This is a genomic window from Vibrio celticus (assembly GCF_024347335.1).
Lineage (GTDB): Bacteria > Pseudomonadota > Gammaproteobacteria > Enterobacterales > Vibrionaceae > Vibrio > Vibrio celticus.
This window is the reverse complement of sequence record NZ_AP025463.1, coordinates 3,572,932-3,620,060: the sequence shown is the minus strand read 5'-3', so window position 1 is coordinate 3,620,060 and position 47,129 is coordinate 3,572,932. Positions and strand designations below refer to the sequence as shown.

The window sequence follows — 47,129 nt, the reverse complement described above, 5'->3', positions numbered from 1 at the left end:
GATGCCCTCACTCTATTTAAAGTAATATGAAATGACCGCTAATTTTACCTGTTGATAAGTCAGATCACCAGCAATTGATCACAGATCCAGTGAATAAGATCCAAGTTATTCACAATAAATTTGTAATTTATCGGTGGATCCACACATCTTGCCCCTAATTTACTCACACAATGATCCACTTATGCCCGGATCCTTGCTAGTTATCCCCAAATCGGGAATTCAATCTGGTTATGGTTAATAACATCTGGTTATTTATTCTAGTGAGCATTTTCCCAGTAACATCCAAACCCATAAATATAAGGAGTTACCAAATGAATAACTGGATTAAGGCTGCAATTGCGGCTATCGCACTCTCTGCTGCTACTGTTCAAGCTGCGACTGAAGTTAAAGTCGGCATGTCTGGTCGCTATTTCCCGTTTACATTCGTTAAACAAGACCAGCTACAAGGTTTTGAAGTGGATTTATGGGATGAGATCGGTAAGCGTAACGATTACAAGGTTGAATACGTAACGGCAAACTTCTCTGGTCTGTTTGGTCTTCTTGAAACGGGTCGCATCGATACCATTTCAAACCAAATTACAATGACGGATGCACGTAAAGCGAAATACCTATTCGCAGACCCATACGTAGTAGACGGCGCACAAATTACCGTTCGTAAAGGTAATGACAGCATTAAAGGTATCGAAGACCTTAATGGCAAGACAGTTGCGGTAAACCTAGGTTCAAACTTTGAACAACTGCTTCGCAGCTACGACAAAGATGGCAAGATCAATGTAAAAACCTACGATACAGGTATTGAACATGATGTGGCACTGGGCCGTGCCGATGCATTCGTAATGGATCGCCTATCAGCACTAGAGCTTATCAAGAAGACTGGTCTACCATTACAACTGGCGGGTCAGCCATTCGAAACCATTGAAAACGCTTGGCCTTTCGTCGACAACGATAACGGCAAAAAACTGCAAGCAGAAGTAAATGAAGCATTAGCAGCAATGCGCGCAGATGGTACGCTAGAAAGTATCTCTCAGAAATGGTTTGGTGCGGACATTACTCAGAAGTAATTACTCACTTTCTCCATTCAAGGCCCACTGCTTTATACAGCGGTGGGCTTTTTGCTTTTGTGCACTGATAAAAAAACCTGATAGAACAGTACTTACATATAGAACAACACTGCCAATAAAAATACGAGATAGATTATGGGATTTGACTTTAATTACATGCTAGAGCTGTTGCCGATACTACTGAAGTATTTAGGCACCACGATGGAGATGGCGACTTGGGGCTTGTTCTTTGCTCTAATTCTGTCTCTGATACTGGCGAATATTCGTGTATTCAAAATCCCAGTACTCGACCAACTGAGCCAGCTGTACATTAGCTTCTTCCGAGGCACCCCACTGTTGGTGCAGCTGTTCCTCCTTTATTACGGCTTACCACAAGTCTTCCCGTGGATGGTTGGGTTGGATGCCTTCAGCGCCGCTGTGATTGGCTTAACCCTGCACTTTGCCGCGTATATGGCAGAAAGTATTCGTGCCGCGATTATCGGTATTGATCGCAGCCAGATGGAAGCCAGCCTTTCGGTCGGTATGACAACCAGCCAAGCGATGCGCCGAGTGATCTTGCCGCAAGCAACTCGCGTGGCACTGCCGTCATTGATGAACTACTTCATCGACATGATCAAATCGACTTCACTTGCTTTCACCTTAGGTGTCGCCGAAATCATGGCTAAAGCTCAGATGGAGGCTTCTTCAAGTTTCCGCTTCTTCGAGGCTTTCTTAGCGGTAGCGCTGATTTACTGGGGCGTGGTGGTTATCCTCACTCGTATTCAAATTTGGGCCGAAGTGAAACTGAATAAGGCGTATGTACGATGATCAAATTACAAAATATCCACAAGCAGTTTGGTGACACCGAAGTTTTGAAAGGGATCGACCTAGAAATCAAACAAGGTGAGATAATTGTCATCATAGGTTCAAGTGGTACGGGTAAGTCTACCCTACTGCGTTGTGTGAATTTTCTAGAGCAAGCCGATCAAGGCACGATTTCGATTGATGATATCAAGGTTGATACTCAGAAACACACTAAGGCAGAGGTGCTTGCACTGCGTCGTAAGACCGGTTTTGTGTTCCAAAACTATGCACTGTTCGCTCACCAAACCGCGAGACAGAATATTGCTGAAGGTTTAATTACCGTTCGTGGTTGGAAAAAACAGCAAGCCCATGAAAAAGCACAACAAATACTTGATGATATTGGCTTAGGTGACAAAGGCGATAGCTACCCAGCCGCGCTCTCTGGTGGCCAACAACAACGTGTAGGTATTGGCCGTGCAATGGCACTACAACCCGAGCTTTTACTGTTTGATGAGCCGACTTCAGCGCTCGATCCTGAGTGGGTTGGCGAAGTGCTTAACCTAATGAAAAAACTGGCAAATCAGCATCAAACCATGCTGGTGGTTACCCATGAAATGCAGTTCGCTAGAGAGGTCGCAGACCGAGTGATCTTCATGGCTGACGGTCATATTGTCGAGCAGGGATCTCCACAGGATATTTTTGGTAATCCACAGGATCCTAAATTAAAAAAATTCTTAAATAAGGTTGGGATCGACTAAGGATCCTTGTGATTTTAGTTATTCTACGTATAATCCCCCGACCGGAATTTTAGTTAACCCAATCATTGACACTTTTTGTGACAGTGATTACAATTCCGCCTCTTTGTTGAGAGGCGTCGGTTTTCCTTTCTTATATAAAGAAGAGAAAAAATGCCCACGCCGGGTTTAACAAAAACCTAAAACTACTGATCAGTAAGGTAATTACAATGAAACGCACTTTTCAACCTACAGTTCTAAAGCGTAAGCGTACTCACGGTTTCCGTGCTCGCATGGCTACTAAGAACGGTCGCGCAACAATCAATGCACGTCGTGCAAAAGGCCGTAAGCGTCTTTCTAAGTAATCTTTGATTATTTTGAATAAGCTAGCCTTCGGTCGGGAGTTACGCTTGTTAACTCCCGAACATTATCAAAATGTCTTCAAGCAAGCTCATCGAGCTGGCTCCCCTCATTTCACCATCATTGCCCGAAATAACTCTCTTTCAAATCCTCGTCTTGGATTAGCCGTTCCGAAAAAGCAGATTAAAACCGCCGTGGGTCGTAACCGATTCAAGCGTCTTACTCGTGAAAGCTTTCGTAACACTCAACACAAACTTCCTAACAAAGATTTTGTTGTAATCGCTAAGAAGAGCGCGCAAGATTTAAGCAATGAAGAAATGTTCAAGCTACTCGACAAATTATGGCTTCGCCTGTCTCGCCCTTCGCGTGGATAGCGCTAATACCCATCTATTTTTATAGATGGTTTATTAGTCCACTCATCGGCCCACGCTGCCGATTTACTCCAACCTGCTCTTTATATGCGATAGAAGCGTTGAAAGCTCACGGTTTTGTAAAAGGGTGTTGGTTATCAGGCAAACGTCTATTAAAATGCCATCCTTTGAACGAAGGGGGCTTTGACCCCGTTCCACCAGTCCAAAAACAAGACAGAGATAAATAACGATGGATTCTCAACGTAATATCCTGTTAATCGCATTGGCTTTGGTTTCTTTCCTACTGTTCCAACAATGGAACGTAGCTCAGAATCCAGCACCACAAGCGGTTGAGCAGGCACAATCTGGCAGCACCCTACCAGCGCCATCTTATGCAGATGATCTAGACCCGGCTCCTGGTCAAGTTGCTTCTGCTAAAACTATCACAGTAACAACTGATGTACTGACTCTGTCAATTGATACGGTTGGTGGTGATGTCGTTAAAGCAAACCTAAACGATTACTCTGCTGAGTTCGATTCTGAAGATACGTTTGTTCTTCTTAAGAACGAACCAGGTCACCAATTTATCGCTCAAAGCGGTCTAGTGGGTCCTCAAGGTATCGACCTAAGCAGCACAAACCGCCCTAGCTACACGGTTTCAGCAGACAGCTTCACGCTTGCTGATGGTCAGGATGAACTACGCATCCCGATGACTTACCAAGCGAACGGCCTTGATTACACGAAAACATTCATCCTTAAGCGTGGCAGCTACGCAATGGATGTTGAATACGATGTAGTCAACAACTCTGGTAACAACGCGACATTCGGCATGTACGCTCACCTACGTCAGAACGTAATGGATGACGGCGGTAGCCTAACAATGCCAACTTACCGTGGTGGTGCTTACTCTACGGAAGATACGCGTTACAAAAAATACAGCTTCGACGACATGCAAGATCGCAACCTGTCTCTTAACCTAGCAAACGGTCAAGGTTGGGCAGCGATGATTCAGCACTACTTTGCAAGTGCATGGATCCCACGCGACGAAGCAGGCAGCAACCTTTACACTCGTGTAATAGGTAACCTTGGCGACATCGGTGTTCGCATGCCGAACAAAACCATCGCTACTGGCGACGAAGCAAGCTTCAAAGCAACGCTTTGGGTTGGTCCTAAACTTCAAGACCAAATGGCTGCTGTTGCACCGAACCTAGACCTAGTAGTTGACTACGGTTGGTTATGGTTCATTGCTAAACCACTTCATACTCTGCTTTCGTTCATTCAAGGCATCGTTGTGAACTGGGGTCTGGCAATCATCTGTCTAACTTTCATCGTTCGTGGTGCTATGTACCCACTAACGAAAGCTCAGTACACGTCTATGGCGAAAATGCGTATGCTTCAGCCTAAGCTGACTGCAATGCGTGAGCGTATTGGCGACGACCGTCAACGTATGAGCCAAGAAATGATGGAGCTTTACAAGAAAGAGAAAGTAAACCCACTAGGTGGCTGTTTACCTATCCTTCTGCAAATGCCTATCTTCATTTCGCTATACTGGGCACTAATGGAGTCTGTTGAACTGCGTCACTCACCGTTCTTCGGTTGGATTACTGACCTTTCAGCACAAGACCCATACTACATCTTGCCACTTCTGATGGGTGCTTCAATGTTCCTAATCCAGAAGATGAGCCCGACAACTGTAACGGATCCAATGCAGCAGAAGATCATGACCTTTATGCCGGTTATGTTCACATTCTTCTTCCTGTTCTTCCCTTCAGGTCTGGTTCTTTACTGGCTAGTATCGAACATCGTAACTCTGATTCAGCAAACGCTTATCTACCGCGCGCTGGAAAAGAAAGGCTTACATTCTAAGTAAGTTCGATAATAGAAAGAGATAAAGAAAGGCGACCAAAAGGTCGCCTTTTTGTTTTTAGCTGATTACAATTCAGCTAATTGATTAATCGTGAGCGCCCCTTTTTGGCTTTCACATGCTAGCAGGCACAACTATGACTACAGATACGATTGTTGCTCAAGCGACTGCACCCGGCCGTGGCGGCGTCGGTATTATTCGCGTTTCAGGCCCACAAGCAGCCCAAGTTGCGCTTGAAGTTACCGGCAAAGTACTGAAACCACGTTACGCTGAGTACACCCCTTTTAAATCTCACGATGGTTTAGAGCTAGACCAAGGTATCGCGCTTTACTTTCCTAACCCGCACTCGTTTACCGGTGAAGACGTATTAGAGCTACAAGGCCACGGTGGTCCTGTGGTAATGGATATGCTCATCAAGCGCATCCTCGCGATTCCAGGGCTACGCGCAGCACGCCCTGGTGAGTTCTCGGAGCGTGCCTTCTTGAACGACAAGATGGATTTAACCCAAGCAGAAGCAATTGCTGACCTCATTGATGCCAGTTCAGAAGAAGCGGCGAAATCAGCCCTGCAATCGCTGCAAGGTGAGTTCTCAAAACGCATTAATACGCTGGTGGACTCTCTGATTCACTTACGCATCTATGTTGAAGCCGCTATCGACTTCCCAGAAGAAGAGATTGATTTCCTTGCTGACGGTAAAGTAAGTACTGACTTACAAGCTATCATCGACAACCTCGAAGCGGTTCGCCAAGAAGCCAATCAAGGTGCCATCATGCGTGAAGGAATGAAAGTGGTGATTGCAGGCCGTCCTAATGCCGGTAAGTCGAGCTTACTGAATGCATTATCGGGTAAAGACTCCGCGATTGTGACTGATATTGCCGGTACAACCCGTGATGTACTTCGTGAACATATCCATATTGATGGTATGCCACTGCACATTATTGATACCGCAGGCCTGCGTGAAGCCTCGGATGAAGTCGAAAAAATCGGTATTGAACGCGCTTGGGAAGAAATAGCTCAAGCCGATCGCGTTTTATTTATGGTCGATGGCACCACTACCGATGCAACCGACCCGAAAGATATCTGGCCAGATTTCGTTGATCGTCTGCCGAATAACATCGGAATGACCGTGATTCGTAACAAAGCCGATCAAACCGGTGAAGATCTCGGGATTTTCCATGTTAATGATCCAACTCTGATTCGACTATCAGCAAAGACGGGACAAGGCGTTGATGCGCTGCGTAATCATTTAAAAGATTGCATGGGCTTTGCTGGTGGTAATGAAGGTGGTTTCATGGCACGTCGTCGCCACTTAGATGCTCTAGAACGCGCATCTGAACATCTAGATATTGGCCAGCAACAGCTCGAAGGCTATATGGCAGGGGAAATCTTGGCAGAAGAACTGCGTATAACGCAGCAACACCTTAACGAGATTACTGGTGAGTTCAGTTCAGATGACCTACTCGGCCGTATCTTCACCTCTTTCTGTATTGGTAAATAACCTTTAAAGGCCGGCTCATGCTGGCCTTTTTCTTTAGTAAGGACAGCTTAATGATCCACATTATTACAGGCAGCACCTTAGGTGGTGCAGAGTACGTTGGCGATCACCTTAATGATCTTCTTGAAGAGCAAGGCCACGAGATCACCCTTCATAATCAGCCTGAATTCGATGATATTCCCCAACAAGGCTTTTGGTTGCTGGTAACTTCAACTCATGGTGCGGGTGAATTTCCAGATAATATTAAGCCGTTTATCGACGCATTGACCCAGCAATCTCCAGATTTAAGCCAGGTTCGCTTTGCTGTCGTGGCGCTTGGTGATTCGAGTTACGATACCTTCTGTTTGGCGGGAAAATCAGTCCACAGCCAGATGAAAGAGCTCGGTGCTCAGCCTATTTCTGACTGTTTTACCATCGATGTATTGGAAACTCCGGTACCAGAAGACGCAGCAGAAGCTTGGTTTAACGATCATAGCGACCAGTTTTAACCTCTCTCCTCTCTCAAAAAGCGGCTTATGCCGCTTTTTTTGTCTCTGAACATCGCGATTGTGAATAACTTTTTTTCAAAAACATCGAAAATTAGCGATCTATTTTCAATTTCTGCTGTGGATAAGATCATACATATACGGTGATTAACCTATAGTTATCCAAATAACAAGTTTTAGGCTAATTTCCACCTGTGAATAAGTAGCTATTTTGATCCCAGCTAATCCTCATCCTGATCAAAGTTAGATCACATCATTTGATCCAAAAAAGATCCATGATCTCGTTGATCATTTTCGACTTATCCACAGATACCCTCGATCCTAATAATAGATCTAATAAAAGATCTCCTTAAAGATCTTATCTATATTAATTAAAAACAGCTTTTTCGAAAAATCCCAAAAACGTTTTCTCAGGCTATGAAAACAGGTAGAATATCGCTCCTTTTTATCAATCTAGAAAACGTTTGAATACCTGAGGTCGGTTCATGCTTTATCACGAAAAATTTGACGTCATCGTTGTTGGTGGTGGCCATGCAGGAACGGAAGCCGCACTCGCATCTGCACGTACTGGTCAAAGTACGTTATTACTTACTCATAATATCGATACGCTAGGACAAATGTCTTGTAACCCAGCCATTGGCGGGATCGGTAAGGGCCACTTGGTAAAAGAGGTCGATGCAATGGGTGGATTAATGGCGCAAGCTATTGATCATGCAGGTATTCAGTTCAGAACATTGAACGCATCAAAAGGCCCTGCAGTTCGTGCTACTCGAGCACAAGCTGACCGCGCACTGTACAAAGCCTTTGTTCGCAACGTTCTTGAAAACACGCCAAACCTGACTTTGTTCCAACAGTCGGTTGATGACTTGATCGTTGAACAGGATCAAGTGGTGGGTGTGGTAACGCAGATGGGCCTTAAGTTCCGCGCAAGCGCTGTGGTTCTGACTGTGGGCACATTCCTAGGCGGCAAGATCCATATTGGTATGGAAAGTTCTTCGGGCGGCCGTGCTGGTGATCCACCATCGATCGCACTGGCTGACCGTCTTCGTGATCTTCCATTTCGAGTTGATCGCCTGAAAACAGGTACTCCTCCTCGTATCGATGCGCGTAGCGTTGATTTTTCTGAGCTTGAGGTTCAGCACGGCGATAACCCGACGCCTGTTTTCTCGTTCATGGGCAGCCGAGCTCAACAACCTCGTCAGATTCCATGTTACATCACGCATACCAATGAAAATACGCATGACGTGATTCGCGCCAACCTTGATCGCAGCCCAATGTACGCGGGTGTGATTGAAGGCATTGGCCCTCGTTACTGTCCTTCGATTGAAGACAAAGTAATGCGTTTTGCTGACAAGAACAGTCACCAAATTTTTATTGAGCCTGAAGGTCTAACGACTCACGAACTATACCCGAATGGTATCTCTACCAGTCTGCCGTTTGATGTACAGGTTCAAATTGTTCGTTCGATGAAGGGCTTTGAAAATGCTCACATCGTTCGCCCTGGCTATGCGATTGAGTACGATTTTTTTGATCCTCGCGACCTTAAGCTGACTTACGAAACTAAGTTTATCAAAGGCCTATTCTTTGCGGGTCAAATCAACGGTACCACTGGCTATGAAGAAGCGGCTGCACAAGGCTTGATGGCCGGTCTGAATGCAAGTTTGTTTACTCAAGGCAAAGAAGGCTGGAGTCCGCGTCGTGACCAAGCTTACATGGGCGTGCTTATTGACGACCTGTCTACCATGGGTACCAAAGAACCTTACCGCATGTTTACATCTCGCGCGGAATACCGTTTGCTGCTTCGTGAAGACAACGCCGATATCCGCTTGACTGAAAAGTCGCGTGAACTTGGCCTTGTTGATGACGCTCGTTGGGCTCGTTTCAACGAGAAGATGGAAAACATGGAGAAGGAACGTCAACGTCTGAAAGAGACTTGGATTAATCCAAAATCTGAAGATATTGATCAACTGAACCAAATTCTGAAAACACCAATGTCTCGTGAAGCGAGTGGTGAAGATCTTCTTCGTCGCCCTGAAATGACTTATTCACAGCTAACCGCATTGGATCGTTTTGGTCCTGCACTGGAAGATCAACAAGCGTCTGAGCAAGTTGAGATCCAAGTGAAGTACGATGGTTACATTCAGCGTCAACAAGACGAAATTGAAAAATCACTGCGTCATGAAAACACCAAACTGCCTGCTGATATCGATTACAGCAAGGTAAAAGGACTTTCTAACGAAGTGGTTCTTAAACTAACGACAGCTAAGCCTGACTCAATTGGTATTGCTTCGCGAATTTCAGGTATCACACCTGCAGCAATCTCAATTCTGTTGGTTTACTTGAAAAAACACGGCCTGTTGAAAAAAGGTGAGGAAGCATAATGAGCGCATTACGCGAAAAACTGGATCACCTGATTGGCCAGACTGAACTTGAAGTATCTGAAAAACAACGTGGCCAGTTGGTTGGCTACGTTGAGTTACTGAACAAGTGGAACAAGGCTTATAACCTAACATCAGTTCGTGACCCGCAAGAAATGATGGTGAAACATATCTTAGATAGCATCATTGTTAGCACTCACTTACAAGGTAAGCGCTTTATTGATGTGGGCACGGGACCTGGTCTTCCTGGGATTCCGCTCTCAATCATGAATCCAGACTGCGAGTTTTACTTGCTAGACAGCCTAGGTAAGCGTATTCGTTTTATCAAACAGGTGATTCATGAGCTGGGTATCGACAACGTGGTACCGGTTCAAAGTCGCGTTGAAGAATTTCAACCAGAAGAAAAGTTTGATGCAGTGCTCAGTCGTGCATTTGCGTCAATGACAGACATGGTAGAGTGGTGTCACCATTTACCTAAAGAGCAATCCGGTGTATTTTTGGCTCTTAAGGGACAACATCCTAGAGGCGAAATCGACCTGTTACCTGAATGGTGTTCAGTGACAGACATTAAAGCTTTGCAAGTGCCAGAGCTTGATGGAGAGCGTCATCTAGTTACTTTATCGCGTCAGGGATAATCAGCGAGGCCATAGTGGGTAGAATCGTAGCAATTGCCAACCAGAAGGGTGGCGTAGGAAAAACAACAACTTGCATTAATTTAGCAGCATCAATGGCGGCAACAAAACGCAAGATATTGGTTGTTGACCTCGATCCTCAAGGTAATGCCACTATGGCGAGCGGTGTCGACAAGTATCAAGTTGAAGCAACTGCTTACGATTTGTTGGTTGAAGACACCCCATTTGATGAGGTGGTTTGCCGGAGTACATCTGGCAATTATGACCTCATCGCTGCGAACGGCGATGTTACTGCGGCAGAAATCAAGCTGATGGAAGTGTTTGCTCGTGAAGTTCGTTTAAAAAACGCACTCGAATCCATTCGCAATAACTATGATTTCATCTTTATTGATTGCCCGCCCTCATTAAACCTTCTTACAATCAACGCGATGGCTGCGGCTGACTCCGTATTGGTTCCTATGCAATGTGAATACTTTGCTTTGGAAGGTTTGACTGCATTGATGGATACCATCAGTAAGCTAGCGGCTGTTGTAAACGAGAACCTGAAGATCGAAGGTCTTCTGCGTACTATGTACGATCCTCGCAACCGCTTATCGAACGAAGTATCTGATCAACTCAAAAAACACTTTGGTAGCAAAGTCTACCGAACTGTGATCCCTAGAAATGTGCGTCTGGCAGAAGCCCCGAGTCACGGCAAGCCAGCAATGTACTACGACAAATATTCCGCAGGAGCTAAGGCTTATCTTGCTCTTGCAGGCGAAATGTTGCGTCGTGAAGAAGTCCCAGTATAGGTCTAACCAAAGGAATTCGCTCAATGTCTAAGCGTGGTTTAGGAAAAGGGCTAGATGCATTGCTTGCAACTAGCTCATTGGCTCGTGAAAAACAGCAAGTTGCTTCTCATAGTCAGGCGTTGTCGGCTGATGGTAAGCTTATCGAACTGGCTGTTGGTTGCTTGAAGCCTGGTGTATATCAACCGCGTAAGGATATTGCGCCTGAAGCGCTAGAAGAGCTGGCTGCATCAATTCAATCTCAAGGTATTATCCAACCGATCGTAGTTCGCCCACTGGCGCATGACCAGTTCGAGATTATTGCTGGTGAACGACGTTGGAGAGCGGCTCGTCAAGCTGGCCTTAAACAAGTGCCATGCCTGATCAAGAGAGTTGAAGACAAGGCCGCTATCGCGATGGCATTGATTGAGAATATTCAACGTGAAGACCTGAATGTTATCGAAGAAGCACAAGCGCTAGAGCGCCTACAGAACGAATTTGAGCTGACACACCAACAAGTCGCTGATGTTATCGGTAAATCGAGAGCAACGGTGAGTAACTTATTACGTCTAAATCAGCTCGAAAATGAAGTAAAAGGTTTAGTTTCCAATAAACAACTGGAAATGGGGCATGCTCGAGCACTGCTTGCGCTTGAAGGTGATACCCAGGTTGAAGCAGCAAACACTGCGGCAACCAAAAAAATGACCGTGCGTCAAACTGAGCAACTTGTCAAAAAGTGCTTAAAACCAGACGTTGAAGGTGAATCGAAGCCTGAAGACACAGAAGCTATCGAACTTTCACGAAGACTCACGGAAAAATTGCAAGCAAACGTTTCAGTTACTCGTTCTGTTAGCGGTAAGTCAAAAGTGACAATTACTCTTGATGAGCCTCACAAATTAGAGCAACTTATTGCTAAACTAGAGTACTAAATGAGATAATTGATTTAGGTCAATTATGTAATAAACAAGTAATTTCGTACAAAAGTTGTAGGTTTGTATACAAAAATGTAAATGATTGCTGCATTGTTATTGCAATCAATTTGGCTGAACGTATAATTTTCGCCAATTTCTCAGCACGCTTTTAAGCGAGTAGTAAAGAAGGCTTAAAAGAGGAACGAATACATGGTAGCGGCGTTAGCAAGACCAGGACGAGTGCTTGCAAAGCAAATGTTATTGATCGAGCTTAGCGCGGTTATATTAGTGGCGATAGGGTTAGGTTTAGCTGTTAATCCTGATTGGGGTTTTGCTGCATTAATCGGTGGCGGTATTTTTGTCATCGCAAATGCAGTTTTTTGTGTGTGTGCTTTCCTATTTAGTGGAGCTCGCGCAACTAAGTTAGTTGCGGCGTCGTTCTATGCAGGCGAAGCGCTAAAAATCCTTATCACAGTTCTACTATTCTCTATTGTCTACATGTATATGCAGGTGGAATTAGTTCCCCTCAAACTGACCTATTTACTGGTTCTAGGTATTAATATCTTTGCGCCAGTGCTTTTCATTAACAATAAAAAATAGGATGAGTTATGGCTGCGCCAACAGCATCCGGATACATTGAGCACCACTTACAAAACCTTTCTTTAGCTAAGTTTGGTCTTGTAGAGGAGACAAGTTTCTGGAACGTACATATAGACAGTCTGTTTTTTTCGGTGTTGACAGGGATGTTATTCCTTTGGGTTTTTCGCTCAGTCGCTAAGAAAGCAACAGTAGGTGTACCTGGTAAGCTTCAGTGTTTTGTTGAAATGGTAGTGGAATTCGTTGGTGACAACGTTAAAGAAACTTTCCATGGCCGCAACCCTCTGATTGCCCCACTAGCACTGACTATATTCTGCTGGATTATCATTATGAACTTGATGGACTTAGTGCCTATCGATTTCTTACCATATCCTGCAGAGCATTGGCTAGGTATCCCTTACTTGAAAGTGGTTCCTACAGCTGATGTAAATATAACAATGGCAATGGCTTTAGGTGTTTTTGCTCTGATGATCTACTACAGCATCAAAGTGAAAGGTCTAGGCGGATTTGCTAAAGAATTGGCACTGCATCCATTTAATCACCCAATCATGATTCCATTTAACTTGGTACTTGAGGTAATTTCGTTATTAGCGAAGCCACTATCTCTAGGTATGCGTTTATTTGGTAATATGTTTGCGGGTGAGGTGGTGTTTATTCTTATCGCGGCAATGCTACCGTGGTACTTACAATGGGTAGGTGCACTACCTTGGGCTATCTTCCATATCTTGGTTATTTTGATTCAAGCGTTTGTTTTCATGATGTTGACAATCGTTTACTTATCAATGGCTCATGAAGATAGTGATCACTAAAAAAATTTTTAAGCTTTATTCTAACTATTAATGTTAATCGGAGAACGTAAATGGAAACTGTACTAAGTTTTTCAGCAATCGCTGTTGCTATTATTGTTGGTCTTTGTGCCGTAGGTACTGCAATTGGTTTTGCTATTCTTGGTGGTAAATTCCTAGAAGGCGCTGCGCGTCAACCTGAAATGGCTCCAATGCTACAAGTTAAGATGTTCATCATCGCTGGTCTACTGGATGCTGTTCCAATGATCGGTATCGTAATCGCACTACTATTCACGTTTGCTAACCCATTTGTTGGTCAACTAGCAGGCTAATTAACTATCAATAGTTAATTAAATTTTTGTAGTTGATTCTTAACGAGGGGTAGCTGTTGTGAATATGAACGCAACTCTGTTAGGTCAAGCAATTGCTTTTTCATTGTTTGTTTGGTTCTGCATGAAATATGTATGGCCACCAATCATGCAAGCAATTGAAGAACGTCAGAAAAAAATTGCTGACGGTCTAGTAGCCGCTGAACGCGCTGCTAAAGACTTGAACCTGGCACAAGCCAACGCTTCTGAGCAAATGAAAGAAGCAAAGCGCACTGCAACTGAGGTTATTGATCAGGCAAACAAACGTAAAGCTCAAATTATTGATGAAGCACGCGAAGAAGCTCAGGCAGAACGCCAGAAAATCTTAGCGCAAGCTGAAGCAGAAATTGAAGCAGAGCGTACACGTGCCCGTGATGACCTGCGCAAACAAGTCGCAACTCTGGCTATAGCTGGTGCTGAGAAAATCCTTGAGCGTACAATCGATAAAGATGTACACGATGATCTTCTTAACAACATTACTGCAAAACTTTAAAGCAAGGGGCTGTATATGTCTGATTTGACTACAATCGCACGCCCCTATGCTAAAGCAGCGTTTGACTTTGCGGTAGATAAAGGTGAGCTAGACCAATGGGGTCAGATGCTTACTTTTGCTGCCGAAGTGGCACAAAATGATGATGTTCATAATTTATTAAGCGGTTCTATGACTGCTGAAAAATTAGCTGAAGTATTCATTGTAATTTGTGGCGAACAATTTGATGAATTCGGTCAGAACTTAATTAAAGTGATGGCAGAGAATGGCCGCTTAATGGCTTTTCCTGATGTTTGTAAAGAGTTCTTTATACTCAAAAAAGAGTATGAGAAAGAGATCGACGTTGAAGTAACTTCAGCGGTTGAACTTTCTGAAGAACAACGCGCAGAGATCAGCAGCAAATTGGAACAGCGCTTAGCGCGCAAAGTTCAGCTGAATTGCAGTATAGATGAGACTCTACTTAGTGGAGTTATTATTCGAGCCGGAGACCTAGTCATCGATAACTCAGCGCGCAGTCGTTTAGACCGCCTGAGCGATGCATTGCAGTCTTAATGGGGATTGGAGCATGCAACTTAATTCCACTGAAATTAGCGATCTAATTAAACAACGTATTGAATCTTTCGACGTTGTTAGTGAAGCTCGCAATGAAGGTACTATCGTTTCTGTAAGCGATGGCATCCTTAGCATCCACGGCCTAGCGGACGTGATGCAAGGTGAAATGATCGAACTACCGGGTGGCCGTTACGCTCTAGCACTAAACTTGAACCGTGATTCGGTTGGTGCTGTTGTAATGGGCCCGTATGCTGACCTACAGGAAGGCATGAAAGTTACAGGTACTGGTCGTATTCTAGAAGTACCAGTAGGTCCTGAAATGCTTGGTCGTGTTGTAAACACGCTAGGTGAGCCAATTGATGGTAAAGGTCCAATCGAAGCTAAATTGACTTCGCCTGTAGAAATTATCGCACCAGGTGTAATCGACCGTAAATCGGTAGATCAACCTGTTCAAACTGGTTACAAGTCTGTTGACTCAATGATCCCTATCGGTCGTGGTCAACGTGAACTAGTAATCGGTGACCGTCAGACTGGTAAAACAGCAATGGCGATCGATGCGATTATTAACCAAAAAGATTCTGGTATTTTCTCTATCTACGTAGCTATCGGCCAAAAAGCGTCGACTATTGCTAACGTAGTTCGCAAACTAGAAGAGCACGGCGCACTAGCAAACACAGTTGTTGTTGTTGCATCTGCTTCTGAATCTGCAGCGCTGCAATACCTTGCACCGTATGCTGGTTGTGCGATGGGCGAATACTTCCGTGATCGCGGTGAAGATGCACTGATTGTTTATGATGATCTATCTAAGCAAGCTGTAGCTTACCGTCAAATCTCGCTACTACTTAAGCGTCCACCAGGTCGTGAAGCGTTCCCAGGTGATGTTTTCTACCTTCACTCTCGTCTACTAGAGCGTGCTGCTCGTGTAAGCGAAGCATACGTAGAAAAATTCACTAACGGTGAAGTGACAGGCAAGACTGGTTCTTTAACTGCTCTACCTATCATCGAAACGCAAGCTGGTGACGTATCTGCATTCGTACCAACGAACGTAATCTCGATTACTGATGGTCAGATCTTCCTACAAACTGAGCTATTCAACGCGGGCGTACGTCCAGCTGTTGACCCAGGTATCTCAGTTTCTCGTGTAGGTGGTTCGGCGCAGACTAAAATCATCAAGAAGCTATCTGGCGGTATCCGTACTGCTCTAGCTCAATACCGTGAACTTGCAGCATTTGCTCAGTTCTCTTCGGATCTTGATGAAGCGACTAAGAAGCAGCTAGACCACGGTCAAAAAGTTACAGAACTGATGAAGCAGAAGCAATACGCTCCTATGTCTGTATTTGACCAAGCTCTAGTAATCTTCGCTGCAGAGCGTGGATACCTTCAAGACGTTGAACTTTCTAAAGTTCTAGACTTTGAAGCTGCTTTACTGTCGTTTGCTCGTGGTCAATATGCCGATCTAGCAACACAGATCGACACAACGGGTGCTTTCAATAAAGAAATCGAAGCTGAGCTGAAGAAGCTTGTTGACGATTTCAAGGCAACCCAGACCTGGTAATTGGTAGGTGGTCTTAGGGCCACCTCATACCATTAACGGAGAGTAACGATGGCCGGCGCAAAAGAGATACGTAATAAAATCGGTAGTGTTAAAAGCACACAGAAGATTACGAAAGCAATGGAAATGGTAGCAGCTTCAAAAATGCGTCGTTCTCAAGACGCAATGGAAGCTACTCGTCCATATGCAGAAACAATGCGTAAAGTGATCGGTCATTTGGCTAATGGTAGCCTCGAGTATAAGCATCCTTATCTTGAGGAACGTGAAGCCAAACGTGTTGGTTACATCATCGTTTCTACAGACCGTGGTCTTTGTGGTGGTTTGAACATTAACTTGTTCAAAAAAGCCATGAACGACATGAAAGATTGGTCTGAGAAAGGTGCTGACGTTGAACTTGCAATTGTAGGTTCAAAAGCGACAGCATTTTTCAACAACAGCGGCGCGAAAGTAGCAGCTCAAGTTTCTGGTCTGGGCGATCGTCCAAGCCTTGAAGACTTGATTGGCTCTGTAAGCGTTATGCTGAAGAAATATGATGAAGGCGAATTAGATCGCCTGTTCGTAGTGTTCAACAAGTTTGAAAACACTATGGTTCAAGAACCAACGATCGATCAATTACTTCCTTTGCCTAAATCAGACAGCGAAGAAATGAAACGCAGTCATTCTTGGGACTACATTTATGAGCCCGAGCCAAAACCACTACTAGATGCACTATTGGTTCGCTATGTCGAATCTCAAGTGTACCAAGGTGTGGTTGAGAACCTTGCTTGTGAGCAAGCGGCTCGAATGATTGCAATGAAATCAGCAACAGATAACGCTGGTGACATTATTGATGACTTAGAACTTGTGTATAACAAAGCGCGTCAAGCGGCGATTACACAAGAACTTTCTGAGATCGTTTCAGGCGCAGCTGCGGTTTAAGCTTAGGTAAAACTAAATAGTTAGAGGATTAACGATGGCTACAGGTAAGATCGTACAGATCATCGGTGCGGTAGTCGACGTAGAGTTCCCACAGGGTGAAGTACCTCGTGTATACGACGCTCTGAATGTTAATGAAGTACAAGAACGTCTAGTTCTTGAAGTTCAGCAACAACTTGGCGGTGGCGTAGTTCGCGCAATCGTAATGGGTAGCTCTGATGGTTTACGTCGTGGTTTGACAGTTGAAAATACTGGCGCTCCAATCTCAGTACCAGTAGGTACTAAGACATTGGGTCGTATCATGAACGTCCTAGGTGACGCGATTGATGAGTGTGGCGAGATTGGTGCTGAAGAGCATTACGCCATTCACCGTGAAGCTCCAAGCTACGAAGAGCAGTCTAACGAGACAGCTCTTCTAGAAACTGGTGTTAAAGTAATCGACTTGATTTGTCCATTCGCTAAGGGTGGTAAAATCGGTCTATTCGGTGGTGCTGGTGTAGGTAAGACCGTTAACATGATGGAACTTATCAACAACATCGCACTTCAACACTCAGGCCTATCTGTATTTGCAGGTGTAGGTGAGCGTACTCGTGAAGGTAACGATTTCTACTTTGAGATGCAGGAAGCAGGTGTTGTAAACATCGAAAAACCTGAAGAATCAAAAGTAGCGATGGTTTACGGTCAGATGAACGAGCCACCAGGTAACCGTCTACGTGTTGCACTGACTGGTCTAACAATGGCAGAGCGCTTCCGTGACGAAGGTCGTGACGTTCTACTGTTCGTTGATAACATCTACCGTTACACACTAGCAGGTACTGAAGTATCAGCACTTCTAGGTCGTATGCCTTCTGCGGTAGGTTACCAACCTACACTAGCTGAAGAAATGGGTGTTCTACAAGAGCGTATTACGTCAACTAAATCTGGTTCTATCACGTCTGTACAGGCGGTATACGTACCAGCGGATGACTTGACTGACCCGTCTCCAGCAACAACGTTCGCTCACTTGGATGCAACGGTTGTACTTAACCGTAACATCGCATCTATGGGTCTATACCCAGCGATCGACCCGCTAGATTCTACTTCACGTCAACTGGATCCATTGGTAGTTGGACAAGAGCACTACGACATCGCTCGTGGCGTTCAGTCTACTCTTCAGCGCTATAAAGAGCTGAAAGATATCATTGCTATCCTAGGTATGGATGAGCTATCTGAAGAAGATAAGCAAGTTGTATCTCGTGCTCGTAAGATTGAGAAGTTCCTAACTCAGCCTTACCACGTAGCGGAAGTATTTACAGGTGACCCAGGCGTTTACGTACCTCTTAAAGAGACTCTACGTGGCTTCCAAGGTCTTCTATCTGGTGAATACGATGACATTCCAGAGCAAGCGTTCATGTACTGTGGTGCAATTGACGAAGCTATCGAGAATGCTAAGAAGCTATAAGGCTAACTAGGAGGCGATATGGCAGCAATAACCTTTCACCTAGACGTTGTAAGTGCAGAGAAACAAATTTTCTCAGGCCTTGTTGAGACGTTTCAGGTGACCGGTAGTGAGGGTGAGCTTGGTATTTTCCATGGTCATACTCCACTGCTGACCGCTATCAAGCCTGGTATGGTGCGTATTGTTAAGCAGCACGGCCACGAAGAAATCATTTATGTTTCTGGTGGTATGGTAGAAGTTCAGCCTGGTACAGCGACTGTACTGGCTGATACAGCTATCCGTGGTGAAGAGCTAGACGCAGCAAAGGCGGAAGAAGCTAAACGCAAGGCTGTGGAGAATATCCAAAATCAGCATGGCGACATAGACTTCGCACAAGCGGCCGGTGAACTGGCTAAAGCCATTGCTCAGTTACGAGTTATCGAACTGACAAAACAGCGTCGTTAATCTTTTTTAAGATTATAGACTCTGAGATAAAGGCGACCTAAGGGTCGCCTTTTTGCATTTTTAGATTCTCAAAAATGCTTCTTTTACGTATCACTACTGGTTAAATGGTTATTGCGATTTAATTTTTTGCCCAAAAACGGTTACAATATCGGCTTAATAAAAATAACGTTGGATAGGTTTACAATGAAGTTTAGCGCGGTAATTCTCGCGGCGGGCAAAGGCACTCGCATGTATTCAAACACACCAAAGGTTCTGCACACACTTGCGGGTAAGCCAATGGTGAAGCATGTTATCGATACATGTAATGGTCTAGGCGCTCAAAACATCAACCTGGTTTACGGCCACGGTGGTGATCAGATGAAGGCTACCTTAGCTGAAGAATCTGTAAACTGGGCACTGCAAGCTGAACAGCTCGGCACAGGCCACGCTGTGGATCAAGCATCTGCACATTTCGCTGATGATGAAAAAGTATTGGTGCTCTACGGTGATGTTCCACTGATCTCACCTGAAACCATTGAAAACCTATTAGACGCTCAACCAAACGGTGGTATCGCGCTACTTACTGTCGTGTTAGACAACCCAATGGGTTACGGACGTATTATTCGTCGTAATGGCCCTGTTGTGGCTATCGTTGAACAGAAAGATGCAACGGATGAGCAGAAGCTTATCAAAGAGATCAACACTGGCGTTATGGTGGCGACTGGTGGCGATCTCAAGCGCTGGTTGTCTGGCCTAAGTAACGACAACGCACAGGGTGAATATTACCTGACTGACGTTATCGCAGCGGCTCACGACGAAGGTCGTGCAGTTGAAGCGGTACACCCAGTAAGCCCAATTGAAGTGGAAGGCGTAAACGACCGCTCTCAACTGGCTCGTCTAGAGCGCGCTTACCAAGCTGAGCAAGCAGACAAGTTATTGAAGCAAGGCGTAATGCTACGCGACCCAAGCCGCTTTGATCTACGTGGTGAACTGCAGTGCGGTATGGACGTTGAGATTGACACTAACGTTATCATCGAAGGCAGCGTTAGCATTGGCGACAACGTGATTATCGGCACTGGTTGTGTATTGAAAGACTGTGAGATCGATGACAACACCATTGTTCGCCCATACAGCGTGATTGAAGGTGCAACAGTTGGTGAAGACTGTACGGTTGGTCCTTTCACTCGTTTACGTCCTGGTGCTGACATGCGTAATAACTCGCACGTTGGTAACTTTGTCGAAGTGAAAAACACTCGCCTTGGTGAAGGTTCTAAAGCGAACCACTTAACGTATCTAGGCGATGCTGAAATTGGTCAGCGCGTAAATGTGGGTGCGGGTGCAATTACTTGTAACTACGATGGTGCGAATAAGTTTAAGACCATCATCGGCGACGACGTATTCGTTGGTTCAGACAGCCAATTAATCGCGCCTGTTACGATTGGTAATGGTGCTACCGTTGGAGCTGGCTCTACCGTAACACGCGATGTTTCTGAAAATGAGCTAGTTATCAGCCGTGCGAAAGAACGTAAGATTGCTGACTGGCAACGTCCGACTAAGAAAAAGTAGTCTCTGAATAAATAAGATGATTTAAATGAAAGCCAGTAGTACCGCTACTGGCTTTTTCTTATTTATCTAGATATAAAAAAAGAGCGAGTAATCTCGCTCTTTTTTGTTTTCGTTAACTTAGAAACTAGTCTTGTTTCTCGTCAGCGACCACTCGAGAGTTATCAGGTGTCGCGAAGTGTTCAGAAAGCTCTTTGTTCGAAACAATATAACCAACCCACAATGCACCCAAACAGATTACAACCGCGATACCTGTCGCGCTTAGTGCTTGGCTAGCCATTGCTGCGACCAATGCACTTGATAGGCCACTGATGCTGATTTGCAGGCTGTTTTGTAGACCAGCAGCTGTCGCAGGGCTCTGTTTAGCGCTTGATAGGGCGCGGTTTACTACGATTGGGTAAAGTGCACCGTTTGCTACAGCAATCAAACAGAAAGGCGCAAGTAGAGGCCAGATTGACGTCAGTTCCCATTGTGATGCGATGAAGATAAGCATCGCCGCTACGCTGAACAAACCGATAAGGTTTCTTAGTACAACGCCATCGCCATATTTCTTCACCGCTTGCTTACCGAAGTAACCACCCGCCATGAACGCGATTGTTTGTGGGATAAAGCTCAAACCGATATCTTTTGCTTCATAACCTAGCTGAGCCATGATCTCTGGCATACCCGTTAGGTAAGCGAAGAACGCTGCAGATGCAGATGCAAACATTAAAACATTACCCATGTAAGGCTTTGATTTAAGCAACATCTTGATGTCTGTCTTAATCGATGTCTGTTTTACTTCAGGCGCTTCTTTTGGTTGAGCCATTGTCGTTGCCACTAGCAGTGCACCCATCAAGGTTAATGTGATGAAGATGCTGTGCCAGCCAAAGCTATCCGCCAGTAACACACCTAGCTGAGGTGCTAGTGCAGGAGATAGCGCAACCAAAGGCATGATGGTTGCAAAAATTTGCTGGCTACTGCTTTGTGAGTAACGCTTGATAACCATTGCTTGCCAGATTACCGCTGGAGCACATACACCGATCGCTTGAATGAAGCGCAGTGTCAGTAGGTGCCATACCTCGGTGCTGAATGCTAAGCCGAATGAAGCGGCAGTAAAGATAACAAGACCAACCGCCAGCGTATTACGGTGACCATACTTGTCACTTGCCAGACCCCAAAGAAGCTGACCCATTGCCATACCGCCAAGAAATACCGTTAGAGACAGAGCAATCTGCTCTGGGCCGGTTGCGAAATCAACTTCCATTGCCTTAAATGCAGGAAGGTACATATCGGTCGCAATAAAGCCAAGCATTGAAAGAACTGCAAGGTAGACCAATTGAAATTTAGAAATATTCATAAGATGCCATTAAGCTAAAGGTAGTGATGTTTTTATCATCAAAAAAATTGTTTGATATACAGAAGTGAAAGCCCCTGTTTATTTATGCTGACATTCTATTTTTCAGACCTGATAAAATAAAACGCTAAAATATGTGGTTATCAATCAAAAAATTTGAAGGCTTATGTTCTCTAAATCCTCTTTAGAAATGCTCGATACGGTTGCTCGCTTAGGTAGCTTTACTGCGGCGGCAGAACAATTGCACAAAGTACCATCGGCGATCAGCTATGGTGTTAGGCAGGTTGAGCAAGAACTGGATGTTCTACTTTTCAGACGTTTACCAAGAAAAGTAGAGCTGACACCTGCAGGTGAATTGTTCATTGAAGAGGCTCGTGCGTTACTGAGGCAGATGGAAGAGGTCAGTGCCCAGACTCGCCGAGCAGCGCGTGGCTGGAAGAAAACCTTGCGCCTAACGCTCGATAACGTGGTTAAGCTCGACAAGATGAAGCCGATGATTGAAGAGTTCTATCAAACCTTTGAGTTTGCTGAACTTCAGATCAACATGGAGGTGTTTAATGGCTCTTGGGAGGCGATTGCACAGGGCCGAGCGGATATTGTGATTGGCGCAACCTCAGCGATTCCGGTCGGCGGCGACTTTGAGGTTAAAGATATGGGACGCCTAGATTGGGCGTTTGTGATGTCGCCAAGTCACCCGTGTGTGCGAGAGCAAAACCTCAATGAAGAGTTTGTTAGCCAGTATCCCGCGATATGTTTGGACGATACCTCCAGCGTGCTGCCTAAGCGACACACTGGCCACTACTCAAATCAAAGACGCCTATTGTTACCTAACTGGTATAGCGCGATTGAATGCCTTAAAAATGGAGTAGGGGTGGGTTATATGCCAAGACACATTGCCGCGCCAATTATCGAACAAGGCCTGCTGGTGGAGAAAATACTGCCTGAACCGAGTCCGCAGAGTCATTGTTGTTTGGTATGGCGAAAAGACGATAACCATAAACTGATCGAATGGATGGTCAAATATCTAGGATCAAGTGAACAGCTGCACCAAGATTGGTTGGATCATCGCAAGGCGATCTAATGATCTCTTTATAAGAAGATCCTTTTCAAGCTTGAGCTGAATCAGCACCAATAAAAAGAGCGAGTAAATACTCGCTCTTTTTTGATTCGGTCGTTAACTCTTAAGACAAGAAGAACTTGTAGGAAGGGTTATCGGTTTCATCTTTACACTGATAGCCAAGCTCTCGTAGATGTGTCGAGAACTGAGCCAAATCATCATCATCAAGCTCAAAGCCACACAATACACGACCGTAGTCGGCACCGTGGTTACGATAATTGAACAGGCTGATATTCCAGTGGGTACCTAAGGTATCAAGGAATTTAATCAATGCACCTGGGTATTCTGGGAACTCAAAGCTGTATAGACGCTCTTTCAGTGGTTTCGATGGTTTACCGCCAATCATGTAGCGAATGTGCAGTTTTGCCATCTCGTCATCAGAGAGATCGACAACTGGGTAGCCGCCCTCACGTAGGTCATTGATGATGTGTTCGAGTTCTTCTTGCCCACCTTGTAGACGTACACCAACGAAGATATTCGCGAGGCTTTCGTCGTTGTGGCGGTAGTTAAACTCCGTCACCGCTCGGCCACCAATGATATTACAGAACTCTAGGAATGCTCCTTGTCGCTCTGGAATCGTCACCGCAAGTAGACCTTCTCGCTTCTCACCCAGCTCACAACGTTCAGAGACATAACGCAGACCGTGGAAGTTGGTGTTAGCACCAGACAGTACCGTTGCCAATTGCTTACCTTGCAGTTGGTTCTGCTCAGCAAACTTCTTCAAGCCAGCCAGAGCAAGCGCTCCTGAAGGTTCAGCAATCGCACGAGTGTCTTCAAAGATATCTTTCACCGCAGAGCAGATCTCATCACTAGAGACTGCAATGTGACCGTCAATGTACTGTTGGCAAAGACGGAAGGTTTCTTCGCCAATGCGTTTAACCGCAACACCATCAGCAAACATGCTGACCTGATCCAGTACCACAGGTTCACCGGCATCGAGGGCCGCTTTTAAGCAAGACGAATCTTCTGGTTCTACTGCAATGACTTTAATCTCTGGCATCAGCTGTTTTACTAGCACAGCAACACCCGCAGCTAAGCCACCACCACCAACCGGCACAAAGATATAATCCATGTGACCGTTTTGCTGCAGCATTTCCATACCCATCGTGCCTTGTCCTGCAATTACCAGTGGGTGATCGAAAGGAGGAACAAAGGTGAAGCCATGTTCAGCTGATAGGCGTTCCGCTTCCGCTTTTGCTTCATCAAAGTTGCTGCCGTGCAGAACCACTTTGCCACCAAATCCGCGTACCGCATCAACCTTGATATCTGGCGTCGTTTTTGGCATCACGATCGTGGTTTGAATACCCAGCTTAGATCCAGATAGCGCCATACCTTGTGCGTGGTTTCCTGCTGATGCTGCAATCACACCTGCGGCTTTCTGTTGTTCAGAAAGGCTTGATACCATGTTGTAGGCGCCGCGTAGCTTGAACGAATGCACCGGTTGACGGTCTTCTCGCTTAAGCTGAACCTGATTACCAATGCGCGCGCTTAAACGTGGCATATCCTGCAGAGGTGTCACGATTGCCGCTTCGTAAACCGGCGCTCTCAGGATCTGACGCAGATAATCTGCGCCAGTTTGTTTCTGGGGACTGGAGGTGTCATCACTCATAGTTAGCCCTCAAGCTTAGACTTATCACGTACTGCGCCTTTGTCGGCACTGGTCGCCATGCTTGCGTAAGCTTTCAGTGCGAAAGACACTTCACGCTGACGGTTTTCTGGTTTCCAGCCTAGTGCATCTTGTTTAACTCGACGTGCTTCAAGCTCTGCTTCAGGCACATCAAGTGTGATTGAGCGGCTAGGGATGTCGATAGTGATAATATCGCCCGTGTTCACTAGACCAATCACACCGCCACTTGCTGCTTCTGGAGAAGCGTGACCGATAGATAGACCCGATGTACCGCCAGAGAAACGTCCGTCAGTTAGAAGAGCACAAGACTTACCTAGACCCATAGATTTTAGGTAGGTAGTTGGGTACAGCATTTCTTGCATGCCCGGACCACCTTTAGGGCCTTCGTAACGAATAACAACCACTTCGCCTGCTTTTACTTTACCAGCTAAGATGCCGTCTACTGCCGTATCTTGGCTTTCGAATACGATTGCAGGGCCTTGGAATTTAAGGTTTTCTTCATCAACACCCGCGGTCTTAACGATACAACCATCAACCGCGATGTTACCTGAAAGTACCGCTAGACCACCTTCTTGGCTGAATGCGTTCTCTTTGGTACGAATACAACCATCGACGCGGTCATCATCAAGGCGATCCCAACGACAATCTTGTGAGAAAGCTTTGGTAGTACGGATACCAGCAGGACCAGCGCGGAAGAACTTAAGCACGGCTTCGTCTTCTGTCTGCATGATGTCGTATTGAGCTAGCTGCTCTTGCATGCTTAGACCAAGCACGGTGCGAGTTTGGTTGTTCAATAGACCTGCACGATCAAGCTCACCTAGGATAGCCATTACACCACCAGCGCGGTGAACGTCTTCCATGTGGTATTTAGGTGTTGAAGGCGCAACCTTACATAGGTGTGGAACGCGGCGAGACATCTCGTCGATATCACCCATATCAAAATCAATCTCACCTTCTTGAGCTGCCGCTAAAAGGTGAAGTACTGTGTTACTTGAACCGCCCATCGCGATATCTAACGCCATTGCATTATCAAAGGCTGCGCGGTTAGCAATGTTGCGTGGCAGTGCTGATTCGTCGTCTTGCTCGTAGTAACGCTTAGTGAGGTCAACGATGCGCTTACCTGCATTGATGAATAGCTCTTCACGGTCAGCGTGCGTTGCTAGCATAGAGCCGTTACCTGGTTGAGATAGGCCAAGTGCTTCAGTTAGACAGTTCATTGAGTTAGCCGTGAACATACCTGAACATGAACCACATGTTGGACATGCAGAACGCTCTACTTGCTCACTTTGCTCATCAGAAATGGTTGGATCGGCACCCTGAATCATCGCGTCAACAAGGTCTAGCTTGATGATTTGATCGGAAAGCTTGGTTTTACCTGCTTCCATAGGGCCGCCAGATACAAAGATCACTGGGATGTTTAGGCGCATTGCAGCCATCATCATTCCCGGAGTGATTTTGTCACAGTTAGAGATACACACCATTGCATCCGCACAGTGTGCATTGACCATGTACTCTACTGAATCCGCGATAAGCTCACGTGATGGCAGTGAGTACAGCATGCCGCCGTGGCCCATTGCGATACCATCATCAACCGCGATGGTGTTGAATTCTTTAGCGATACCACCCGCTTTCTCGATTTCACCCGCAACCAATTGACCCATGTCTTTAAGGTGAACGTGGCCTGGAACGAATTGAGTGAACGAGTTTACAACTGCGATGATTGGCTTACCGAAGTCATCATCTTTAACGCCAGTTGCACGCCATAAAGCGCGCGCACCAGCCATGTTGCGTCCGTGGGTAGTCGTTGCTGAACGATAGATTGGCATTGCTTAAATCCTTATAAAATATTTGGCTGTTGCTTACTTAGTTGTTTGCGTTTGGTTTTCTGAAGCTTGGCCTGCTGGGTACACATAGTCTAACCAGCCCCACTTATCTTCAGTGGTTCCATTGAAGAGACCAAAGTAAGCCGCTTGAACTTTTTCAGTGATAGGACCGCGTTTGCCTTCACCTACTGTAATTTTGTCTACACTGCGAACCGGAACGATTTCCGCTGCTGTGCCTGTCATGAAGACTTCGTCAGCAAGGTATAGTGCTTCACGAGCAATGTTCTCTTCACGGATCTCATAACCCATGTCTTTTGCTAGTGTCATGATCGAATCACGAGTGATACCCGGTAGAATTGCGCTGGTCGCTGGTGGCGTTGATAGCACGTCATTACGTACTACAAAAATGTTTTCGCCAGCACCTTCAGAAAGGTAGCCATCAACACTAAGAGCGATACCTTCATCGTAACCATGACGGCGAGCTTCGCCACCAACCAGTAGTGAAGATAGGTAGTTACCACCGGCTTTTGCTGCGGTTGGGATCGTGTTTGGAGCTGCACGGTTCCAGCTAGAAATCATTGCATCAACGCCGTTTTCTAGCGCTTCTTCGCCTAGGTAAGAACCCCAAGGGAAAGCAGCGATGATTAGCTCCATCTCAGTGTTTTCTGGCGGGCAGACACCCAAACCAACGTTACCTACGAAACCTAGAGGGCGGATGTACGCTGACTCTAGCTTATTTTGGCGTAGCGTTTCGCGAGTCGCTTCCATAATTTCTTCCTCAGTGTAAGGAATAGGGAAGCGGTAGATTTTTGCTGAGTCTTTTAGGCGCTTAGCATGTTCAGGGTGACGGAAGATAACCGGCCCCTTTGGTGTGTTGTAACAACGAACACCTTCAAACACAGAAGTACCGTAGTGCATTGCGTGAGTCAGGACGTGAACGTTCGCCTCTGCCCAAGGAACCATCTCACCGTTAAACCAAATATAGTTTGCTGTTTTAGCTGTCATGTTTGCGGTTCCTTATGCGTTTATCTTTTGTTGTAAGTTGTTGTTTGGCAGTTCATTACGGCTGATAGAAATAACGTCAACGGTACGCACATCCCACAGCTTTTCGATTTGGTTTACCAAGAAAGAGATCGGACGGTCACTGTCTACGATGATCTCAACACTCGCCACTTTGCTTTCGTGGTTTTGAGTGCCCGCAACTTGCTTAACAATGAAGCCACGGTGGCGGATAACACGAAGAACACGCTCTAGTAGTACAGGCTTATCATCGGCTTTGATGTCTAATAGGTATCTTTTCATGTTATGTGTTCTCCAACATCTCACTGTTTGAAGCACCTGGCGGTACTAGTGGCCATACGTTTTCTTCTTCATCGATAAGAACATGAAGTAGGTAAGCGGTTTTGCTCTCTAGCATTTCTTTCAATGCTGGTTCTACTTCTTCTTTACGAGTGATGGTTTTACCCGGGATATCGAACGCTTTCGCGAGCATCACGAAATCAGGGTTGTCATCTAAGATAGTTTCACTGTGGCGGCCATCAAAGAACAGCGATTGCCATTGGCGAACCATGCCCAAACGAGAGTTATTAAGCAGTACCATCTTCACTGGGATCTGACGACGCTTCAATGTGCCAAGCTCTTGAATGTTCATCATGAACGAGCCGTCACCAGAGATAAGTATAGATTGGTCATCAGGACGCCCAACCGATGCACCCATTGCAGCTGGCAAGCCAAAGCCCATAGTGCCTAAACCGGCAGAGGTAATGAAGTTCTGTGGATCGCGCGGCTGAATGTGCTGAGCTGCCCACATTTGGTGTTGGCCCACATCAGTCGAAACCATAGAGCTTGCTGGCATCATGTCTGATAGTTGCTTCAACAACAGTGGAGCAAAGATAAGATCGCCAGGGTGGTCGTAACGCCATTTGAATGAGCTACGAAGACCTTCAGAGTGATGAACCCAAGAGGAGATGTCTTGGCTTAGCTCTAGCTGAGGCATGATCTTGTTGATGTCACCGCGAATTGGCGCATTGGCAAGACGCAGTTTGCTGAACTCAGCGGCATCGATATCGATATGGATAACCTTAGCATGCGGCGCAAAGGTATCGAGTTTGCCTGTTACTCGGTCATCAAAACGAGCACCAACAACAATCAGTAGGTCACTTTCTTGAACTACAAGGTTAGCAGCTTTGGTGCCGTGCATACCCAGCATACCAAGGTAGTGTGGGTCGTCACGTTCGATAGTCCCCAAGCCTTTCAGTGTGCTTACGGCTGGCATTGGGTTAAGGCGTAAAAACTCACGAACCGCATCGGTTGCTTTAGCAAGTTGAACACCACCACCTACGTATAAAACAGGACGGGTTGCTTGAGACAAAAAGTACTGTGCCTGTTCAATGGCATCAGTTGTCGCAACAGGAATTGCGGGTGGAGTAAATTCAGGAAGAGTGTTAACAGGTGCTTCTGCTAGTTGAACATCTTTAGCGATATCGACGATAACCGGGCCAGGACGGCCAGACTTAGCTACCACAAACGCTTCAGCGAGCGTTGGAGCTAGATCTTCAATATCAGTCACTAGGTAGCTGTGTTTGGTACATGACAGAGACATACCAATCACATCCATTTCTTGGAATGCATCGGTACCAATGTGGGAACTCGCAACTTGACCAGTGATGGCAACCATTGGGATAGAGTCCATAAAGGCATCAGCAAGGCCAGTGACTAGGTTGGTAGCACCTGGGCCAGACGTTGCCATACAAACAGCGACATCTTGTGTTGCTCGAGCCATGCCGATCGCGGCCATAGCAGCGCCTTGCTCATGGCGACATAGGATATGTTCAACCCCGCCGTCATAGAGTGCATCGTAGATTGGCATGATGGCACCACCTGGGTAACCAAATACGGTCTCAATTCCTTGTTGCTTGAGTGCGGATACGACTAGTTCTGCGCCTTTCATCGGAATTCTCCCGTATTACCTTTATTTTGGTAACTGTTTCCTTTGTCTCTGCACATCTTGTGCTCCCATTCTTCCTGTAAATCGGCAAAGCCGAAAATGCTCAAAAATATAAAAATCGAATGTTTAAATTAGAAAAAACCCCCGGACTTGTCAGTGCGGGGGTTTTTTCTAATTCGTGGTTACTTTCTTCCCACTCGCCCCCGCGCAGTCTTAATAATGACTACGATAATCAGGTTAATCAGTGCGTAAATGCGAGCGTTAAAAATCATAATATTCGAGTTTTCTCGTTTATTGTCTTCAGTAAATGTCTACATCTCTAGTGTTATCACACAAATCTGCCGCATGACAAGGAAAATGTCATTCTTTTTTCACATTAAAACACCATTCCACCAAGCTATATAACAACCTTATAGCTTTGGTGAGCAACGAATATCCAGAGCGAATACTTTTAAATCAAAGACAAAGGAAAGTTATGGGACTCGCGATAATTCATAGTCGAGCTAGTGTGGGTGTAGAGGCGCCAGAAGTGACCGTTGAGGTGCATATAAGCAACGGAATGCCTGGTTTTACGCTGGTGGGTCTACCTGAAACAACGGTCAAGGAGTCTAAAGATCGAGTGAGAAGCGCGATCATCAATTCCCGCTTTGAGTTTCCATCCAAAAGAATCACGGTCAACCTTGCTCCTGCAGATTTACCCAAAGAGGGCGGCCGTTTTGACCTGCCAATCGCGCTTGGGATTTTAGTGGCATCGGATCAGCTACCGACATCAAAAATAGCTCAGCATGAATTCATCGGTGAGTTGGCGTTGTCAGGAGAATTACGCTCAGTAAAGGGTGTGTTGCCAGCGACGTTAGCCGCCGATAGCGTTGAACGATGTTTAGTTGTCCCGCACCATAACGGTGATCAGGCTGCGCTGGTGGGTAAGGGAGCGCATAAATCTGCACAAACCTTGTTGGAGGTTTGCGCTGACATGTGTGGACAGGCTCAGCTTGGCCTATATAGAACGGAACATCATCAGGCTAATGTTTCAGAGCTTCGCGACTTGCAGGACATCATTGGTCAACAACAAGGCAAGCGAGCGTTGGAAATAGCCGCAGCTGGCAACCATAACTTATTGTTTCTTGGCCCGCCCGGAACCGGCAAGACCATGCTCGCTTCTCGACTGCGTGACTTGCTGCCTGAAATGAGTGATGACGAGGCGATGGAAACCGCGTCGGTGGCCTCGTTAACGCAACAAGAGATCAATCAATACAACTGGAAGCAACGACCTTTTCGGTCGCCTCATCATTCAAGCTCGATGGCAGCCTTAGTGGGTGGTGGTTCGGTGCCTCGCCCCGGAGAGATCTCTTTAGCGCATAACGGCTTATTGTTCTTAGATGAGATGAGAGTTTGAGCGCAAGGTGCTTGATTCATTACGAGAGCCACTAGAGTCGGGCGAGATCATTATCTCCCGTGCTGCGGGCAAGACTCGTTTTCCTGCGCGTTTTCAATTGGTCGGTGCACTTAACCCAAGTCCAACGGGTTATTACGAAGGTAATCAAGCGCGCGCCAACCCACAGATCATCCTGCGTTACCTCAATCGATTGTCTGGGCCATTGCTTGATCGCTTTGATATGTCATTGGAGATCCCACTACTTCCCAAAGGGATGTTGGCTGAAGGCGGTGATCGAGGTGAAACCACCCAAGTGGTAAAGCAAAGGGTCAAACAGGCTCGTCAAACCATGTTATCTCGCAACCATAAATCGAATGCTTTACTCGGCAGTCGAGAAATTGAAAGGTATTGCCCACTGCGACGCGAAGATGCAGAGTTTCTTGAGACAGCACTACATCGCTTGGGTTTATCGATTCGTGCTTATCATCGAATCATTAAGGTGGCACGAACCATTGCCGACCTTGACGGTAACGAGCAGATCGAAAAGAAACATCTATCGGAAGCGCTTGGCTATCGAGCGATGGATCGATTGTTGAAGCAACTCACGGCTCAAGCTGTGTAGCAAGCAGAAAAAAGCCTGCTTAGATGCAGGCTTTCGTTGGATTGCTGTTCATACTCGTTAAGGTTAGAACTTGTAGTTCAGGCCAACTGAAACGATATATTGAGACTCGTCGTAGAAGGTAATGTTCGAGTCGCTGGTGCCGTAGCCCGCTAGTGAAATAAACGACCAGTTTTCCCAATCCATGAATTGATCATACTCATAGGCGGCGAATAGGTTGATATTGTCGTCGCTGCGTTTCTTGTCGTAGATCGGGTTGCTCGCATCGTAAGAGCGTTGGTTGTAACCCGCTGTTAGTACGTACTGGTGACGCCCCATGCCACCAAACAAGCTTACCTCACCACCGAATTGGTCGTAAGATTCAGCTTTACCATCAGCATCACGTGTTTGATAGATGACGGATGGAATAAGCATCATGGTACGACTGAGTGGCAGGCGATATTGACCTTTCAAGTAGAGAGTATTGGCATCTCGTTTGAGCTCTTGCTCTTGAATATCATCCTTGTCGACATCTTTGGTCGCATAGGCCATGTCTAGCGAGAAAGCTGAGCCCGCAATGTTGCTTAGCTTCAAACGAAACGCATTGCCAGTTTCATCGGTCTTGGTGCGAGCTGATGTGGTGTTGTATGGATCGGCCCAAGTTTCACCCGACATAATGGTTGGAAGCAGTGAAGCGTCGATCACCATCCCAGACTCAAGCTGGTATTTATAACCAACCTCTAGCACAACAGTACCCGTAGCTACGTCATCACGAGCGGTACCTGTGTAAACCTGGTGATTTAGCTTCTCACCAAAGGTGTAAGCGACACTGCCTAAAGGGGCGACAAGAAATGAGCTTTCTGAAGAAGCCTTCTGATCTATGGATGAAAGATTGCTATCAGCATCGGTATTAAAGTTTGAGGTAGAAGAGGCAACTCCGGTATTGATAGAGATTTCACCACTGAAACCTTGTTGGTCTGCAAGTTTGGCAAAAGCGGGAGAAGCCGCAACGCTCAAAGCCAAGAGAGTTATTTTGATTTTCATTTAAGGGCTCCTTGCCCACCGGTTCTTAGGACGGGTTATTAATAGCAGTAAAGCTTTAAACTTCCAGGTTAATTATTTATCAATGATGATTTTTGAACAAGCAAAAAAAAGGAAGCCGAAGCTTCCTTTTATCAATGGCTTACTTCTTTAATAAGAAGTTCACCAGCTCGAAGTACTCATCAAGAGAGTTGATACCTTGAGCTTCGACTAGGTAGCGGTTGTTAACCACAACAGCGGGTACACCTGAAAGGCCGCTGTCTTTGAATGCTTTGTCGAAGCGACGAACCATAGAATCTACTGCAAAGCCGTTATACGCAGCATCGAACTTCTTCGCATCAACGCCTTCGTCTAGGAAGATTTGACGTAGCTCTTCTTCATCACGTGGTGGCTTGTTCATGGTGTGGATGCGGTTAAACATCACTGGTACCATTTTGTCTTCAACTTTCAGTGCAATCATCGTCGCGTAAGCTTTGCTCATTGGCAGGCCCATGTTGCCACCCATGAATGAAACATGGTTCTTCTGTAGCTTAGCGTCTTTAGGTAGCTGTTGTTTTAGCTTCTGGATGATTGGCTCAAAGCTATTACAGTGTGGGCAGTAAAAAGAGAAGAACTCTGTCACCATTGGTTTTTTTGATGCTTCTAGGTCGAGAACTTTGTAGTGTTCACCTTCGTTAAATTTCGCAGCGTGAGCTGAAAGGCTCAACATGATCAATGAGAAAAATGCGAATAGCTTTTTCATTTATCCAATCTCCATTATGTTTGAATTTTTATCTAGTTGTATGTTGCGATTGCTGTTACCACTGAGGCATTAACGAAAGTGGTGGCTCTTGCAGGGTAGCAATTTGCTCTTTACAAGCAAGTACTTGTTGCTCCCAATATTTCGGATCATTAAACCACGGGAAGGCCAGAGGAAACGCAGGATCGTGCCATCGTTTCGCCAACCATGCCATGTAATGCACCATACGTAGACCGCGTAGTGGTTCGATTAGTTTCAGTTGTACGGTATTAAAATCGCAAAATTCTTGGTAACTCTCGAGCAAAATATCCAGTTGCATCAGCTTATCTTGGCGTTCGCCATTAAGCAGCATCCACAGATCTTGTATCGCAGGGCCGTTACGAGCGTCATCAAGGTCGACGAACATTGGTCCATCGCGCCACAAGATATTGCCAGGGTGGCAGTCACCATGTAGGCGGATATTCTCAATATTGCTCGGCCACTGGCTCTCTAGCTCTTTGATCAGAAGGTCAACGTCATTGAAGAACGCGTTTTCTAGGTGCGTTGGGATGAACTGAGAGTTCTCTAGAATCTTACGTGGCTGATAAAGGTATTCATCTAAGCTGATGGTCGGGCGATGTTGGAATGTTCTTCCCGCGCTGGCTTTATGAATACGACCAAGAAAACGTCCAACGCCTTCCAATTGATCTAGATTGTCGACTTCATACTGTCTGCCGCCAACACTTTCAAACAGTGCAAATAGGTAGCCTTGGTATTCATGTAAGGTTGCACCGTTGATTCGCATTGGAGGAGCAACCGGCATCTCTTGTTCGATAAGCTCGAGTGCGAAGTCATGCTCTTCTTGGATCTGAGCTTTGTTCCAGCGTTGCGGACGATAAAACTTAACGACGTAGCGCTTACGGTTTTCATCGGTGAACTGATAGACACGGTTTTCGTAACTGTTGAGAGCGAGAAGCCCGGATTCAGCGCGGACCCCGATGCTCTCCAGTGCGTACCACATGAAGTCAGGAGTCAGGTTATCAAAGTTAAAGGCTTGCATCGTCATAGAATAAAAAAGGCTCATTACTGAGCCTTTTTCCATTTATTGGGTTGTTATACCAAGCACTAAGGTGCGGGTATCAGAGCTTCTTGATAAAGCGGCTTTCGACTTCCATCGTAAACTCTTCATTATCCGAGAGTATAAACTGAATTGTCGAAACTGGTGAGCTCAGTTTTTCTGGGTCGGCGCCTAAACTGATAGGTAGGTTCAAAACCTCGCCTGGATCGACAGTAATCGTCTGTTTGCCATACCAGATAGAGTCGGGCAGTCCGCTAACATCGAGTTTGTACTCTTGCTCTTGTTGAGTCTTGTTGATCACTTTCAAGGTGTAGGTGTTTTCAACCAGCCCTTGGTTATTGACTCTGAACAGCTGGTTTCGGTCACGCAGAACACTTAGTCCGGCAGGATCAACGCTCGCGATTTGGGCGAAGAACAAGCCCAGCATCACGATCAAGATGGCACCATAGCCCAATAGTTTAGGACGCATTACCTTGGTCGAGTGACCTTCAAGTCTGTGCTCGGTGGTGTAATTAATCAGGCCTTTCTCGTAGCCCATACGCTCCATGGTGTTGTCACAGGCATCAATACACGCGCCGCAGTTAATACACTCGTATTGCAGGCCATCACGGATATCAATCCCCGTTGGGCACACTTGAACACACAGGTTACAGTCAATACAGTCGCCTAGACCAAGCTCTTTTGGGTCAGCTTTACGAGAGCGAGGGCCACGGCTTTCACCACGTTCTGTGTTGTAACCAACAATGAAGGTGTCTTTATCGAACATTGCCGATTGGAAACGCGCGTAAGGACACATGTGCAGACAAACAATTGAACGCATCCAACCCGCATTGGCATAAGTACATCCAGCAAAGAACAGTACCCAAAACACTGGCCAGAAAGACGAGTTAAAGGTAAAGAAGCCTACCACTAACTCTTTGATTGGGATGAAGTAACCAACAAAGGTTAAGCCCGTCGCAATCGCAATCGCCCACCACGCAATGTGTTTGAGGGTTTTTCTGAGGATTAAATTGCTTGTCAGTTTGCCCGAGTCTTGTTTTCTTCGCTTATTGGCAGCACCTTCTAGCTTCTCTTCGAACCAGATATACATGAAGGTCCAGACGGTTTGCGGGCATAAATAGCCACACCAGACACGGCCTAAGAAGGTGGTTATGAAGAATAAGCCAAACGCGGCAATCATAAATAGGATCGCGAGTAGGGTCAGATCTTGTGGGTATAAGGTGGTGCCAAAGAAATTGAACTGTTGGCTGCCGATATCGAGCAAGATCGCTTGGCGCTCACCAAAGGGAATCCATGGGATAAGCGCAAAAAGTAAAAGTAAGAACCAACCGCCATAACGACGCAGTTGTTGGAATTTACCTTTGCTTTCTCGAACATAGATTCGGTTACTTGGGTTAAATCGATCTCCATTACCTTTATGTGTTTTCGGGTTAAAGGTTTTAGGAGTCACATCTTTGATATCGATTTTATCCTGACTCATGGATTATCCTTTTTGTGGCTTGTTTGCCCGGTTAAATCGGGCATGACGACATTACTTGAAAGTATGGTTTAGAGAACCCGTTGAAATTGAGCTTGGTGCATTTGTTGTTATCGCACTCACTCTTATTATTTTAGAAGATTCTTATGGATGGCGATTATAGCGACAATCTTGTTCTCATTTCTTTAACGCTATCAACCTTTAACAACAAAAGTCATAACAGTTGTGACGAAAAAATAGCGAACAGAAACAAAAAAGCGACCTGGTGGTCGCTTTTTAAAATTGAGTGCTTTATCTATACGGCAATTGAGTTCTAAACAAACGGGCGACTAAAGAAGGCCACGTGCTTTTAGAATTGCGGTTTTGAAATCATCTTCTTGGTCTTTTTTTAGGCCTGGGATCATTTCATCTTTTTCGCTGTTACGCATTTTTAGGTGGTAGATAAGAACATCGTCAGTCAGTTCTTCAAGCTTGCCTTGGTAGCCCGCTTCTTTTGATAGCTTAATGATGAACTCTAATAGGTTAAGCTCTTGATCTTTCTGCCACTCAGGCTCCATCAGTTCAAGCAGTTCTTCAATGCGGTGACACTTCATACTTTATTTCTCCACAAATTTTATAATGATTTGTGGCTAAGGTATCAAATCGGGTAGGGAATACCAATGTGTAAACACATTTCAAGAAGGGAGCGGGCAAGAAAAAAGCGCAGTAAAAACTGCGCTTTTTGTTAAGCGGCTTTAATCACTTTCGTTGTAGTCGGTGCTAATAAAGCAGTCTTCTCAACTAGAGTCATTGTAGGAGCCAATTTCTTAGCCGTTGGAGCAGCAACAAAGCCACTACGACGACGCATCGCACTACGGTTGGTGTGCGAGAACCTGACAGCTGTTGGGCGCATTAATTTACCTAACGGTCAGGCATATCCATTGCCAATCTAATGGCCTGATTTACCATGAGCTCCACCTCAATTGCTTGAAGCGTCACTCGTCTGGCTTTCGCCAATCCGAAGAATAAATCAGGATAATGATATGCATGCATATCAAGGCTTAGATTATCACTATCTAAGTTATCGATCGACGCCTGAGTGATAATTAAACGATATTAGAGCTAAAATAGTGTGAGCAGTATATTTGAGTTTGAACCTCTTTCAGGCTTAAGATGATGCTTTAAAGGAGGTGCATATGTCGTTCTTAAAGAAAACGTTAGCAAGTTTTGGAATTGGATCTGCCAAGGTGGATTCTGTATTGCAACAGGAAGTGCTTTATCCAGGTAAGAAGGCGAGCATTATTGTGCATGTCTATGGCGGCGCTCAGCCACAAGAGATCGACAACATCGATCTCAACTTGTGCTGTCGTTACGTCAAAGAAGTTACCATGAACTCGCAAAGGCAAGAGGGCGGTCAAACACGTCGAATGCACCAGACATACTCGTTGGCCAAGTGGAGCCTGCCGTATGCCTTTGTTATTCAGCCGGGTGAAACCCGTGATTTTGAATGTGAGTTTGATGTCCCGCTGAACACACCGGTCACGATTGGTGATTCAAAGGTGTGGCTAGAAACCGGGTTGGATATTGCGATGGCAATTGATCCATCGGATAAAGACATCTTAACGGTTCGTCCTGATGCACTCCTCGATGGTATTTTTAACGAACTTGAAGCTCAAGGGCTTCGCATTCGCCAAGTGGAGTGTGAAGCGGTAGAAGGCTTTGAACTGCCATTTGTACAAGAGTTTGAGTTTGTTCCGACGACGGGTCCTTATCATGGCCGCTGGCGTGAGCTTGAAGTTGTTGCCCATCGTGACGAAACTGAGCTTAAGCTTTGGTTTGAGATAGATCGCAATCGCGACGGTGCCAAAGGCATGTTGGCGAGTTTATTGGGAGTGGGTCAGCTACAGCGCCAATTGAGTGTGCCATTGGATACCTCTCCAGAAGAAGCCGGCAAGATGGTACTTGAGTATCTAGATAGCGCCTCTTAATTCGCTTTTTGGTTCTTTAGCTTTAGAGAGCCTAGCCTCATCACACTGTTTAGGCGTCATTGATGTCATAAAAGCTGTCATAAAAATTTAAGCTTACACGTGTAAGCTTAATGTGCAATACTAGGTCAATTGAACATTTACTCTAGTAGGATACTCATGTCTGCATCATCAGCTAGCGAATACAGCGACATCGAAGAACGCGCTAATGCGATAACCCACGGCTTGGGCGTCGTGCTTGGCGTTATTGGTCTGATCTTGCTACTGATTCGCGCGTTTGATTACCAAGCCGACATGTTGACGGTTGCCAGTATGACAATCTATGGCAGCAGCATTATCCTGCTCTTTCTTGCTTCCACGCTTTATCACTCGATCACCACAGAAAAAACCAAGCGTTTACTAAAAACCCTCGATCACTGTGCGATTTATTTACTGATCGCAGGTAGCTACACGCCGTTTTTATTGGTTGGCTTAAGAACCCCATTGGCGATGGGCTTGATGGCGGTTATTTGGGGAATTGCGCTGGTCGGTATCATCATGAAGATTGCCTTCGTTTACCGATTCAAGCGCTTATCGCTGTTCATTTACTTAGCGATGGGCTGGCTATCTTTGATTGTTGTTTATCAATTAGCGATGAACATCGATATAGGTGGTTTGGTGTTGCTGGCGGTTGGCGGGGTGATCTATTCGCTGGGTGTGATTTTCTATGTTGCAAAACGCATCCCTTACAACCATGCAATCTGGCACTTGTTTGTATTGGCGGGTTGCGCTTGCCATTTCTTCGCTATCTATCTGTACGTGACTCCGGTTTAGCGAGCCAGTACTTCAGTAATCTCAGCTTTAATCTGATATTCAGGGTGTTGTTCTAGGTCGATCTTGATTAGCTTGCCTTCTTCACCCGTCTTTGGTCGCAAGTATGTGTCAGCCATACGTTTGATTGATTTCCATACAGCAACTTCTTCTTCTGCCAACAACGTACCCTCTGCAGTAAATACGCTGATGTTAAGTGATACTAAAATGACAGCTTGAGTGCCTTGGTTGGTGATGGCTGTCGGAATGATAAGTTCACCACCTTCATAGCGACTTGCACCCAGTACAACATCCACTCCTGATTGAGACAGCTGTAAGCTTGGCTTTTTACTATTCACTACAATCGTAGTGCCACGCGTGTTCGTCGTAACTGGGACAGCGACTACGGGTACTGCTGCGACAGGCACGGCGATCTCTGAAGTTGTCGCTACTTCTTCCGCTTGTTTCTGTGCCACGTACTGCCACGTAAAGTCGTCTTTCAGCAGTACTTGTTTTCCATCTTGTAGAGTCACCATTTGGTCGGCGAAGGCTGAACTGCTCAGCAGTGCGCTTGCGATAAGTAGGTATGATTTCATCTCTGTTTCCTTAAATATTCGTGCAATTAGCGTCGCCAGAAGGCTGGGAAGAATAGAACGATCAGCGTCAGTATCTCGAGTCTTCCCATCAACATACCAAGGCTTAATAACCACTTTGCAGCGTCTGGCAGCGGCGCAAAATTCCCGGTTGGACCGATCACACTGCCCATGCCAGGACCAACGTTGGCAACGGCTGTGATAGCGCCAGATATGCTGGTCACAGGATCAAGTCCCATCGCACTCAAGCCACCTGCAATTAAGATAATCGTAATAAAGAACATCAAACCAAATGCGACCAGTGAGCGCACAATGTCGTCATTCACTGGGCGTTGGTTATAGCGCTGAACAAAGACACCCGATGGGTGGATCAGCTTCATCATTTGTTTATGAAGCATGGTCATCGCGATCTGGAAGCGGAAGATTTTGATACCGCCAGAGGTTGACCCCGAGCACGCGCCCGCCATCATTAAAAACGCAAACAAGGTGGTTGGCAGTGCGCCCCACGCGGTGAAGTCTTCTAAGCCAAAACCGGTTGTGGTGACGACTGACACTATGTTGAACATCGAAACACGCATCGCATCCATGATGGTGTAGTCATCCCTAACCACCAGCCATGTCGATATTACGGCACTGGTGACCAAAAATAGATACGTGAAACCTCTCACTTGAGCGTCTTTGTAGAGGATTGAGAGCTTTCTACCACGCAGTGCGCTAACAAACAGTAAGAATGGCAGACCACCAAGGAACATGAACAGGGTTCCCACCCAGTGAGCACTGTTAGAGAAGTGGTTCATTGAGCCATCTGAGGTTGAGTAACCACCCGTCGACAGTGTTGTGAAGGCGTGATTGATCGCATCAAAGATGCCCATGCCTGCAAACAGATAGCTAATGATGCACAAGCCAGTCAGAACCAGATAAACCGCCACGATGTTCTTCGCGACCGTTTTCGCTCGTGGGCTGCTTTTATCTGACCAATCGGAGGACTCGGTTTGGAATAGGCGCATACCACCGACGTTAAGCATTGGCAGAACCGCTACCGCCATAACGATGAAGCCGATGCCGCCTAACCATTGCAGTATAGAGCGCCACAACAGAATGCTTGGTGCCATGCTGTCTAAGCCGCTCAATACAGTTGAGCCAGTCGTGGTGATACCAGACATGGTTTCAAAGTAAGCGTCAGTGAAGCTGATGTGGTTGATGAAGACAAATGGCAGTGCAGCAAAGGCACTGGCAATCGTCCATACCAGAGAGGTGATCAGGAACATGTCCCGTACCCCAAGTCGGAACTTAGCTGAACGGCCTAAACTCAAGCAGATGAACGCCACTATGTGCGTGATCACTACCGACTGACCAAACTCGAGGAAGCCACCGGTGCCTGTAAAAAAGGCAACCAATGTAGGGATGTACATGAAAAGGGCGAGTTTTGATAACACTAACCCTATCACTAATAATATCGGACGAAAGTTGACCATAGCTTAATAGACCATCGCTTTGAGCCGGAGCATCATTCTCACAAGAAGAAGGTTGTGAGAACAAGCTTACGAGAACAAGGCTATAAGAAGAACGGGCTCGGTTGGAATAGAGACTCAACGTCAGGTACGTATTTCTTGTCCACTAGGAACATCACTACGTGGTCATCTTGTTCGATCACGGTTCTATCGTGCGCGATAAGCACCTCTTCTCCGCGAACAATCGCACCAATAGTGGTGCCCGGTGGTAGTTTGATGTCGCCAATCGCTCGGCCAACCACTTTCGATGTGGTTTCGTCACCGTGAGCAATCGCTTCGATCGCTTCAGCAGCGCCGCGACGCAGAGATGATACGTTTACAATATCAGCACGACGAACGTGAGTAAGCAGTGCAGAAATGGTCGCTTGTTGTGGCGAGATAGCAATATCAATCACACCACCCTGAACAAGGTCGACGTAAGCGCCACGCTGAATCAGCACCATTACTTTCTTGGCACCCATTCGCTTCGCCAGCATCGCAGACATGATGTTGGTTTCATCTTCATTGGTTAGGGCAATGAACACGTCCACCTGATCGATGTTCTCTTCGGTCAGCAGCTCTTGGTCGGCTGCATCACCACAGAATACGATGGTGTTTTCTAATTCTTCAGACAGCTTCTCGGCACGAGTGTAACTGCGCTCAATAAGCTTGATGCTGTAGCTCTGCTCAAGGCGTTTTGCCAAGCTTGCACCAATGTTACCACCACCGACAATCATGATGCGGCGGTACGGTTTCTCTAGGCGTTGTAGCTCACTCATTACTGAGCGGATGTGGTTACTTGCCGCTACAAAGAACACTTCATCATCAGCTTCAATGATGGTGGTACCCTGTGGGCGAATAGGGCGACCTTGACGGAAAATAGCGGCAACACGGGTATCAATGTGCGGCATGTGCTCACGCAAAGCAGACAGTGCGTTACCAACCAGTGGACCACCATAGTAGGCTTTTACTGCTACTAGGCTAACCTTCTGTTCAGCAAAGCTCACAACCTGCAGTGCGCCTGGGTATTGAATCAGGCGCTCGATGTAGCTGGTCACTAGCTCTTCGGGTGCTATCAGGTGATCGACTGGGATGGCACCTGATTTGAATAGCGCTTCTTTCTCTTCTAGGTATTGAGGAGAACGAATACGAGCAATTCGGTTCGGCGTATTGAAAAGAGAGAAAGCAACCTGACACGCAGCCATGTTGGTTTCATCCATGTTGGTTACAGCAACCAACATGTCGGCATCTTGCGCACCCGCTTCACGTAGTGTGTTTGGGTGGCTGGCATAACCGTTTACAACCCTAAGGTCGTACTTATCCTGAAGTTCACGAAGTCGGTCAGCGTTACGGTCGACAATGGTGATGTCGTTGTTTTCACCAACCAGGTTTTCAGCAAGGGTACCGCCAACTTGTCCAGCACCTAGGATAATGATCTTCATAGCCTTTCTCTTTTCTTTACCGTTGTAATTCTAGTTATCTAACTTTGTTTTGATAATGCACTAGAAAGAAACAGCGGCTAAGAAATAAATTCTTAGCCGCTGTTAGTTGTTATGCCTGTTTTACTAGAACTGCGTAGTAGAAGCCATCCATATCTTCTTCTCCAGGTAGTATTTGACGACCCGGATTTTCGATATCAGACCCAACCAGCGTTGCGTTCTCTGTACGTGCTAGGAATGCTTTCACTTGCAGCACGTTTTCTTGCGGCGTGATAGAACAAGTCGCATAAACCATGGTGCCGCCTTCTTTCAGCTGACGCCACATTGCATCCATAATCTCGCTTTGTAGTTCAGCCAGCGCATCAATGTCAGATGCACGACGTAGCCACTTGATGTCAGGGTGACGACGAATTACGCCTGTCGCTGAACAAGGTGCATCAAGTAGGATACGGTCGAACTTATCACCCATCCACCACTCTTCTGGGTAGCGAGCATCACCACAAATTACGTCGGCACGCAGTTGTAGGCGCTCGAGGTTATCGTAAACGCGGTCTAGACGTTTAATGTCGCAGTCAATCGCAACCACTTCAGTGTCTTGAGTGTGCTCAAGAATGTGTGCCGTTTTACCACCTGGTGCAGCACAACAATCTAAGATCAGCTCACCATCTTTTGGTGTTAGGTAATCAACCGAAAGCTGAGCGGCAGCGTCTTGCACTGATACCCAACCTCTGTCGAAGCCAGGAAGCAAAGTAACATCACAAGGTGCAGCTAATTTTATGGCATCGGCTGCTTCAGGGTGCAATGTGTATTCAATGTTTTCGTTTTTAAGCAGTTCAACATACTCGTCACGAGTGTGGTGTTGGCGGTTAACGCGCAGCCACATTGGTGCCTTGCTGTTGTTTGCTTCAACTAGTTGCTCCCATTGATCTGGGTAGCTCTCTTGAAGCATTTTTAGAATCCAACTTGGGTGTCCGTATTTGCCTGCATTGTGGCTAACGGCTTTCTCGTCTAGTTCTTCTTGGTCACGTAGGTAGCTACGTAGCACAGCGTTGATCAAACCACTCAGGCTTGGACCACGCAGTGTTTTAGTACCCTCAACCGTTTCAGCAACCGCGGCATGCGAAGGGATACGCATGAAGCTTAGTTGGTAAATGCCCACCAAGATTAGGTGGTGGAATACACGCTTTTTACCTTTAAGCGGGTTTTCCATCAGTTCGTTAGCGATTGACTCTAAACGAGGCAGGTAACGAAGTGCGCCGTAGCAAATCTCTTGCAGTAGAGCATGGTCTCGTGGACGGATCGTTTTTTGAGCCGCAGGGAGAGCGTGTGAAAGAGAGTGGCCTTTATCGACAACTTGGAATAGGACATTTGCAGCAGCAGCGCGAACATTCATGAGGGGTACCGAATATTTATTTGAATACATGAGGGCATCTCTGCCCTCGTAAAGGTTTTCTAAGCTGAATTAACAGCTTTAAAAGCGGATTAAGAAAGTTGAGTACCAACTTCAAACCAGCTTGCACGTGAGTTCAAGATATCCTGAACTGACATGGCTTTTTTACCTGGAACTTGCAGCTGTTCAAGAACAAGTACGCCTTGTCCTGTCGCTACGTAGATACCAGTTTTATCTGCTTGCAGAATAGTACCTGCAGGCTTATCAGAAGTTTGCTCGGCCACACGGCTTTGCCATACTTTAATGCTGTTCTCAGCAGCTTCAAAGTGGCTCATTGGCCATGGGTTGAAGGCACGAACGCAGCGCTCAATATGCGCAGCTTCATCACTCCAGTTGATACGCGCTTCTTCTTTGCTTAGCTTCTTCGCGTAGTTCGCAAGTTCGTCGTCTTGCTTTTCTGCAACTGCTTTGCCAGAAGCGATGTCAGCTAAACACTCAACAAGAGCGTCAGGGCCAAGGCCCGCTAACTTCTCGTACATTGATGCGCTGGTATCTGTCGCTTCGATAGGCAGCGTCGCGATACTTAGCATGTCGCCAGTATCTAGGCCGATATCCATCTGCATGATCGTCACGCCTGTCTCTTTATCACCCGCCCAAATAGAGCGTTGAATCGGAGCAGCACCACGCCAGCGAGGTAGGATAGAGCCATGTACGTTGATACAACCTAAGCGAGGCGTATCTAATACAACCTGCGGAAGCAATAAGCCGTAAGCGACAACAACCATGATGTCAGCGTTCAATTCAGCTAGCTCTTGCTTAGCTTCATCTGACTTGAAGTTTTCTGGTTGGTAAACCGGAATGTTATTTTCAAGTGCGATGTTTTTTACTGGGCTCGCAGTGAGTTTTTTACCGCGGCCTGCTGGGCGATCTGGCTGTGTGTAAACAGCAACAACTTCATGCTCCGAAGACAACAACGCCGCCAAGTGACGGGCGGCGAAATCCGGAGTACCTGCAAAGACAATTCTTAAAGACTGACTCAAGGTAGGCTTCCTTCTAATTTAGTAATAGCAGCGGTTATTAACCTTGTTTCTCGTTGAAACGTTTGATCTTCGCTAGCTTATCTTGGATACGTTTACGCTTTAGTGGCGATAGGTAATCAACAAACAACTTGCCTTCTAGGTGGTCAAGTTCGTGCTGAACACAGATAGCCAGAAGGTCGTCAGCGTCGAATGTGAATTCGTTGCCGTCACGGTCTAATGCTTTAACCGTTACTTCTGCAGCGCGAGGTACTAGAGCTCGAGCGCCTGGTACAGATAGGCAGCCTTCTTCGATTCCATCTTCGCCGCGCTTCTCAGTAATTTCAGGGTTGATAAGCACCATTGGCTCATCACGTGTTTCTGAAATATCGATAACAACGATGCGTTGGTGGAAATCTACTTGCGTTGCCGCAAGGCCGATACCTTCTTCGTCGTACATGGTTTCAATCATGTCATCAACGAACTTTTGAATCTCTGGGGTAACTTCTTTTACCGGTTTCGCCACGGTACGTAGACGATCATCTGGTAATGTTAATACTTGTAATACAGACATATACACTCGAAATATTGAACTGTGCCGAAACAGCTTAAACCTTGTTGGCTCAATTCTAGACATTTTAGAGGTCAAATGACAGCATCCTGAAGGTAATTCTCAAATCAGATGTCATATATTCAGACCAAGGAACCTAGGTCATGCGTCATTTTTCTCCCATTTTTTCTCTTGTTTGTGCCTCGCTTTCGTTCGCCGCTACGGCTGAAAATAGCGCTCAACCTTTAACCATTAAGCAGGGCGCACCTGAGGCGTATGTGGTGGTAAAGGGTGATACCTTATGGGATATATCTGCGATGTATCTCGATAGCCCGTGGTTATGGCCAAGGTTGTGGCAGGTAAACCCTGAGATAGAAAACCCTCATCTTATATACCCCGGAGATAAACTGTCTTTGGTTTGGATTAATGGTGAGCCGGTATTGAGTCTTAAACCGGTCATCAAGCTGAGCCCTAAGATTCGTGTTTCGGAGAAGAAAGCGGTGCCAACCGTCAATGAAGGATTGGTTCTTCCTTATCTACAATCTGACCGCTTGGTTGAGCAGCAAGATATCCAGTCAGCGCAACGAGTGTTAGGGACCAGTGATGGCAAACGCTTCTTATCGGGTGAAGACCGATTGTTTATTTCGGGAAACCAGCAGCATCAAAAATGGGGTATCTACCGTGCCGTCGAGACTTATCAAAGGCAACAACCTCAAGCGAGTATTACCTCTTTGCGTTTGGTCGCCACGGCGCGCTTGAAAGAGGTGGATGCTGAGTTCAGTAGTTTACAGATAGAGACTCAACTGCAAGAGGTGTTACTTAATGACCTCGTGTTACCTGAACTTGGCGTTGATCAGGTGAAGCTCTCAACCACATTTTATCCAGCGCCTAGTGCTGCGGGGCAGTTTGCTAATATCTTGGGTTCATTAGATGGCAGCCAATACAGCGCAAAGAATCAAGTGATCGTTATTAATAAAGGCTCACAGGACAATCTTCGCCAAGGCTCTATGTTTACGCTCAGTGAAAGCGGAGCTGTGGTGTTTGGTAAGCAAGGTGAATACAGCTACAAAGAGTCTGCGGCGAGCGATAAGGTGCAGCTGCCAAGTACCTCACTTGGTAGTTTGATGGTCATTCGCCCTTATGAGTATTTTAGCTTGGCCTTGATCACTCAGAGCTCAAAACCGGTTAGTAATGATATTCTGGCGGTATCACCTTTGGATCTGGCTTTGAAGGAAGAAGCTAAGGGCACCGAGTGAATGAGCAACAACTGAGTGCTTGGTTAACTCTAAGTTTTGTTCCGCAATTGGGTGGCAAGCGCCTTTCTCGACTGCTGAGTATTGATTCCCCTTTGAATATTGTTGGTTACTCAAGTCAGCAACTGCAAGCGCTTGGTTTGTCTGCTAAGCAGATCTCCTACTTAAGACAGCAAGCTCCTAGAGAAGTGGAGGCTTGCTTAGCGTGGCTAGCAAGGCAGTCCAACCATCACATCATTACCCCTAATTGCCCTCATTATCCCAAACTGCTGAATGAGACAGCCTCCGCGCCAAGCGTGCTTTTCGTTAAGGGGCACGTTGAAAAACTGATTGAGCCTCAAATCGCTATGGTCGGCAGTCGTAACGCCAGTCTCGAAGGGCTGCAAACCGCGAAGTCCTTCGCCAAAGAGTTTGTCCAAAACGGTTTGATTGTCACCAGTGGCTTAGCGCTCGGTATTGATGGTTATGCTCATGATGGTGCTCTAGATAAAGGAGGGGAAACTTTTGCTGTATTGGGTTCTGGCTTGGATTCCATTTACCCTGCACGTCACCGAAATCTAGCGGATAAAATTTGTGAGAATGGTGCGCTGATCTCAGAGTTCCGTCCAAGCGCTAAACCTCGACCTGAACATTTCCCTCGGCGTAACCGTATTATAAGTGGGTTGTCTTTGGGGACTCTTGTTGTTGAGGCGGCTGAGAAAAGCGGTTCTCTGATTACGGCGCGTTATGCGATGGAGCAAGGTCGCGAAGTGTTTGCACTTCCCGGTTCGATTCATAACCCAACCAGTCGCGGAGGCAACAGTCTAATTAAGGCAGGAGCATGTTTGGTACAGAGCGCTCAAGATGTTCTAATTGAAATAAAGAGTCTGTTAGACTGGTCCATAGATCAGCAGCCCAGTTTGTTCGAACCTACGCCGAACAAGAGTGAAAATGAACAATTGCCATTTCCACAGCTGTTAGCTAACGTAGGATTAGAGGCGACACCCGTTGATATTTTGGCACAGA

Annotated in this window: 46 protein-coding genes and 1 pseudogene (1 of these 47 running past the window's edge); 29 read left to right on the top strand and 18 right to left on the bottom strand. The window is 46.1% G+C overall.

The annotated features are described in order from the left end of the window. Nucleotides 1-311 precede the first annotated feature (311 nt). The 23 genes from OCV19_RS16290 to glmU all read left to right on the top strand — a co-directional run bounded on the left by OCV19_RS16290 (nucleotide 312) and on the right by glmU (nucleotide 20,506). Complete coding sequence (locus OCV19_RS16290) at nucleotides 312-1,061, top strand: amino acid ABC transporter substrate-binding protein (RefSeq protein ID WP_050649810.1); 750 nt, start codon at nucleotides 312-314, stop codon at nucleotides 1,059-1,061. A 135-nt stretch (nucleotides 1,062-1,196) separates the two neighbouring features. Continuing rightward, nucleotides 1,197-1,868 carry an amino acid ABC transporter permease gene (locus OCV19_RS16285; RefSeq protein ID WP_009848134.1) on the top strand — a complete coding sequence of 224 codons (672 nt, stop codon included), beginning with the start codon at nucleotides 1,197-1,199 and terminating at the stop codon, nucleotides 1,866-1,868. After that, nucleotides 1,865-2,602, top strand: a complete 738-nt coding sequence (locus tag OCV19_RS16280) for an amino acid ABC transporter ATP-binding protein (protein WP_048610829.1) — start codon at nucleotides 1,865-1,867, stop codon at nucleotides 2,600-2,602. The genes OCV19_RS16285 and OCV19_RS16280 overlap by 4 nt, the downstream gene beginning before the upstream one ends. Nucleotides 2,603-2,808: 206 nt before the next feature. Beyond that, nucleotides 2,809-2,943, top strand: a complete 135-nt coding sequence (gene rpmH, locus OCV19_RS16275; RefSeq protein ID WP_004735800.1) for a 50S ribosomal protein L34 — start codon at nucleotides 2,809-2,811, stop codon at nucleotides 2,941-2,943. A gap of 45 nt (nucleotides 2,944-2,988) precedes the next feature. Then, on the top strand, nucleotides 2,989-3,312 hold the full coding sequence (gene rnpA / locus OCV19_RS16270) for a ribonuclease P protein component (RefSeq protein ID WP_017055478.1): 324 nt from the start codon (nucleotides 2,989-2,991) through the stop codon (nucleotides 3,310-3,312). Then, nucleotides 3,279-3,536, top strand: coding sequence for a membrane protein insertion efficiency factor YidD (yidD, locus tag OCV19_RS16265; RefSeq protein WP_004735802.1), 258 nt, complete (start codon nucleotides 3,279-3,281; stop codon nucleotides 3,534-3,536). Before rnpA ends, yidD begins: the two co-directional genes overlap by 34 nt. Nucleotides 3,537-3,538: 2 nt before the next feature. Next, nucleotides 3,539-5,158 carry a membrane protein insertase YidC gene (gene yidC / locus OCV19_RS16260; protein ID WP_065676902.1) on the top strand — a complete coding sequence of 540 codons (1,620 nt, stop codon included), beginning with the start codon at nucleotides 3,539-3,541 and terminating at the stop codon, nucleotides 5,156-5,158. A gap of 130 nt (nucleotides 5,159-5,288) precedes the next feature. Further along, nucleotides 5,289-6,650: a tRNA uridine-5-carboxymethylaminomethyl(34) synthesis GTPase MnmE gene (gene mnmE / locus OCV19_RS16255; protein WP_065676909.1), complete on the top strand. Its 1,362-nt coding sequence runs from the start codon at nucleotides 5,289-5,291 to the stop codon at nucleotides 6,648-6,650. Nucleotides 6,651-6,700: 50 nt separating this feature from the next. Continuing rightward, the gene (gene mioC / locus OCV19_RS16250) at nucleotides 6,701-7,135 is read left to right on the top strand and encodes an FMN-binding protein MioC (protein WP_029405666.1); all 435 of its coding nucleotides are present in this window, start codon (nucleotides 6,701-6,703) and stop codon (nucleotides 7,133-7,135) included. A 482-nt stretch (nucleotides 7,136-7,617) separates the two neighbouring features. Next, on the top strand, nucleotides 7,618-9,513 hold the full coding sequence (gene mnmG, locus OCV19_RS16245) for a tRNA uridine-5-carboxymethylaminomethyl(34) synthesis enzyme MnmG (RefSeq protein WP_017058802.1): 1,896 nt from the start codon (nucleotides 7,618-7,620) through the stop codon (nucleotides 9,511-9,513). Beyond that, nucleotides 9,513-10,145, top strand: coding sequence for a 16S rRNA (guanine(527)-N(7))-methyltransferase RsmG (gene rsmG / locus OCV19_RS16240; protein ID WP_065676901.1), 633 nt, complete (start codon nucleotides 9,513-9,515; stop codon nucleotides 10,143-10,145). Before mnmG ends, rsmG begins: the two co-directional genes overlap by 1 nt. Before the next feature lie 14 nt (nucleotides 10,146-10,159). Next, on the top strand, nucleotides 10,160-10,933 hold the full coding sequence (locus OCV19_RS16235; RefSeq protein WP_019825554.1) for a ParA family protein: 774 nt from the start codon (nucleotides 10,160-10,162) through the stop codon (nucleotides 10,931-10,933). A gap of 23 nt (nucleotides 10,934-10,956) precedes the next feature. Next, entirely contained in the window at nucleotides 10,957-11,838 is an 882-nt protein-coding gene (locus tag OCV19_RS16230) for a ParB/RepB/Spo0J family partition protein (protein WP_065676900.1), read from the top strand. A gap of 192 nt (nucleotides 11,839-12,030) precedes the next feature. Then, a complete protein-coding gene (locus OCV19_RS16225; protein WP_017058798.1) occupies nucleotides 12,031-12,420 on the top strand; it encodes a F0F1 ATP synthase subunit I in 390 nt (129 codons plus the stop codon). A gap of 8 nt (nucleotides 12,421-12,428) precedes the next feature. Next, nucleotides 12,429-13,226, top strand: a complete 798-nt coding sequence (gene atpB, locus OCV19_RS16220) for a F0F1 ATP synthase subunit A (RefSeq protein WP_009848124.1) — start codon at nucleotides 12,429-12,431, stop codon at nucleotides 13,224-13,226. A 50-nt stretch (nucleotides 13,227-13,276) separates the two neighbouring features. Continuing rightward, a complete protein-coding gene (gene atpE / locus OCV19_RS16215) occupies nucleotides 13,277-13,534 on the top strand; it encodes a F0F1 ATP synthase subunit C (protein WP_004411110.1) in 258 nt (85 codons plus the stop codon). Between the two features lie 58 nt (nucleotides 13,535-13,592). Further along, nucleotides 13,593-14,063, top strand: a complete 471-nt coding sequence (gene atpF, locus OCV19_RS16210) for a F0F1 ATP synthase subunit B (RefSeq protein ID WP_010433231.1) — start codon at nucleotides 13,593-13,595, stop codon at nucleotides 14,061-14,063. A 15-nt stretch (nucleotides 14,064-14,078) separates the two neighbouring features. After that, a complete protein-coding gene (gene atpH, locus OCV19_RS16205; RefSeq protein WP_009848122.1) occupies nucleotides 14,079-14,612 on the top strand; it encodes a F0F1 ATP synthase subunit delta in 534 nt (177 codons plus the stop codon). Between the two features lie 13 nt (nucleotides 14,613-14,625). Beyond that, the gene (gene atpA, locus OCV19_RS16200) at nucleotides 14,626-16,167 is read left to right on the top strand and encodes a F0F1 ATP synthase subunit alpha (RefSeq protein WP_010433235.1); all 1,542 of its coding nucleotides are present in this window, start codon (nucleotides 14,626-14,628) and stop codon (nucleotides 16,165-16,167) included. A 48-nt stretch (nucleotides 16,168-16,215) separates the two neighbouring features. Next, nucleotides 16,216-17,082, top strand: coding sequence for a F0F1 ATP synthase subunit gamma (atpG, locus tag OCV19_RS16195; protein WP_016794171.1), 867 nt, complete (start codon nucleotides 16,216-16,218; stop codon nucleotides 17,080-17,082). Nucleotides 17,083-17,116: 34 nt separating this feature from the next. Then, nucleotides 17,117-18,520 (top strand): F0F1 ATP synthase subunit beta, encoded by a 1,404-nt coding sequence (atpD, locus tag OCV19_RS16190; protein ID WP_048610850.1) that lies wholly within the window; start codon nucleotides 17,117-17,119, stop codon nucleotides 18,518-18,520. 18 nt (nucleotides 18,521-18,538) lie between these two features. Next, complete coding sequence (locus OCV19_RS16185) at nucleotides 18,539-18,961, top strand: F0F1 ATP synthase subunit epsilon (protein ID WP_004735742.1); 423 nt, start codon at nucleotides 18,539-18,541, stop codon at nucleotides 18,959-18,961. A gap of 183 nt (nucleotides 18,962-19,144) precedes the next feature. After that, nucleotides 19,145-20,506, top strand: a complete 1,362-nt coding sequence (gene glmU, locus OCV19_RS16180; protein ID WP_065676899.1) for a bifunctional UDP-N-acetylglucosamine diphosphorylase/glucosamine-1-phosphate N-acetyltransferase GlmU — start codon at nucleotides 19,145-19,147, stop codon at nucleotides 20,504-20,506. A gap of 124 nt (nucleotides 20,507-20,630) precedes the next feature. Here glmU and punC read toward each other — a convergent pair whose 3' ends face one another. Continuing rightward, complete coding sequence (gene punC / locus OCV19_RS16175; RefSeq protein ID WP_017063021.1) at nucleotides 20,631-21,842, bottom strand: purine nucleoside transporter PunC; 1,212 nt, start codon at nucleotides 21,840-21,842, stop codon at nucleotides 20,631-20,633. A gap of 163 nt (nucleotides 21,843-22,005) precedes the next feature. Here punC and punR point away from each other — a divergent pair, with 163 nt between their 5' ends. After that, on the top strand, nucleotides 22,006-22,920 hold the full coding sequence (punR, locus tag OCV19_RS16170) for a DNA-binding transcriptional activator PunR (RefSeq protein WP_017058788.1): 915 nt from the start codon (nucleotides 22,006-22,008) through the stop codon (nucleotides 22,918-22,920). A gap of 100 nt (nucleotides 22,921-23,020) precedes the next feature. On the opposite strand, the gene ilvA is transcribed toward punR, so the two are convergent. Genes ilvA through ilvG form a run of 5 tightly spaced genes read right to left on the bottom strand, consistent with a single transcriptional unit; the run spans nucleotide 23,021 to nucleotide 29,356 of the window. Then, nucleotides 23,021-24,565: a threonine ammonia-lyase, biosynthetic gene (ilvA, locus tag OCV19_RS16165; protein WP_065676898.1), complete on the bottom strand. Its 1,545-nt coding sequence runs from the start codon at nucleotides 24,563-24,565 to the stop codon at nucleotides 23,021-23,023. A 2-nt stretch (nucleotides 24,566-24,567) separates the two neighbouring features. Then, on the bottom strand, nucleotides 24,568-26,409 hold the full coding sequence (gene ilvD, locus OCV19_RS16160; protein WP_048610861.1) for a dihydroxy-acid dehydratase: 1,842 nt from the start codon (nucleotides 26,407-26,409) through the stop codon (nucleotides 24,568-24,570). 33 nt (nucleotides 26,410-26,442) lie between these two features. Continuing rightward, entirely contained in the window at nucleotides 26,443-27,411 is a 969-nt protein-coding gene (locus tag OCV19_RS16155; protein ID WP_065676897.1) for a branched-chain amino acid transaminase, read from the bottom strand. Nucleotides 27,412-27,423: 12 nt separating this feature from the next. Further along, the gene (gene ilvM, locus OCV19_RS16150) at nucleotides 27,424-27,708 is read right to left on the bottom strand and encodes an acetolactate synthase 2 small subunit (protein ID WP_017055442.1); all 285 of its coding nucleotides are present in this window, start codon (nucleotides 27,706-27,708) and stop codon (nucleotides 27,424-27,426) included. Nucleotide 27,709: 1 nt separating this feature from the next. Next, nucleotides 27,710-29,356, bottom strand: coding sequence for an acetolactate synthase 2 catalytic subunit (ilvG, locus tag OCV19_RS16145; protein ID WP_017631542.1), 1,647 nt, complete (start codon nucleotides 29,354-29,356; stop codon nucleotides 27,710-27,712). Nucleotides 29,357-29,828: 472 nt separating this feature from the next. On the opposite strand from ilvG, the pseudogene OCV19_RS16140 reads away from it, so the two are divergent. After that, nucleotides 29,829-31,350, top strand: a pseudogene (locus tag OCV19_RS16140) (YifB family Mg chelatase-like AAA ATPase). A 63-nt stretch (nucleotides 31,351-31,413) separates the two neighbouring features. Here OCV19_RS16140 and OCV19_RS16135 read toward each other — a convergent pair. The 6 genes from OCV19_RS16135 to OCV19_RS16110 all read right to left on the bottom strand — a co-directional run bounded on the left by OCV19_RS16135 (nucleotide 31,414) and on the right by OCV19_RS16110 (nucleotide 36,532). Beyond that, nucleotides 31,414-32,370 (bottom strand): DUF2860 domain-containing protein, encoded by a 957-nt coding sequence (locus OCV19_RS16135; RefSeq protein ID WP_065676896.1) that lies wholly within the window; start codon nucleotides 32,368-32,370, stop codon nucleotides 31,414-31,416. A gap of 139 nt (nucleotides 32,371-32,509) precedes the next feature. Beyond that, nucleotides 32,510-33,109: a thiol:disulfide interchange protein DsbA/DsbL gene (locus tag OCV19_RS16130; protein ID WP_065676895.1), complete on the bottom strand. Its 600-nt coding sequence runs from the start codon at nucleotides 33,107-33,109 to the stop codon at nucleotides 32,510-32,512. 55 nt (nucleotides 33,110-33,164) lie between these two features. After that, on the bottom strand, nucleotides 33,165-34,151 hold the full coding sequence (locus OCV19_RS16125) for a serine/threonine protein kinase (RefSeq protein WP_065676894.1): 987 nt from the start codon (nucleotides 34,149-34,151) through the stop codon (nucleotides 33,165-33,167). A gap of 73 nt (nucleotides 34,152-34,224) precedes the next feature. After that, complete coding sequence (gene ccoG / locus OCV19_RS16120) at nucleotides 34,225-35,643, bottom strand: cytochrome c oxidase accessory protein CcoG (RefSeq protein WP_065584151.1); 1,419 nt, start codon at nucleotides 35,641-35,643, stop codon at nucleotides 34,225-34,227. A 326-nt stretch (nucleotides 35,644-35,969) separates the two neighbouring features. Next, nucleotides 35,970-36,233, bottom strand: a complete 264-nt coding sequence (locus tag OCV19_RS16115) for a YihD family protein (protein ID WP_009848104.1) — start codon at nucleotides 36,231-36,233, stop codon at nucleotides 35,970-35,972. 131 nt (nucleotides 36,234-36,364) lie between these two features. Beyond that, nucleotides 36,365-36,532 carry a hypothetical protein gene (locus OCV19_RS16110; protein ID WP_004739323.1) on the bottom strand — a complete coding sequence of 56 codons (168 nt, stop codon included), beginning with the start codon at nucleotides 36,530-36,532 and terminating at the stop codon, nucleotides 36,365-36,367. Between the two features lie 283 nt (nucleotides 36,533-36,815). Here OCV19_RS16110 and OCV19_RS16105 point away from each other — a divergent pair, with 283 nt between their 5' ends. After that, nucleotides 36,816-37,607, top strand: a complete 792-nt coding sequence (locus OCV19_RS16105; RefSeq protein WP_048610874.1) for a sporulation protein — start codon at nucleotides 36,816-36,818, stop codon at nucleotides 37,605-37,607. Between the two features lie 156 nt (nucleotides 37,608-37,763). Continuing rightward, nucleotides 37,764-38,417 (top strand): PAQR family membrane homeostasis protein TrhA, encoded by a 654-nt coding sequence (gene trhA, locus OCV19_RS16100; RefSeq protein WP_048657830.1) that lies wholly within the window; start codon nucleotides 37,764-37,766, stop codon nucleotides 38,415-38,417. Here the strand turns inward: trhA and OCV19_RS16095 are convergent. From OCV19_RS16095 to def, 6 genes are all read right to left on the bottom strand, one after another. Further along, a complete protein-coding gene (locus OCV19_RS16095; RefSeq protein WP_060983481.1) occupies nucleotides 38,414-38,989 on the bottom strand; it encodes a DUF3157 family protein in 576 nt (191 codons plus the stop codon). The genes trhA and OCV19_RS16095 overlap by 4 nt on opposite strands. Before the next feature lie 26 nt (nucleotides 38,990-39,015). After that, a complete protein-coding gene (locus tag OCV19_RS16090; RefSeq protein WP_065676893.1) occupies nucleotides 39,016-40,461 on the bottom strand; it encodes a TrkH family potassium uptake protein in 1,446 nt (481 codons plus the stop codon). Nucleotides 40,462-40,541: 80 nt separating this feature from the next. Next, nucleotides 40,542-41,918: a Trk system potassium transporter TrkA gene (gene trkA, locus OCV19_RS16085; protein WP_004735766.1), complete on the bottom strand. Its 1,377-nt coding sequence runs from the start codon at nucleotides 41,916-41,918 to the stop codon at nucleotides 40,542-40,544. Between the two features lie 109 nt (nucleotides 41,919-42,027). Continuing rightward, a complete protein-coding gene (gene rsmB / locus OCV19_RS16080; protein WP_017058774.1) occupies nucleotides 42,028-43,308 on the bottom strand; it encodes a 16S rRNA (cytosine(967)-C(5))-methyltransferase RsmB in 1,281 nt (426 codons plus the stop codon). A gap of 89 nt (nucleotides 43,309-43,397) precedes the next feature. After that, nucleotides 43,398-44,345 (bottom strand): methionyl-tRNA formyltransferase, encoded by a 948-nt coding sequence (fmt, locus tag OCV19_RS16075; protein WP_017058773.1) that lies wholly within the window; start codon nucleotides 44,343-44,345, stop codon nucleotides 43,398-43,400. A 37-nt stretch (nucleotides 44,346-44,382) separates the two neighbouring features. Next, nucleotides 44,383-44,895, bottom strand: a complete 513-nt coding sequence (gene def / locus OCV19_RS16070; protein ID WP_017058772.1) for a peptide deformylase — start codon at nucleotides 44,893-44,895, stop codon at nucleotides 44,383-44,385. 140 nt (nucleotides 44,896-45,035) lie between these two features. On the opposite strand from def, the gene OCV19_RS16065 reads away from it, so the two are divergent. Next, the gene (locus tag OCV19_RS16065; RefSeq protein ID WP_065676892.1) at nucleotides 45,036-46,127 is read left to right on the top strand and encodes a LysM peptidoglycan-binding domain-containing protein; all 1,092 of its coding nucleotides are present in this window, start codon (nucleotides 45,036-45,038) and stop codon (nucleotides 46,125-46,127) included. Next, nucleotides 46,124-47,129, top strand: partial view of a DNA-processing protein DprA gene (gene dprA, locus OCV19_RS16060; protein ID WP_065676891.1) — the 5' portion only. Its footprint extends 107 nt past the window's final position; only the first 1,006 of its 1,113 coding nucleotides appear in the window; its start codon is at nucleotides 46,124-46,126; the stop codon falls past the right edge of the window. The genes OCV19_RS16065 and dprA overlap by 4 nt, the downstream gene beginning before the upstream one ends.

Coding starts and splice junctions, on each gene's coding strand:
- OCV19_RS16155 (WP_065676897.1), bottom strand. CDS start 27,411: ATGACAGCTAAAACAGCAAACTATATTTGGTTTAACGGTGAGATGGTT.
- OCV19_RS16090 (WP_065676893.1), bottom strand. CDS start 40,461: ATGGTCAACTTTCGTCCGATATTATTAGTGATAGGGTTAGTGTTATCA.
- atpE (WP_004411110.1), top strand. CDS start 13,277: ATGGAAACTGTACTAAGTTTTTCAGCAATCGCTGTTGCTATTATTGTT.
- ilvM (WP_017055442.1), bottom strand. CDS start 27,708: ATGAAAAGATACCTATTAGACATCAAAGCCGATGATAAGCCTGTACTA.
- OCV19_RS16280 (WP_048610829.1), top strand. CDS start 1,865: ATGATCAAATTACAAAATATCCACAAGCAGTTTGGTGACACCGAAGTT.
- mnmE (WP_065676909.1), top strand. CDS start 5,289: ATGACTACAGATACGATTGTTGCTCAAGCGACTGCACCCGGCCGTGGC.
- yidC (WP_065676902.1), top strand. CDS start 3,539: ATGGATTCTCAACGTAATATCCTGTTAATCGCATTGGCTTTGGTTTCT.
- OCV19_RS16110 (WP_004739323.1), bottom strand. CDS start 36,532: ATGCGCCCAACAGCTGTCAGGTTCTCGCACACCAACCGTAGTGCGATG.
- trkA (WP_004735766.1), bottom strand. CDS start 41,918: ATGAAGATCATTATCCTAGGTGCTGGACAAGTTGGCGGTACCCTTGCT.
- OCV19_RS16135 (WP_065676896.1), bottom strand. CDS start 32,370: ATGAAAATCAAAATAACTCTCTTGGCTTTGAGCGTTGCGGCTTCTCCC.
- OCV19_RS16230 (WP_065676900.1), top strand. CDS start 10,957: ATGTCTAAGCGTGGTTTAGGAAAAGGGCTAGATGCATTGCTTGCAACT.
- atpG (WP_016794171.1), top strand. CDS start 16,216: ATGGCCGGCGCAAAAGAGATACGTAATAAAATCGGTAGTGTTAAAAGC.
- atpB (WP_009848124.1), top strand. CDS start 12,429: ATGGCTGCGCCAACAGCATCCGGATACATTGAGCACCACTTACAAAAC.
- OCV19_RS16130 (WP_065676895.1), bottom strand. CDS start 33,109: ATGAAAAAGCTATTCGCATTTTTCTCATTGATCATGTTGAGCCTTTCA.
- ilvG (WP_017631542.1), bottom strand. CDS start 29,356: ATGAAAGGCGCAGAACTAGTCGTATCCGCACTCAAGCAACAAGGAATT.
- punR (WP_017058788.1), top strand. CDS start 22,006: ATGTTCTCTAAATCCTCTTTAGAAATGCTCGATACGGTTGCTCGCTTA.
- rsmG (WP_065676901.1), top strand. CDS start 9,513: ATGAGCGCATTACGCGAAAAACTGGATCACCTGATTGGCCAGACTGAA.
- OCV19_RS16095 (WP_060983481.1), bottom strand. CDS start 38,989: ATGAAATCATACCTACTTATCGCAAGCGCACTGCTGAGCAGTTCAGCC.
- OCV19_RS16185 (WP_004735742.1), top strand. CDS start 18,539: ATGGCAGCAATAACCTTTCACCTAGACGTTGTAAGTGCAGAGAAACAA.
- def (WP_017058772.1), bottom strand. CDS start 44,895: ATGTCTGTATTACAAGTATTAACATTACCAGATGATCGTCTACGTACC.
- mnmG (WP_017058802.1), top strand. CDS start 7,618: ATGCTTTATCACGAAAAATTTGACGTCATCGTTGTTGGTGGTGGCCAT.
- atpD (WP_048610850.1), top strand. CDS start 17,117: ATGGCTACAGGTAAGATCGTACAGATCATCGGTGCGGTAGTCGACGTA.
- OCV19_RS16125 (WP_065676894.1), bottom strand. CDS start 34,151: ATGACGATGCAAGCCTTTAACTTTGATAACCTGACTCCTGACTTCATG.
- ilvD (WP_048610861.1), bottom strand. CDS start 26,409: ATGCCAATCTATCGTTCAGCAACGACTACCCACGGACGCAACATGGCT.
- punC (WP_017063021.1), bottom strand. CDS start 21,842: ATGAATATTTCTAAATTTCAATTGGTCTACCTTGCAGTTCTTTCAATG.
- rsmB (WP_017058774.1), bottom strand. CDS start 43,308: ATGAATGTTCGCGCTGCTGCTGCAAATGTCCTATTCCAAGTTGTCGAT.
- ccoG (WP_065584151.1), bottom strand. CDS start 35,643: ATGAGTCAGGATAAAATCGATATCAAAGATGTGACTCCTAAAACCTTT.
- OCV19_RS16225 (WP_017058798.1), top strand. CDS start 12,031: ATGGTAGCGGCGTTAGCAAGACCAGGACGAGTGCTTGCAAAGCAAATG.
- glmU (WP_065676899.1), top strand. CDS start 19,145: ATGAAGTTTAGCGCGGTAATTCTCGCGGCGGGCAAAGGCACTCGCATG.
- atpA (WP_010433235.1), top strand. CDS start 14,626: ATGCAACTTAATTCCACTGAAATTAGCGATCTAATTAAACAACGTATT.
- mioC (WP_029405666.1), top strand. CDS start 6,701: ATGATCCACATTATTACAGGCAGCACCTTAGGTGGTGCAGAGTACGTT.
- rpmH (WP_004735800.1), top strand. CDS start 2,809: ATGAAACGCACTTTTCAACCTACAGTTCTAAAGCGTAAGCGTACTCAC.
- OCV19_RS16285 (WP_009848134.1), top strand. CDS start 1,197: ATGGGATTTGACTTTAATTACATGCTAGAGCTGTTGCCGATACTACTG.
- OCV19_RS16290 (WP_050649810.1), top strand. CDS start 312: ATGAATAACTGGATTAAGGCTGCAATTGCGGCTATCGCACTCTCTGCT.
- ilvA (WP_065676898.1), bottom strand. CDS start 24,565: ATGAGTGATGACACCTCCAGTCCCCAGAAACAAACTGGCGCAGATTAT.
- OCV19_RS16065 (WP_065676892.1), top strand. CDS start 45,036: ATGCGTCATTTTTCTCCCATTTTTTCTCTTGTTTGTGCCTCGCTTTCG.
- OCV19_RS16115 (WP_009848104.1), bottom strand. CDS start 36,233: ATGAAGTGTCACCGCATTGAAGAACTGCTTGAACTGATGGAGCCTGAG.
- yidD (WP_004735802.1), top strand. CDS start 3,279: ATGGCTTCGCCTGTCTCGCCCTTCGCGTGGATAGCGCTAATACCCATC.
- atpH (WP_009848122.1), top strand. CDS start 14,079: ATGTCTGATTTGACTACAATCGCACGCCCCTATGCTAAAGCAGCGTTT.
- trhA (WP_048657830.1), top strand. CDS start 37,764: ATGTCTGCATCATCAGCTAGCGAATACAGCGACATCGAAGAACGCGCT.
- OCV19_RS16105 (WP_048610874.1), top strand. CDS start 36,816: ATGTCGTTCTTAAAGAAAACGTTAGCAAGTTTTGGAATTGGATCTGCC.